Origin of the sequence: Paenibacillus turicensis, from assembly GCF_017873435.1 — a bacterium.
GTDB classification, from domain to species: domain Bacteria; phylum Bacillota; class Bacilli; order Paenibacillales; family Paenibacillaceae; genus Fontibacillus; species Fontibacillus turicensis.
In genome coordinates, this window is the sequence record NZ_JAGGKG010000025.1 from 1 (window position 1) to 57,671 (window position 57,671).

The 57,671-nt window shown below is 40.4% G+C and carries 52 protein-coding genes and 2 riboswitches (1 of these 54 running past the window's edge); of the genes, 50 read left to right on the forward strand and 2 right to left on the reverse strand.

Annotated features, from left to right (window positions below; translation table 11 throughout):
- Positions 1 to 400: 400 nt before the first annotated feature.
- Both J2Z32_RS19690 and J2Z32_RS19695 read left to right on the forward strand, forming a co-directional pair.
- On the forward strand, positions 401 to 1,564 hold the full coding sequence (locus J2Z32_RS19690; RefSeq protein WP_210090911.1) for a PdaC/SigV domain-containing protein: 1,164 nt from the start codon (positions 401 to 403) through the stop codon (positions 1,562 to 1,564).
- A gap of 162 nt (positions 1,565 to 1,726) precedes the next feature.
- A complete protein-coding gene (locus J2Z32_RS19695) occupies positions 1,727 to 2,215 on the forward strand; it encodes a hypothetical protein (protein WP_210090912.1) in 489 nt (162 codons plus the stop codon).
- A gap of 245 nt (positions 2,216 to 2,460) precedes the next feature.
- Here J2Z32_RS19695 and J2Z32_RS19700 read toward each other — a convergent pair whose 3' ends face one another.
- Complete coding sequence (locus J2Z32_RS19700) at positions 2,461 to 2,985, reverse strand: hypothetical protein (RefSeq protein WP_210090976.1); 525 nt, start codon at positions 2,983 to 2,985, stop codon at positions 2,461 to 2,463.
- Positions 2,986 to 3,232: 247 nt separating this feature from the next.
- On the opposite strand from J2Z32_RS19700, the gene J2Z32_RS19705 reads away from it, so the two are divergent.
- From J2Z32_RS19705 to rsmI, 10 genes are all read left to right on the forward strand, one after another.
- Positions 3,233 to 3,418: a sigma factor G inhibitor Gin gene (locus tag J2Z32_RS19705; RefSeq protein ID WP_210090913.1), complete on the forward strand. Its 186-nt coding sequence runs from the start codon at positions 3,233 to 3,235 to the stop codon at positions 3,416 to 3,418.
- A 145-nt stretch (positions 3,419 to 3,563) separates the two neighbouring features.
- Entirely contained in the window at positions 3,564 to 5,165 is a 1,602-nt protein-coding gene (locus J2Z32_RS19710; RefSeq protein ID WP_245251638.1) for an aminotransferase class I/II-fold pyridoxal phosphate-dependent enzyme, read from the forward strand.
- 20 nt (positions 5,166 to 5,185) lie between these two features.
- A complete protein-coding gene (gene tmk, locus J2Z32_RS19715) occupies positions 5,186 to 5,851 on the forward strand; it encodes a dTMP kinase (RefSeq protein WP_210090914.1) in 666 nt (221 codons plus the stop codon).
- A 34-nt stretch (positions 5,852 to 5,885) separates the two neighbouring features.
- A complete protein-coding gene (locus tag J2Z32_RS19720; protein WP_210090915.1) occupies positions 5,886 to 6,215 on the forward strand; it encodes a cyclic-di-AMP receptor in 330 nt (109 codons plus the stop codon).
- A gap of 51 nt (positions 6,216 to 6,266) precedes the next feature.
- Positions 6,267 to 6,710: a YaaR family protein gene (locus J2Z32_RS19725; protein WP_210090916.1), complete on the forward strand. Its 444-nt coding sequence runs from the start codon at positions 6,267 to 6,269 to the stop codon at positions 6,708 to 6,710.
- A 30-nt stretch (positions 6,711 to 6,740) separates the two neighbouring features.
- A complete protein-coding gene (gene holB, locus J2Z32_RS19730) occupies positions 6,741 to 7,751 on the forward strand; it encodes a DNA polymerase III subunit delta' (RefSeq protein WP_210090917.1) in 1,011 nt (336 codons plus the stop codon).
- A gap of 89 nt (positions 7,752 to 7,840) precedes the next feature.
- Positions 7,841 to 8,641, forward strand: a complete 801-nt coding sequence (locus tag J2Z32_RS19735; RefSeq protein ID WP_210090918.1) for a PSP1 domain-containing protein — start codon at positions 7,841 to 7,843, stop codon at positions 8,639 to 8,641.
- A gap of 44 nt (positions 8,642 to 8,685) precedes the next feature.
- Positions 8,686 to 9,066, forward strand: a complete 381-nt coding sequence (locus J2Z32_RS19740; RefSeq protein WP_210090919.1) for an initiation-control protein YabA — start codon at positions 8,686 to 8,688, stop codon at positions 9,064 to 9,066.
- A 110-nt stretch (positions 9,067 to 9,176) separates the two neighbouring features.
- Positions 9,177 to 9,941, forward strand: a complete 765-nt coding sequence (locus J2Z32_RS19745; protein WP_210090920.1) for a tRNA1(Val) (adenine(37)-N6)-methyltransferase — start codon at positions 9,177 to 9,179, stop codon at positions 9,939 to 9,941.
- Positions 9,938 to 10,825, forward strand: a complete 888-nt coding sequence (rsmI, locus tag J2Z32_RS19750; RefSeq protein WP_210090921.1) for a 16S rRNA (cytidine(1402)-2'-O)-methyltransferase — start codon at positions 9,938 to 9,940, stop codon at positions 10,823 to 10,825. Before J2Z32_RS19745 ends, rsmI begins: the two co-directional genes overlap by 4 nt.
- Before the next feature lie 173 nt (positions 10,826 to 10,998).
- Here rsmI and J2Z32_RS19755 read toward each other — a convergent pair whose 3' ends face one another.
- Positions 10,999 to 11,253: an AbrB/MazE/SpoVT family DNA-binding domain-containing protein gene (locus J2Z32_RS19755; RefSeq protein WP_210090922.1), complete on the reverse strand. Its 255-nt coding sequence runs from the start codon at positions 11,251 to 11,253 to the stop codon at positions 10,999 to 11,001.
- Positions 11,254 to 11,572: 319 nt separating this feature from the next.
- Between J2Z32_RS19755 and J2Z32_RS19760 the strand changes: the two genes are divergently transcribed.
- The 38 genes from J2Z32_RS19760 to J2Z32_RS19950 form a co-directional block, all read left to right on the forward strand.
- Entirely contained in the window at positions 11,573 to 12,862 is a 1,290-nt protein-coding gene (locus J2Z32_RS19760; protein ID WP_210090923.1) for an HD domain-containing protein, read from the forward strand.
- A 15-nt stretch (positions 12,863 to 12,877) separates the two neighbouring features.
- Entirely contained in the window at positions 12,878 to 13,642 is a 765-nt protein-coding gene (locus J2Z32_RS19765) for a TatD family hydrolase (RefSeq protein ID WP_210090924.1), read from the forward strand.
- Positions 13,643 to 13,835: 193 nt separating this feature from the next.
- Positions 13,836 to 14,060: riboswitch (cyclic di-AMP (ydaO/yuaA leader) on the forward strand.
- A gap of 263 nt (positions 14,061 to 14,323) precedes the next feature.
- Complete coding sequence (locus tag J2Z32_RS19770; RefSeq protein ID WP_210090925.1) at positions 14,324 to 15,472, forward strand: resuscitation-promoting factor; 1,149 nt, start codon at positions 14,324 to 14,326, stop codon at positions 15,470 to 15,472.
- Positions 15,473 to 15,583: 111 nt separating this feature from the next.
- Positions 15,584 to 16,132: a ribonuclease M5 gene (gene rnmV, locus J2Z32_RS19775; RefSeq protein ID WP_210090926.1), complete on the forward strand. Its 549-nt coding sequence runs from the start codon at positions 15,584 to 15,586 to the stop codon at positions 16,130 to 16,132.
- Positions 16,125 to 17,009 carry a 16S rRNA (adenine(1518)-N(6)/adenine(1519)-N(6))-dimethyltransferase RsmA gene (rsmA, locus tag J2Z32_RS19780; RefSeq protein ID WP_210090927.1) on the forward strand — a complete coding sequence of 295 codons (885 nt, stop codon included), beginning with the start codon at positions 16,125 to 16,127 and terminating at the stop codon, positions 17,007 to 17,009. The genes rnmV and rsmA overlap by 8 nt, the downstream gene beginning before the upstream one ends.
- Before the next feature lie 46 nt (positions 17,010 to 17,055).
- Entirely contained in the window at positions 17,056 to 17,952 is an 897-nt protein-coding gene (yabG, locus tag J2Z32_RS19785; protein WP_210090928.1) for a sporulation peptidase YabG, read from the forward strand.
- 127 nt (positions 17,953 to 18,079) lie between these two features.
- Positions 18,080 to 18,355 carry a biofilm formation stimulator Veg gene (gene veg, locus J2Z32_RS19790; protein WP_210090929.1) on the forward strand — a complete coding sequence of 92 codons (276 nt, stop codon included), beginning with the start codon at positions 18,080 to 18,082 and terminating at the stop codon, positions 18,353 to 18,355.
- Positions 18,356 to 19,138: 783 nt separating this feature from the next.
- Complete coding sequence (locus J2Z32_RS19795) at positions 19,139 to 19,318, forward strand: small, acid-soluble spore protein, alpha/beta type (protein WP_210090930.1); 180 nt, start codon at positions 19,139 to 19,141, stop codon at positions 19,316 to 19,318.
- Positions 19,319 to 19,460: 142 nt separating this feature from the next.
- Positions 19,461 to 20,342, forward strand: coding sequence for a 4-(cytidine 5'-diphospho)-2-C-methyl-D-erythritol kinase (gene ispE / locus J2Z32_RS19800; protein WP_210090931.1), 882 nt, complete (start codon positions 19,461 to 19,463; stop codon positions 20,340 to 20,342).
- 48 nt (positions 20,343 to 20,390) lie between these two features.
- Positions 20,391 to 21,221 (forward strand): pur operon repressor, encoded by an 831-nt coding sequence (gene purR, locus J2Z32_RS19805; RefSeq protein WP_210090932.1) that lies wholly within the window; start codon positions 20,391 to 20,393, stop codon positions 21,219 to 21,221.
- Between the two features lie 181 nt (positions 21,222 to 21,402).
- Positions 21,403 to 21,690 carry a septation regulator SpoVG gene (spoVG, locus tag J2Z32_RS19810; protein WP_210090933.1) on the forward strand — a complete coding sequence of 96 codons (288 nt, stop codon included), beginning with the start codon at positions 21,403 to 21,405 and terminating at the stop codon, positions 21,688 to 21,690.
- A 127-nt stretch (positions 21,691 to 21,817) separates the two neighbouring features.
- Complete coding sequence (glmU, locus tag J2Z32_RS19815; RefSeq protein ID WP_210090934.1) at positions 21,818 to 23,218, forward strand: bifunctional UDP-N-acetylglucosamine diphosphorylase/glucosamine-1-phosphate N-acetyltransferase GlmU; 1,401 nt, start codon at positions 21,818 to 21,820, stop codon at positions 23,216 to 23,218.
- Between the two features lie 65 nt (positions 23,219 to 23,283).
- The gene (locus tag J2Z32_RS19820) at positions 23,284 to 24,237 is read left to right on the forward strand and encodes a ribose-phosphate diphosphokinase (RefSeq protein ID WP_210090935.1); all 954 of its coding nucleotides are present in this window, start codon (positions 23,284 to 23,286) and stop codon (positions 24,235 to 24,237) included.
- A gap of 98 nt (positions 24,238 to 24,335) precedes the next feature.
- Positions 24,336 to 24,896, forward strand: a complete 561-nt coding sequence (pth, locus tag J2Z32_RS19825; RefSeq protein ID WP_210090936.1) for an aminoacyl-tRNA hydrolase — start codon at positions 24,336 to 24,338, stop codon at positions 24,894 to 24,896.
- Between the two features lie 65 nt (positions 24,897 to 24,961).
- A complete protein-coding gene (fin, locus tag J2Z32_RS19830; RefSeq protein WP_210090937.1) occupies positions 24,962 to 25,192 on the forward strand; it encodes an anti-sigma-F factor Fin in 231 nt (76 codons plus the stop codon).
- A gap of 158 nt (positions 25,193 to 25,350) precedes the next feature.
- The gene (gene mfd, locus J2Z32_RS19835; protein WP_210090938.1) at positions 25,351 to 28,875 is read left to right on the forward strand and encodes a transcription-repair coupling factor; all 3,525 of its coding nucleotides are present in this window, start codon (positions 25,351 to 25,353) and stop codon (positions 28,873 to 28,875) included.
- On the forward strand, positions 28,862 to 29,965 hold the full coding sequence (locus tag J2Z32_RS19840) for a peptidylprolyl isomerase (protein ID WP_210090939.1): 1,104 nt from the start codon (positions 28,862 to 28,864) through the stop codon (positions 29,963 to 29,965). Before mfd ends, J2Z32_RS19840 begins: the two co-directional genes overlap by 14 nt.
- Before the next feature lie 517 nt (positions 29,966 to 30,482).
- On the forward strand, positions 30,483 to 31,025 hold the full coding sequence (gene spoVT, locus J2Z32_RS19845) for a stage V sporulation protein T (RefSeq protein ID WP_210090940.1): 543 nt from the start codon (positions 30,483 to 30,485) through the stop codon (positions 31,023 to 31,025).
- 134 nt (positions 31,026 to 31,159) lie between these two features.
- Positions 31,160 to 32,800 carry a putative polysaccharide biosynthesis protein gene (locus tag J2Z32_RS19850; protein WP_245251639.1) on the forward strand — a complete coding sequence of 547 codons (1,641 nt, stop codon included), beginning with the start codon at positions 31,160 to 31,162 and terminating at the stop codon, positions 32,798 to 32,800.
- Between the two features lie 94 nt (positions 32,801 to 32,894).
- Entirely contained in the window at positions 32,895 to 34,388 is a 1,494-nt protein-coding gene (yabN, locus tag J2Z32_RS19855) for a bifunctional methyltransferase/pyrophosphohydrolase YabN (RefSeq protein ID WP_210090941.1), read from the forward strand.
- 213 nt (positions 34,389 to 34,601) lie between these two features.
- Complete coding sequence (locus tag J2Z32_RS19860; protein ID WP_210090942.1) at positions 34,602 to 34,874, forward strand: HU family DNA-binding protein; 273 nt, start codon at positions 34,602 to 34,604, stop codon at positions 34,872 to 34,874.
- Positions 34,874 to 35,152 (forward strand): RNA-binding S4 domain-containing protein, encoded by a 279-nt coding sequence (locus J2Z32_RS19865; RefSeq protein ID WP_210090943.1) that lies wholly within the window; start codon positions 34,874 to 34,876, stop codon positions 35,150 to 35,152. The genes J2Z32_RS19860 and J2Z32_RS19865 overlap by 1 nt, the downstream gene beginning before the upstream one ends.
- Positions 35,153 to 35,324: 172 nt before the next feature.
- Positions 35,325 to 35,606: a sporulation protein YabP gene (yabP, locus tag J2Z32_RS19870; RefSeq protein WP_210090944.1), complete on the forward strand. Its 282-nt coding sequence runs from the start codon at positions 35,325 to 35,327 to the stop codon at positions 35,604 to 35,606.
- 8 nt (positions 35,607 to 35,614) lie between these two features.
- Positions 35,615 to 36,184 carry a spore cortex biosynthesis protein YabQ gene (yabQ, locus tag J2Z32_RS19875; RefSeq protein WP_210090945.1) on the forward strand — a complete coding sequence of 190 codons (570 nt, stop codon included), beginning with the start codon at positions 35,615 to 35,617 and terminating at the stop codon, positions 36,182 to 36,184.
- A gap of 20 nt (positions 36,185 to 36,204) precedes the next feature.
- Positions 36,205 to 36,558 (forward strand): FtsB family cell division protein, encoded by a 354-nt coding sequence (locus tag J2Z32_RS19880; protein ID WP_210090946.1) that lies wholly within the window; start codon positions 36,205 to 36,207, stop codon positions 36,556 to 36,558.
- 119 nt (positions 36,559 to 36,677) lie between these two features.
- Positions 36,678 to 37,172, forward strand: a complete 495-nt coding sequence (locus J2Z32_RS19885; RefSeq protein WP_210090947.1) for a S1 domain-containing RNA-binding protein — start codon at positions 36,678 to 36,680, stop codon at positions 37,170 to 37,172.
- Positions 37,173 to 37,738: 566 nt separating this feature from the next.
- Positions 37,739 to 40,246 (forward strand): stage II sporulation protein E, encoded by a 2,508-nt coding sequence (gene spoIIE, locus J2Z32_RS19890; RefSeq protein WP_210090948.1) that lies wholly within the window; start codon positions 37,739 to 37,741, stop codon positions 40,244 to 40,246.
- A 290-nt stretch (positions 40,247 to 40,536) separates the two neighbouring features.
- On the forward strand, positions 40,537 to 41,928 hold the full coding sequence (locus J2Z32_RS19895; RefSeq protein WP_245251649.1) for an extracellular solute-binding protein: 1,392 nt from the start codon (positions 40,537 to 40,539) through the stop codon (positions 41,926 to 41,928).
- A gap of 93 nt (positions 41,929 to 42,021) precedes the next feature.
- Complete coding sequence (locus J2Z32_RS19900) at positions 42,022 to 44,901, forward strand: extracellular solute-binding protein (RefSeq protein WP_210090979.1); 2,880 nt, start codon at positions 42,022 to 42,024, stop codon at positions 44,899 to 44,901.
- Positions 44,902 to 44,952: 51 nt separating this feature from the next.
- The gene (locus J2Z32_RS19905; RefSeq protein ID WP_210090980.1) at positions 44,953 to 45,888 is read left to right on the forward strand and encodes a carbohydrate ABC transporter permease; all 936 of its coding nucleotides are present in this window, start codon (positions 44,953 to 44,955) and stop codon (positions 45,886 to 45,888) included.
- Positions 45,889 to 45,891: 3 nt separating this feature from the next.
- A complete protein-coding gene (locus J2Z32_RS19910; RefSeq protein ID WP_210090950.1) occupies positions 45,892 to 46,755 on the forward strand; it encodes a carbohydrate ABC transporter permease in 864 nt (287 codons plus the stop codon).
- 18 nt (positions 46,756 to 46,773) lie between these two features.
- Positions 46,774 to 48,213, forward strand: a complete 1,440-nt coding sequence (locus J2Z32_RS19915; protein WP_210090951.1) for a tetratricopeptide repeat protein — start codon at positions 46,774 to 46,776, stop codon at positions 48,211 to 48,213.
- A complete protein-coding gene (locus J2Z32_RS19920; RefSeq protein WP_210090952.1) occupies positions 48,200 to 48,823 on the forward strand; it encodes a Yip1 family protein in 624 nt (207 codons plus the stop codon). Before J2Z32_RS19915 ends, J2Z32_RS19920 begins: the two co-directional genes overlap by 14 nt.
- A gap of 23 nt (positions 48,824 to 48,846) precedes the next feature.
- Positions 48,847 to 51,447 (forward strand): DUF5696 domain-containing protein, encoded by a 2,601-nt coding sequence (locus tag J2Z32_RS19925; protein ID WP_210090953.1) that lies wholly within the window; start codon positions 48,847 to 48,849, stop codon positions 51,445 to 51,447.
- Positions 51,444 to 52,343 carry a carbohydrate ABC transporter permease gene (locus J2Z32_RS19930; protein WP_210090954.1) on the forward strand — a complete coding sequence of 300 codons (900 nt, stop codon included), beginning with the start codon at positions 51,444 to 51,446 and terminating at the stop codon, positions 52,341 to 52,343. The genes J2Z32_RS19925 and J2Z32_RS19930 overlap by 4 nt, the downstream gene beginning before the upstream one ends.
- 20 nt (positions 52,344 to 52,363) lie before the next feature.
- Positions 52,364 to 53,371 carry a carbohydrate ABC transporter permease gene (locus J2Z32_RS19935; protein ID WP_210090955.1) on the forward strand — a complete coding sequence of 336 codons (1,008 nt, stop codon included), beginning with the start codon at positions 52,364 to 52,366 and terminating at the stop codon, positions 53,369 to 53,371.
- A 9-nt stretch (positions 53,372 to 53,380) separates the two neighbouring features.
- Complete coding sequence (locus J2Z32_RS22445) at positions 53,381 to 56,059, forward strand: glycoside hydrolase (RefSeq protein ID WP_245251641.1); 2,679 nt, start codon at positions 53,381 to 53,383, stop codon at positions 56,057 to 56,059.
- Positions 56,060 to 56,163: 104 nt separating this feature from the next.
- Positions 56,164 to 56,254: riboswitch (cyclic di-GMP riboswitch) on the forward strand.
- Positions 56,255 to 56,411: 157 nt separating this feature from the next.
- Positions 56,412 to 57,671, forward strand: partial view of a methyl-accepting chemotaxis protein gene (locus J2Z32_RS19950; protein WP_210090956.1) — the 5' portion only. Its footprint extends 525 nt past the window's final position; the window shows 1,260 of its 1,785 coding nt (coding positions 1-1,260); it begins with the start codon at positions 56,412 to 56,414; its stop codon lies beyond the right edge, outside the window.

Consider the following 57,671-nt stretch of genomic DNA (forward strand, 5'->3'; position numbering starts at 1 on the left):
TCCAGCGCCGATGGTACTTGGACCGAAGGGTCCTGGGAGAGTAGGACGCCGCCAAGCACAAGAACCACTGCCGATCATCCGGTGGTGGTTTTTTTGTGTTTAACATTAATTTAAAGGTGTCTGTAACCACTTATCTTTTGTTATTGATTGTAATGGTTACAAATCTTTATATTTGAATAAAAGTTGAGTTAAAAAAATGATAGATTTTCAATTAAAAGAAGTCTAAATTGTCATGGCGAATGTTAATTCTTTTATAAAATAGTTAGCTATAATATCCAATGTAGGAGAACTTATTATGTTGATCCCTGCAAATTAAAACAAAGTCGGAAGGACAAATACAATCTTAAAAAATCCTTGACGATGAATATTGAGATTTATTTGTTTTGAAAGGAGCTTAACCATGACAAAGAAACAAACTAAACATGAATGGCAAAGGGGTATTATAGCTACTGGTGTATTACTAGGAGGGCTATGGCTACAAAGCGGAGAAGGTTTAGCGGCACCATCCACACCCACACCATCACTTGTAACACAAAGTTATAAAGCGACTGGTATTGTACAACAAAAGGTAGCACCAGCAGTTAATTCTATGGTCACTATTCAATATAATGGCACAAATGAGACAGCATCTAATAGAACAACGATTAAAGCCACTGGAATAATTAGGGATGGAAAGACATGGGTGCCAATTACTTTTTTACGAGATGCACTAAAGATGCCATTAAGCTACGATATCACGAAGAAAATGTATACTATTGGTGAAGATTTTCATCAGTTTACGATAGATGTTCAAGATAACAATAGCCTAACTTTAAATGGATACTATTTAAACGATCTCCAAGCTACTAATATAAATGGACACTTTTATGTGCCAGCTCAGCTATTAAAGCAATATTTAGGTTATGAGGCTAATTTGAATGCAAAGAATAGGATTGTAAGTATTAAGGAAGCTAAACAAAATGATGTTTCATTTACGACTCAAACTAAAACAGAAAGCCTAAATGGGACTGATATAGACCTAGCATGGCCACAGATTAATTATAGTAAAGATAGTGTGGTTGAAGAGCGCATTAATCAGAAAATAACAGATGTGATTGCTGCTTACGAGAAGGAAATAAAGGAGCAGATGGTCCTAAGAGAAAAGGAAAAAATTAATAGTCCATATTTGTTTAGTAGCTCCTATATTGTAACGTATAATCAAAAGGGTATTGTTTCTCTCATTTTAGAGCAATACGATTTTACAGGTGGGGCGCATGGCATGACCTATCGTAAGGCGCTCACCTTCTCTTTGAAGGATGGTAAGCAATTAACGGTTACCGATGTGGTCGGGAATAATAAGAATCTGAAGGACATCAATCAGAGCATTAAACAGAAATTTGAGAAAAGTATAGAATATTTTGGTGGCTTTAAAGGTATTGATAACAAAGCTGACTTTTATATCGAGCCAGGCAATTTAATTGTATATTTCCAATTGTATGATTACACGCCATATGTTGCTGGCTTCCCAGAGTTTTCATTTTCCCTTTCAAAAGTTATCCCTAGTGATAGCAAGCTTTTTGAATAGTTGATTCACAGTCTTTGTGAAAGTGAATGAAAATAGATAGTATCTTTCAAAATGAATGTAACTTTTTTGTCATTACTATTGGGGTGGTTCTCGTTATAATAAGGTGTAGGTTACTTAGGTAGGAAATTTGGCCTATAATTTGTTTAGGGAAGGGGAATCAATGTGAGACAAACGAAGTACATGTCATGTATGGTTTTATGTATGATCATGTCCATGCTTCTTGTCATTACAGGCTGTGGTTCTTCTGAGCCTTCTTGGGATGAGTATGTAGGAGCTGTTGTGGAGAAGACATTTCCTGTCCCTGCAGAGGCAACCCATTCTGAATCTATGCTGACTAATTCTGAGATGCGTTATATTCAATATACTTTTAGTGGTATTCATGAGAAGGGTAAGATTCCAGAACAATACCAAGAGACCATTTTGGACTGGGGTTGGGTAGAGAAGGAAAGTACTGAAGCGGGCAATACCGTTGTATATGAAAAGGGCAATCAAATCGTCCAAGTAACTGTACAAGAGAATGGCTTTACGATTTTAGTTCCAAAACAGGATCGTAACCTAGTCATTCAAGGAATTGAAAGCAGCGAATTTAGTAAGAATCGCAGTGATGATAACGATAATGGGCAGACAGAGAATAATGATAGCAACCCATAATATTAAAAGTTATAGTTTGAAACATTAATTAGTGATTATAGCTCTGAACTAAGATGTCACATGATAACCTTGTTATAGTAGCCTAGTATTAGGCTTTAAAATGATAAACGGTCTTATTCCGCTACAGTAGGGAATAGACCGTTTTATTAATTAATCTAATGGTTATGAAAATGAATGTGAAATTCGATTTTGAATAACCCTGAAATTAATTCTTGTTAAGTTATAGTCAGTAATGTCATTATGTCTCATGGCTTGTAGTAGGACAAGTCTCTTTCATTTAATTTTAGAACACCATCCTTAGGTTGTCTCTTTAACCCTGTAATCGTAAACTGTTTAGGCACCATAAGCCATAAATGCCAGAAGAGCAATGAGAACATAAATTCAAAGGGAGACCATGGAATAATTGCTACGATGATGATACAGCCGATCCACGCGGTATGAAGATGCACTTTACGAAAGCTAGAGTATGGAATATATTGATCTGGCATATAGCCGATCCAAGGTAAGCGATAGGAAAACTTCCAGCGCTTATGATAAGAGTGATTAATAATAATAAGTATAGATCGTGCAATAACATATTGAATCCAAGCTGTAATGATCATAGCAATAATAAAATAGAAGATACTTGTCCAGCTAATTACAATCATTTCGGCAGCAAGCCAAATTATCGGTAGCATAACATAACTTAATAAAAACGATTTAGGAAATATTATTTTTTTAAGTAGTCGATAATGATAAAATGTTGCATTTGAATTGGATTGATCGGTCATCAATCACACAATCCCCCTTAAGCTAACGTTATATTATTGCGTTTAAGTTAAAAAATTGAATGGCTTTTAATGCATGGCTTGTAATTAGTATATCGGAAATAGTGGAGAAATAATTGAGATTTAATGCTGTACAGACACCTATAACATTAGTGCTACATAGTATATAGTAATTCAGTTACTATGAAAGGGTTTAAATTCATAGAAACTGTGTCATACTAATAGTAAAACGAGTAGGGTGGGATCGTGAATGAATGAGCTTGCCAAATGCACATGTATTATATGTGGACAGCAAAAGGAAGATGGCATTCATATCGTTTCTGAGTTTATATGTGATGCTTGCGAGAGTGAGATGGTACGTACTGACGTACAAGAGGAGAAATATCATTTTTTTATACACCGCATGAAGCAGATTTGGATGAAAGAGAATGTATGATGATATTTAGAGGGGCCGATTCTTTTTAGGGGAGAAGAGGTCCTTTTGTTTTGGCTTATTTTTGTTTATATTGGCAGGGGAACTTAACAAAGGTAAACTAGAGGGAGTACTTCCATCATTGATGATATATTGAAAGGATTTACACATGGTAAACAAAAAGTCGATAGATATGTGCAATCAGCACACAAATAGTATACAAGCACCGTTAGTTTCCGCCTTATTACATTATAAAAGTAAAAAAGATATTTCTTTCCATGTACCAGGTCATAAGAATGGAGCTGCCTATTCATGGACTGCGGAGATAAAGGAAATATTTGGTCCAATCCTTGAGATTGATGTTACTGAAATTGAAGGTACAGATAATTTGCATCAACCGGAAGGTGCAATATTAGAGGCGCAGCGATACGCGGCACGTTTTTTTGGTGCAGATCAGACCTTTTTTTTAGTAGGTGGGAGCACAGCAGGGAATCAGGCTTTAATATTAAGTGCTTGTACCAACCCTGGGGATATTATTCTAGTACAAAGAAATGTACATAAGTCAGTGATTCACGGATTAATGCTTGCACAGGCCAAAGCTGTTTTTTTAACGCCTGAAATTGATCAAGAAAGTGGCTTAGCAACGATTCCTTCTATTACTAGCATCCAAAGGGCTCTAGAACGTTATCCAAATTCGAAGGGCTTATTGCTAACACAACCTAACTATTATGGAATGGTATCTTCTACCCTAGCTAATATCGTAGAACTTTGTCATAGTCATCGAATTCCAGTATTTGTAGATGAAGCACATGGTGCACATTTTGGATTACATGGTGATTTTCCGAATAGTGCGTTAAGTGCTGGTGTGGATGGCGTTGTTCAGTCCACGCATAAAATGTTATCCGCCATGACAATGGGCTCAATGCTACATATTCAAGGGGAGTATATAGATCGCATGTTGTTGGCGCAACGTTTAACGATGATTCAAAGCTCAAGCCCTTCCTATCCTATTATGGCTTCATTAGACATTACTAGGTTTATGTTGGAGGCGCATGGGGAATCTATTTTTGCAGAGCCGTTAATAGCTGCTCAGATGCTTCGTGAAGGCATTGGGCAGTTAAAGCGATTTCGTATACTTAGTCCAAACCTAAAGATAACAGAACCCCAGATGGCAGAGGAACGAAAAGTAGATGAACGACAGGAAGTTAAATTAGATGCACAGCAGGCAGGAGCACAGAACGTGTATAGTGCATATGATAAACAAGATCCTTTGAAAATTGTAATTTGTGATGCATTAGGGATATGGAGTGGCTACGAATTACAAAACAGGTTATGTGAGATGGGCTGTATACCTGAGATGTGTGATGAGCGTTATGTCGTGTTTGCTTTAGGGCAAGGAACTACAACAAGGGATGCCGATAGGCTGTTAGCAGCTTTGGAGCAACTTAGTATGGAAGAAACAGAAAACAAAGCAAATGATTTTTTCACGTGGAACAATTGTTTAGTTGAAGAAGAGGGATTTGAGCCTGTACAGTTTAGCTTATCTGTTATGTCAGATGAAAAAACGGAAATGATTCCGCTTGAGCAAGGGGTTGGTCGAAAATCAGCAGAGATGATCATACCTTATCCACCTGGAATACCATTATTATATCCACAAGAATTGATTACAGAACACATACTAAAGCGTATAATGCAATTAAGAGAATTAAATGCAACTAGCTTAGGTGCTTGTGATCCTAGTTTAAAAATGATAAAGGTTTGTAAGCTTTGATGAAGGGGAGCCGTTTATTCATGGCAGGAAAAGGACTATTTATTACGCTTGAAGGTGGAGAAGGCGTCGGCAAAACAACAATGTTAAAAAAGCTCGCCCAAACACTGGAACAAAAAAATATAAGCTATATTATTACTCGTGAGCCTGGCGGCATTATGATTGCAGAAAAAATAAGAGAAGTCATTTTGGATTCCGCTCACACGATGATGGATGCGAGAACAGAAGCTTTATTGTATGCGGCTGCTCGAAGACAACATTTGGTTGAGAAGGTAGCACCAGCTTTACAAGAAGGTAAGGTTGTATTGTGTGACCGTTTCATTGATAGTAGCTTAGCTTACCAGGGGTATGCTCGTGGGTTAGGTATAGATGAGGTATTATCGATAAATGCCTTTGCGATTGACCAATATATGCCTGATTTTACGTTTTATTTAGATATGGACCCCTTGGATGGATTAGCTAGAATTGCAGCGGAGAAGGGAAGAGAAATAAATCGTTTAGATCTTGAAAGTATAGAGTTTCACCAAAAGGTCAGAGCGGGTTATAATAAGGTTATAGGGATGTACCCTAATCGCATTAAAAAGATTGATGCAGCTAGAAATATCGAACAGGTTGCTGCTGACATGAATAGCTTGCTTGTTGCGAAATTAGAGGAATTTTCAGTAGCGATGTCAAATAATAAAAATTAAATTCACGTTTTGAAATTTAAAGGAGGGACTGCATATGAAACTTATTATTGCGATTATTCAAGATAAGGATAGTAACCGCTTGTCCAGCGCACTTGTAAAGGCAAACTATAGAGCTACTAAATTAGCAAGTACTGGGGGTTTCTTGCGAGCAGGAAATACTACCTTTTTAATTGGTGTAGATGATAATCAGGTAGAATCTGTCATGGCAGTCATTCGAAACAGCTGTAAAATTCGTGAGCAATTGGTTACACCAGTTACTCCGATGAGTGGGACAACAGACTCCTATTTACCACTACCAGTAGAAGTGCAGGTTGGTGGGGCGACGGTTTTTGTACTTCCAGTAGATCAATTTGAACATTTCTAGTATGTTAGTATAAATACTACGGATAATATATGTAGATAGGCAGTGATTCATTTGAAAATTAATCCGGGATATAGGCCGCTTAAAAGCGGACTAGGTGTGACGGATAATGCTGCTAGACCCATTCAGTCAAAAAGCTTCTCGGATGCGATGAATTATCATGGTGAGAAGGCAACACAGCAAGAATTGGATCGTAGATTTAAAGAAATACAAACCCAAGGCGATCGCCTAGCTCGATCTATGACGATTAGAGAGTTAAAGGCCTATCGCCTTCTTGTCAAAAAGTTTCTAGAGGATACTGTACGCCCTGGCATTACCATCAAAGAGTCTAGAGGATGGGATCGTCGTGGACGTAGTAAGCGATATAAGCTGCTTGATGAGGTAGATGCGGCCTTGCTTGAAATGGCAGATGAATTGCTAAACAGTGAGCAAGGAAAAATAGACTTATTGCAGAAAATTGGCGAAATTAGAGGATTGCTCATTAATCTAAGCTTCTAATTGTAGCCATGGAAAGGTATTGACTACAATATGTCATTTGACGATATTATTGGACAAGATGTAGCGAAGACGATGTTGAAAAATGGGCTTCGTACTCATCAGGTGTCACATGCATATATATTTAGTGGACCACCAGGCAGTGGCCAAAAAGAGATGGCAATGGCATTTGCGAATGCCTTAGTCTGTGAAAATCGACAAGAGCAGGGTGCATGTGGAGTATGCTTAGCTTGTCGTAAGGTTAAGCATGGGAACCATCCTGATCTTCATCTTGTCGAGCCTGAGGGAACAGCTAGTATTAAAATTGAACAAATTCGTGATTTACAACGATTATTTTCTTATCGAGCAAGTGCTGGTAATTATAAGGTCTACATGATAGATCAGTCCGAAAAAATGACGGTACAAGCTGCTAATAGCCTCCTCAAATTTTTGGAGGAGCCGCCAGCTCCAGCTGTTGCAATTTTGATGACAGATAATGGACGGGCATTATTACCAACGATACAATCTAGAGCACAATGGGTGCCATTTACGCCCCTTGCTCCTGATGAAATGCTGCAAATTTTAGTAGATGAAGGTTATCCTGTTAATTTAGCAAGGTGTGCAGTACATTTAGTGGCGGGAATAAGTGCTTGTCGTGATTTATTAAGTCAGAATTGGTTTGCAGAAATCAGAAACGTAATGTTACAATTAGGGAAGGAGGCCACAGGCCGTAGTGGTTCTCCCTTAGTAACGGCTCAGCAGAGCATTTTTAAAGCAGGTTTGGGCGATCATTTGGATATGTTGTTTAGCCTGTTCCATTTATGGTTTAGGGACATGCTCCAATCGCTCTATCATAGACATGATGGTATTGTTTTTATGGATCAGTTGGATTATATATCCAGCCATTCCTCTTCCCGTAATGCACAGCAGTGGATTGAAGCTATGTCATGGGCAGCACAAAGCAAAAGAAAGCTGCGACAAAATATGAATGGACAACTTTGCCTAGAACAGTTTCTAATTTCTTTAGGTGAGATGAATCATCGTCATTCTTCTATGTCATATTAAGGGAAACAAACTTTCTCCCGCATAAAGGTTTTGCAAATATGCATGAAATTAAATTGATAAGCTTGGGTGCTATACGAGGGGGTTAGTTTTTGTACACTGTAGTAGGTGTCCGGTTTAAAAAAGCGGGCAAAATATATTATTTTGATCCCCTAGAGCTACCCGTCGAAAAGGATCAGTTTGTTATTGTAGAGACGGCGCGTGGGATCGAGCATGGTAAAGTCGTGATTGGTAAAAAGCAAGTAGACGAATCTGACGTGGTGCTTCCGCTTAAGAAGGTGATTCGAATTGCTGACGATTCGGACGCTAGTGTGGTGGAGGAAAATAAGCTAGCAGCTCAGAATGCTTTCTCAACTTGTTTAAATAAAATCAAGGACCATGATTTGAAGATGAAGTTGGTTGATGTGGAGTTCACGTTTGACCGCAATAAAATTATTTTTTATTTTACGGCTGAAGGACGTGTCGACTTCCGTGAGCTAGTGAAGGATTTAGCAAGCATTTTCCGCACTCGCATCGAGTTAAGACAAATTGGTGTGCGTGATGAAGCCAAGATGCTAGGCGGTATTGGACCTTGTGGACGTATATTATGCTGTTCCTCCTGGTTAGGTGATTTCGAGCCAGTATCCATCAAGATGGCAAAGGATCAAAGCCTTTCACTGAATCCAACAAAAATATCTGGACTATGTGGTCGTTTGATGTGTTGCTTGAAATTTGAGCATGATAATTATGAAAGTGTGAAGGAAGAACTTCCTTCCGTAGGTAAGTTAGTGATTACATCTATGGGCGAAGGTAAAGTGGTTGGATTAAACGCCGAATCTCGTTCTGTACATGTACAATTATTCGAAATTGGCAAGGTCAAGGAACTTCTCTTAGATGATGTTGTTGTGAAATAAGGATGTTCAAGATAGACTTTAGAGAATGACTCTGGGGTGGGCACTTGAAGAAAAAAGATATTTTTACACACATGCAAGAATTAGAGGGGCAAATGGAATCAATTCACGGCGAATTGGGTTTGCTTAAGCTAGAGGTAAAGAAGCTCGTTGAAGAAAATCAACAGCTATTGCTCGAAAATGAGCAGCTTCGGAAAATTTTAAAACGGGATCATGGGGATGCTCGTGTAGATTCTCCTTCCGGGGAGAAACACTCAGAACAACTACCATCACCCGAAGGTAAGGAAGAAGCTATAGATATTGTTGGAGAAGGTTATGATAACCTAGCTAGGTTGTATCATGAAGGTTTCCATATCTGTAATGTGTATTACGGGCATTTACGAACAGAAGGCGATTGTCTGTTTTGTCTCTCTTTTCTGAATAAATAACAAGCCGTAGGAATTGTTCCTACGGTTTTTTTAAGATAAAAGACATAATCAATATTGGTCCAAGTACGTAATTTACGAATTATGATTTTATAGAAAGTGACGAGGTTGGCATGATAAAAGTACCGTTGTATGGGCAAGAAAGAATTGATGATTTATTGACAGATGGATTAGGGATTATTCAAAGTCGTGAAGTGTTTAGCTTTTCGATGGATGCGGTATTGTTAGCAAGGTTCGCTTCTGTACCTAACTCAGCTAAAGTATTGGATATGTGTACAGGTAATGGAGTTATTCCTTTATTGTTAACGACAAGCACAAAAGCAAAAATTGAAGGTATTGAGATACAGCCAAGGCTTGCGGATATGGCAAGACGAAGTGTACAAATGAATGAGCTGGAGGAGCAGGTAAGTATTCGCGAAGGGGATTTGAGACAGTTAGTGAATGAGACTGGGCATGGTTATTACGATGTCATTACGGTTAATCCACCTTATATGCCTGTTACAAGTGGCGATGTTAAGCTTAACCGTCATCAGGCTATTGCCAGACATGAGATTGAATGTACGTTGGAGGAGGTTATTTCTACAGCGACACAGCTTTTGCGGGCAGGTGGTAAGCTATTTATGGTGCATCGCCCTCAGAGATTAGCCGAAATTACAACGATATTATGTAAATACCGTCTGGAGCCTAAACGTATTCGTTTTATTCATCCTAGAATTGATGCTGAAGCGAATATGGTATTGATTGAGGCATTAAAGGATGGTAAACCAGAGGTAAGAATTTTGCCTCCTTTAGTGGTATATGATCAGGACGGAAAATATGGTAATGAATTTATGGATATTTATTATTCAGATAAGAAAGGAGGAAAGGACAGAAGATGAGTGTAGGTGTACAAAAAAGTTATCAGGATAATCAAGCGCATGGAATCGGTAAATTATTTTTGGTGGCCACCCCTATTGGTAACCTAGAGGATATGACCTATCGAGCAATCCGAATATTAAAAGAAGCAGATATTATCGCTGCTGAGGATACTAGACAGACGAGAAAGCTGCTTACACATTATGAAATCACTCCTGCTAAATTACTGAGCTATCATGAGCATAATAAAACAGCAAGTGGACCGGAATTAATTCGCTTTATAATAGAAGGAAAAAATTTAGCATTAGTGAGTGATGCAGGCTTACCTGCGATTTCTGACCCTGGCCACGACTTAGTGAAGCTGGCGTTAGGGCAAGGAATATCTGTAATTCCAATCCCTGGTGCAAATGCTGCATTGTCTGCGTTAATCGTATCGGGTCTTGCTACAGATCAATTTCAGTTTATAGGTTTTTTACCTAGAGAGCACAAGGATAGGGAAGCAAAGCTAGTTCAAGCTCAAGACTATGAAGGAACATTAATTATGTATGAGTCTCCTCATCGCTTAATTAAAATGCTACAATCCTTGCTAGAGGTATGGGGGGATCGGCAGGTAGTCCTTGCAAGAGAGCTGACGAAGAGATATGAAGAGATGGCACGAGGTAGTTTAAGTGATGTCTTAACATGGCTTGAAGAATACCCTCCTATTGGGGAATATTGCGTTGTGGTGGAAGGGGCAAACCCAGAGCTTATTAGAGAAAAAAAAGAGGCATGGTGGAAAGAGCTTAGCTTAGAGGCGCACGTGACTCATTACGAGCAGCAGGATCAATGTTCACGTAAAGAAGCAATGAAAAAAGTAGCTAAGGATCGTGAGTTATCTAAACGTGATGTTTATCAGGCATTATTATAATAGTTCTAATATTTGTTATCATATTTAATAAATTGAATCTATTACTTGAATTATAAATGAATTCCAAAAAAAGGAGGTCTTCATATGGTAAAATACTTACCACAGAAGACCCCAAGGAGATATGAAAAGGTTAGAATTAACAGTTTAAGTAAATCTATTATATACTAAAAATCTTAATTTGTCACAGGGGCAGGAATTTCCGTCACGCAGTCATGACAAACAATTTTACCTTTAAAATAAATAACATTTTCGGCATTGCCACAGAAAATACAAGCTGGCTCGTATTTTTTCAGCATGATCCGTTCACCGTCAACGTAGATTTCAAGCGCATCCTTTTCTCCGATGCCTAGAGTACGACGTAATTCAATAGGAATAACTACGCGCCCTAATTCGTCTACTTTTCTTACAATACCGGTTGATTTCATCATAACTGATGATAACCCCTTTCGCTATAAATTAAATACGTCATTATTCGACAAACTTCTTTGTTTTATGATAATTATAATACCAACCATTGCCAGATCAGTCAACCTATTTATGGTAGAGTTCTTTATAATTACTAATTAAAAATTATAAAGGGTGTTACAAAACATTGATATATCAAGGGAAATGCGAATTATTAAAGTTTATTCATAATTCATTCTATTGCGTTTCAATAATCGACATTATTCGACAAAAGAAGACAAACTCTATCAAAAGTAGTCATTAAAATGTATAAAAACACATATATTAAAGGAGTGAGTTGTCATGAATCGTCCACTACTCGAAGAAAAAGTATTTAAAGACCCTGTTCATAATTACATCCATGTGCAAGATGAGATTATATGGGCATTAATTAATACGACCGAGTTTCAACGTTTGCGGAGAATTAGACAGCTGGGTACATCATACCTAACCTTCCACGGCGCTGAGCATAGTAGATTTTCACACTCTTTAGGTGTATATGAAATTACTAGACGTATCATTTCACAATTTGAGAGAGGTAATTATCCAGATTGGCCTAAAGAGGAACGTCTGGTGGCTTTATGTGCAGCCTTACTCCATGATTTAGGACATGGTCCCTTTTCACATTCGATTGAAGATGCATTTGATATGAATCATGAAGAATGGACGATTAAAATTATTAAAGGAGACACAGAGGTTGGATCTGTTTTAAGAACGATGGGTGAGCATTTCCCTGAACAGGTTGCTGCTGTTATTCGTAAAGACTACGAAAAGCCAATCATTGTTAATTTAGTGTCTAGTCCACTGGATGCAGACCGTATGGATTATTTGTTACGCGATGCTTATTTTACGGGTGTAAATTATGGCACGATTGATATGGACCGTATTTTGCGAATGCTTCGACCTTATCAAGGGAGAATCGTTGTAAAACAATCTGGCATGCACGCCGTTGAGGATTATTTAATGTCACGTTACCAAATGTACTGGCAAATTTATTTCCATCCAGTGACACGTAGCTCGGATATCATTTTGAAGCAAATTTTCCGTAGAGCAGGGGAGTTATTTCTGGAAGGGTTTGAATTTAAATTTTTACCACATCCATTACCACATTTATTTGGAAGGAAAATCTCCGTAAAGGATTATCTACTATTAGATGAAGCTTTAATTCAAACTGCGTTTATGCAATGGCGTAATGAAGGCGATGATTTACTGTCTTCGTTATGTGCCAGATTTATAGATCGTAAATTGTATAAATATGTAGAAATAGATGCGTTGGATATGGAGACAATAGATCGGATAAAGGATACTTTTGTAGAAGTTGGATTAAATCCTGAATATGATTTGGAAATTGATTTTCCAACAGATTTACCTTATGATGTGTTTCGTCCAGATAATGATAACCTAAAAAAACAAATTTTGTTGCTGGATCGTCAAGAAAGAATACACGAAATTTCAGAAGTATCTGATATTGTTCGTTCTATAAGTGGTTTACATAAGGGAAAAAACCATTTGTACTTTCCGCATGATAAAGTGTTGGCGTTAAAGTCACATTTCCCTGCTGATATTTTTGCACTATTTGAGCAATGGAGTTAAGGAGGATTTAAAGCTATGTTATTTGATACACATACACATTTAGACGCAATCCAATTTGAAGAGGATCGTGCTGAAACGATTCAACGTGCAGTAGATAATGGCGTAACTCGCATGGTTAACATTGGATTTAATCGTGAAACGATACCTACGACGATGGCGCTTGCAGAGCAATACGATTTTATATATGCTGCTGTTGGTTGGCATCCGCAAGATGCAATTACGATGAAAAAAGAGGATTTAGACTGGATTGCACAATTATGTAGCCATAATAAGGTGGTTGCAATCGGTGAGATTGGTTTGGATTATTATTGGGACACCTCACCCAAGGAGGTTCAGCACGAAGTGTTCCGCAATCAGATTGGACTAGCTCGTAGCTTGAATATGCCCATTTGTATTCATAATCGGGATGCACATGAGGATGTTGTGAAAATTTTGCGTGAGGAAAAGGCAAGTGAGGTTGGCGGCATTCTGCATTCCTTTTCAGGAAGCTGGGAAATTGCTAAAATGTGTCTAAATATGGGATTCCATTTATCCTTTGGTGGACCGATTACGTTTAAAAATGCAAAGCAGCCTAAAGAGGTGCTTATAAACACCCCGTTAGATCGTCTGCTAATTGAGACGGATTCCCCTTATTTAACGCCACATCCATTTCGTGGGAAGAGAAACGAGTCTGCTTATGTCCGTCTAGTTGCAGAGGCAGCAGCGGAATTAAAAGGGATTTCTGTGGAGGAAATTGCCCAAATAACTACGAAAAATGCGCTGGAACTATTTTCCATTTGATGAATTCGGGAGATAAACCGATGAAAAAATGAGTATTTGCGAAATATTAATGCTTTTTAACCAACAAAACGGAGTTTATTACAATATTTTAACCATATTTTTAAAAAAACGTTCTTGATTCGTCCTTTACAACCTGCATCTAAACAGGATAGAATCTTTTCAGTAATCCAAATAACACGGATTAATGTTTCCGTAACCAGTCTCGCTGAATCTCTGTTACAGAGAACGGGGGAACCAATATAGCTGTAAACGTAATTTGCCTAAAAATTTTTACTTTACGAGCTATAATTGATTTCTGTATGTGGGTCATAGGGGTGAAATCGAGGTCATTGCGCCATGAGCGAATGAACTGAGAAAGGGCAGCTCTCTTTTGTCCGAACCCGACAGCTAACCTCGTAGGCGTCTTAAGAGAGGCAACTCGTGCATCCTATTACTTCAGGAATTTTCAGAAGCCACGAAGGAGTTCCTCTAACTCTTTCTTTAGGCTTCTTTTATTTTTGAATAATTGTGATAGTTTCATCATACTTTGGAAAACAAAGGTGGTGATGATGCAACAGATTGGACTGGAGACGGAGCGAGATGCAGGAAATGTGTGCATTTCGTAATTATGAATTGTAGCCCTATTAACATGCTTCATTGATTTTTTTGTTAGTAGTTTGGCTATGAAGGAGGAGAGAAGATATGGGCATTTTCTCTAAGAACAATACCCATGGATCACGCTCATCCAGCATGTCTTACGTAATGCAGTGGAGACCCAAAAATATTCGTCAGGTTATAGTAATTGGGCTAGCTATTATCGCTATAGCTACAATCGTGCTAATCTGGGTGAATGGTCATAGTAAGAAAAGTGTATACTTGGTTGTGGATGGCGCAATACAAAATGTGGAGACATCACAGGATTCAGTGAAGGCCGTTTTGGATGAACAAAAGGTTAGTCTAAGGGCTGAGGATAAGGTATCTATCGCACTCACTGATGAAATTAAGGATGGCGATCGAATTGTAATTGAGCGAGCAATTCCAGTCGTAATGTCTTTCGATGGAACAACCAAAACGCATTATACAACACAAGGAAATGTTGAAGGTGCTATAAAAGAAATCGGTGTTAAAATTAATCCTGATGATAAAATTACACCTGCTTTAACCACTGCTTTGAGTGCTGATATGAATATTCGAGTTGTTCGTGTGGACAAAAGAACTGCACAAACAAAAGAAGAAGTTCCTTTCACAATTGTGAAAACTGCGGATCCTAAATTGACGAAAGGTCAAACGAAGATCCTTGCAGAAGGTGCTAAAGGCGTAGTTACACATAACATCGAAAAAGTATATGAAGACGGGGTATTTGTATCTAAGCGTTGGTTAGGTAAGGAAGTTCACCAGCCTGCACAAACAAAAGTGATCGCAGTTGGTACAAAGCCTGAGCCAAAAACAGCCGTTCTTGCTGCAAGCATTTCTCGTAATAATGACGAGGTGGATATTAGCGATAGCGGATCTGTAAATAAAGGCGGCGTCTCTTTTAAATATAAAAAGCTATTAAAAAATGTTCAGCTTACTGCTTATTCCAGCCAGGAAGACGGGATTGGGACAAAAACAGCCTCAGGAAACCGAGTAAAAGAGGGTAGAACGATTGCTGTAGATAAATCTCTTGTTCCACTTGGATGGTGGGTGTACATTGAAGGTCTTGGCTTCCGTCGTGCAGAAGACACTGGTGGAGCAATTAAAGGGAAAATTATGGACGTCTATTATGACAGCTTAAAAGATGTTAAAAATTTTGGACGTAAAAAAGGACGTACAGTGTATGTCATTGGTCCAAACAAACCAGAGCTGAATTAATGAGTTGATAATATATGTGATATATTAAAGGAGAGGGATATCCTCTTCTTTTTTGTTGTATGGATATTTTAATTTGTAAGTGGATGGTTAGGCGAGGTAGGAGGTAATAGGTTGATTAAAGAAGTGATTGTGGTAGAGGGACGCGATGATACGGTGGCGATACGTCGTGCGGTAGAAGCAGATACGATTGAAACCGGTGGGTCCGCTATTAATGAAACCACGTTAAAAAAGATTGAATTAGCCCACGAGCGTAGGGGAGTTATTATATTTACAGACCCTGATCATGCAGGTGAACGTATACGTAAAATTGTTGCAAATCGAGTACCGGGCTGTAAGCATGCTTTTCTAACAAAAAGTGAAGCAACCTATCGTGGTGATATTGGCGTAGAGAATGCCTCACCAGAGGCGATTAGAGAGGCGCTAAGCCGTGTTCGTAGCGAGATGGGTATGGAGCAAGGGATGATTGAATGGAGCGATCTCATTGATGCTGGACTCATTTGTCATCCAGCTGCCGCAGAGAGAAGAAAAATTATGGGTGAATTATTAGGTATTGGTTATTGTAATGGTAAACAATTTTTTAAACGGCTAACGGTCTTTAAAATAAGCAGAGAAGAGTTTTTAAACGCACTTGAGAGGTTGGAGGATACGGGAAATGAATAAGAGGGAAGATGTTTCTACACCACGTCGCACAAAGGAAATAATTAATCGCCATGGCTTTTCATTTAAAAAAAGTCTTGGGCAAAACTTTTTAATTGATCAAAATATTTTAGGGAAAATCGTAGATGCTGCCAATCTGGATCAGAGTAAGGGCGCACTTGAAATTGGTCCTGGAATTGGTGCATTAACCGAGAAGCTTGCTGAGCGGGCTAAAAAAGTAACGGCGGTAGAAATTGATCAACGCTTATTGCCGATTTTGGACGAGGTGCTTGAACCCTATCCTCATGTAGATGTCGTGCATGGTGATGTGCTGAAGCTTGATCTTGCGTCTTTATTTGCAGCGCAGTTTGGAGAAGTAGACGGTGTGAGTGTTGTTGCCAATTTGCCCTATTACGTGACGACACCGATCCTTATGAAGCTCTTGGAGGAAAAGCTACCGCTTGAGCATATTGTCGTTATGATTCAGAAGGAGGTTGCTGAGCGTATGGCTGCTTCTCCTGGTGGTAAGGATTATGGAAGCCTTAGCATCGCAGTTCAATATTACAGCGAGCCTGAGCTTGTATGTATCGTGCCACCTAGCGTGTTTATCCCTCAGCCCAATGTAGCCTCAGCTGTCATTAAGCTAACCGTTCGTAAAGCACCACCAGTTCAGGTGGATAATGAAGCGTTTATGTTTGAAGTTGTACAAGCCTCATTTGCCCAACGTAGAAAAACAATTGCAAACAATTTAAAAAGTCGCTTTTTCCCAGGAGAAGGCCGTGAGCAATTAGAAGCGATATTGACAGAAGCCAATATTACACCAAGCAGACGAGCGGAGACGCTAAGTATTGAAGAATTTGCCGTACTAAGTAATATTTTATTTCAAGCAGGTTTGAAGTAACGTTTCCCCGCACTAGCCCATAGGATGGGATAGAGGTGGTGGACTGATGAAATTAGGAGATTGGGTTGTTCGTAGATCATATGGTGGGGATATTACATTCCGCGTAGAAGAACTGGATGCTCGTAAAGCAATTATTAAAGGAACAGAATTTCGTCTGATGGCAGATGCACCCATAAATGATTTAATCAAAGTGGAGTTATCTTCTACCAGTGAACGAGGGAAAAGAGCAATTATAAAAGCAACGGAATCCATGGAGCGTCTTCACGAGGAACGTCTGGAGCTTATGCAGCGGAATCAGGAGGTGCTTCAGGCTGAATGGAAGCTTGAGGCGAAGTCAGATTCTTATTTTGAAGTACCAGGCAAGGTTTTGCATTTGGATGGCGATGAGCGTTATTTAAAGAAGAGTCTTAGCTTGTATGAGCAGCTTCATGTGCCTGCGCATGGCTATTATGTGAATGAGACACAGATGGCTTCTGCATTAAGTCAACTTTTGCCCAAAATAAGACCGGATATTGTTGTTATCACTGGACATGATGGTGTACTTAAAAATCGCCCTAATCATGACCTTTACAATCTCAGCAGCTATAAACATTCAATTCATTTTATGAATGCAGTTGAAGAGGCCCGGAAATATGAGCGTAACTTCGATGCTTTAACGGTCATCGCGGGTGCTTGTCAATCCCATTTTGAGGCTTTACTTCAAGCGGGGGCTAATTTTGCTAGCTCTCCTGCTCGGGTATTAATTCATGCGCTTGACCCTGTTTATGTTGCGGCTAGAGCTTCATTTACTTCAATTCGAGATGCGATTCCGATGCGTGAGGTGCTCAATAACACGATTAGCGGCTTGCAGGGAATTGGTGGAATTGAAACAAGGGGAAGCTATCGCATGGGGTTCCCACGGTTTAATGATCTCTCTAAATTAAATGTTGTACCTTCACAATAAACCAAAGCGTTCAAAAAAAATCATTGACAATACTTTTTTACTGCTGATATAATAATATTTTTATTAAAATTTGACAGTTGTCCTCCTTTGTTGTATAATGGGCAAAGAAAGTAGGTGGACACAGTCAATGGCTAAAAATACGCTGAATGATATTAAGCACAGTCTTGATGCTCACGTAGGACAAAAAATCACCCTTCGGGCGAATGGTGGTCGTCGTAAGACTGTTGAACGTACAGGTGTTCTTGAAGAGACGTATCCATCCGTTTTTATCGTGAAATTGGATGAAGAAGATCAGACACTTAAACGTGTTTCTTACAGTTATGCAGATATTTTAACCTCATCGGTGGAAGTTATGATTGGTGAAGCCAATGATGAAGTTAGAATTCCGTATGTTAAACCGTAAACATCATGTTTTTTGCATTTGCGGCTTGCGCTTTGGCGTAAGCCGTTTTTTATATGTATATGAACAAAATTTGTATGCTTCTCTGTAGTTTGGATCTGAACTTTATTCTTTGGTGACTATGTATTATTTGTAGAAGGATTTTTTAGGTTTTTCCTGAAGAGTGAACTTGAATATTGAAATAGTAAGGTTATTAATTAAAGGGAGATTACCGCATTTGGGACGGTAATCCTCTTTTTTTAAAAAAATTGATCTGTAAAACTTTTTAAACGGATACTTGCACAGGAGCACAAGCGGAGGACAGATGGATTGTGGAGCAATGGAATAATTGCATTTAAAAATAAATTTTCTACTTTGATTAAGCTTAACTTTAAAGAATAAGTACTTAACAATAAGCAAACGTAGCGGAGGGGCAGAGAGATGGTGGAGAAGCGTCAGCGGCCGCCTTTAAGGTCTTATTTTCATCCATACAAAGGGCTGTTAAAAAAGAAAATGAGACCTTAACAGCGGTTGAAGCCACTCTCTGCACCGTAGCCTCTTACCTCAACATTGGCATTGTTAAGCACTGATTATCAAGTTGAGCTTACTTCAATCCAAATTTTATTTTTAAAAGCGAGCGAAACAACCTCTGCATATAGCGTTCTCCTCTCTGTGTAGTTAATCGTTAACATAAAGTTTTACAGCCGATTTTGCCACTATTTCCACTGCATGTTACTCAGCCGTAAGCCTCATACTATAACCGAGTTCATTTGAACTTATGAAATAAAGCTGTGAGGAGGGTTTACATTGAGTAGAAATCGTCGCAGAGTGATGTCAGAGCAGTTAAGGGTAGAGGTGGCGAAGGACCTTGGTATTTATGATACTGTCCAAAAGGAAGGCTGGGGCGGTATTAAGGCAAAGGATGCAGGTAACATGGTCAAAAGAGCGATTCAGCTTGCTGAGGAAGCCGCTGCACGCAAGTCATAATTTTACGATGAAGTCCCATTTGGGGCTTCATTTATTTTTTATTTCAAGTGTTGCACGTAGACGTGAGTGGTAGTTTTTTTTATAATATGTTAAGTCTATATTAAGCAGGTTATGATGGAAATGTAAAAGGTAGGTGAATACCTTGAAAATTTATGAGAAGGCTCCAGCAAAAATTAATTTAATGCTAGATGTATTACATAAAAGATCAGATGGTTATCACGAAGTAGAAATGATTATGACAATGGTCGATTTAGCAGATCGACTAGAAATGAGTGAGCTTCCACGAGATACGATTATTATTTCGAGTCAGGTAGGATATATTCCGTTAGATGAGAAAAATTTAGCTTTTAAAGCTGCCAAATTAATTAAAGAACGATATCACGTCACCAAAGGTGTATACATTCACCTTGATAAAAAAATTCCTGTTGCTGCAGGGCTTGCAGGGGGCAGTAGTGATGCCGCAGCTACTCTTCGTGGCTTAAATCGCTTGTGGGGGCTAAACATCCCCTATGAGGAGCTTATGGAGCTCGGAGCGGAGTTAGGCTCAGATGTTCCTTTCTGCATCTCAGGTGGCACCGCGCTTGCGACAGGTCGCGGAGAGATTCTAACGGAGATCGCTAGCCCTCCACAATGCTGGGTCGTGTTAGCGAAGCTACCGATTAATGTATCTACCGCGGATGTGTATGGCAGACTACGAAGCACAGAAATTAAGCAGCATCCTTCAGCTAAGTCAATGATAGAGGCAATTGAATCCAAATCGTTCCATAACGTCTGTGGTGAGCTTGGAAATGTTCTTGAGGAAGTGACGCTTCAAATGTATCCAGAGGTGGCTCATCTCAAGGAAACGATGCAAAAGCTTGGGGCTGATGGCGTATTGATGTCAGGTAGTGGCCCAACAGTATTTGGACTTGTTTCTAAGGAGTCTAAGGTTCCAAGAATTTATAACGGATTACGAGGATTTTGTAAGGAAGTTTATGCAGTGCGCTTATTAAGTTCTTCATTAGACTTGAAAAAACACGTATAAAAGTGGTATATTTTCTATAAAATATTCGGATTTAGCGAGGGATGCTTCGTGACAAAGTTAAAAAGAAGCGCACGCTTAGTAGATATGACTCAGTATTTATTGTCCCGTCCTCATCAATTGATACCGCTAACTAATTTTGCCAAGCGCTATGGATCTGCAAAGTCATCCATTAGTGAAGATCTGGCAATTATCAAGGAAGTGTTTGAACTTGAAGGAATTGGTGAACTGAATACACAAGCAGGAGCTGCGGGTGGCGTAAAATATATTCCAATGGTGGCAAGGGCTGCGGCGTTAGCTTTTATTCAGGATTTGTGTGTTAAGCTAGCTTCCCCAGATCGTATATTACCTGGCGGATACTTATATATGTCAGATTTATTAGGACAACCTTCTTTAATGAACGAAGCAGGTAAGCTGTTTGCGACCGCATTTGCCGGTGTAGGTATTGACTGTATAATGACGGTTGAAACAAAGGGGATTCCACTTGCTTATGCTACGGGTGCAGAATTAAACCTTCCTGTTGTCCTTGTGCGTAGAGACCATCAGGTTACTGAGGGTTCTGCGGTAAGTATTAACTATGTATCCGGCTCGCATAAAAGCCTTCATACGATGACTTTATCTCGTAGAGCATTGAAGGAGCATTCACGAGTACTAATCGTCGATGATTTTATGAAGGCGGGGGGGACGATTCAGGGTATGGTCGATCTACTTGCAGAGTTTAATGCGGAAGTAGCGGGTGTAGGCGTATTGGTTGAGTCGGGTGAAGTGGAATCAGAGCAAAGATTACTCCATGATTATGTGAGCTTAGCAAGCTTACGTGCGGTGGATGCAAAAGGCAAAGAAATTGTGGTTGAACCAGGCAATTATTTTGACCGATGGTAAGTTTTAAAAAATTGTCGATTTTATAGGGATATTTCCGGGATTAAGACGAACGATGTCGAAAAGTCTGTTTAATAAAAAAAATTCCTGATTTTAGGATATTTATTTGATGAAAAAAAAGGATTTCCGTTTGCTATGTGGAATATTACACCAAGTCTCTGATGGAAAAAGGTGGTGAACACATATGCAAATTACGGATGTAAGGCTTCGCCGTGTCAGCTCCGAAGGGAGAATGAAAGCGATCGCATCCATTACCATCGACAATGAATTTGTTGTTCATGACATTCGTGTCATCGATGGAAACAATGGAATGTTCGTGGCAATGCCAAGCAAGCGCACTCCGGACGGGGAATTCCGGGATATCGCGCATCCAATTTCTTCTGGCACTCGCGAGAAGATTCAAGCTGCAGTTTTGGCTGAATACGAACGTGCTGCTGAGCATGAAGAAGTTGTTGTTGAAGCTGGTGCATAAGCATCAGTAAGCGTTTTTTTTATTAATTGGGGTTTGAGAAAAGAGAGCCATCACTTATGGCTCTCTTTTCTTTTTCTCGTAAATGAGATATATTCAGTATTGAGTTTAGTAGAAGGAGGCATGGGCCTTGAAAAGGTTAGCGATTGTTCTGGCTGCAGGTCAGGGGAAGCGAATGAAGTCGAAATTATACAAAGTGCTTCATCCTGTGTGCGGCAAACCGATGGTCAGTCATGTGCTAGACGCGGTGCAGAAAGTCAACTGTGAACGCAGTATTGTGATTACAGGTCATGGTGCTGAAGTAGTGCAGTCTTATCTAGGCACATCTGTAGAATATGTGCTACAAAAAGAGCAATTAGGCACAGGTCATGCAGTGAAGCAGGCCAAGCCACTTCTGGGTTCGGAAGAAGGAATCACACTTGTTTTGTGTGGCGATACACCACTTGTAACACCAGAAAGCCTAGAAGCTCTAATTGACTTGCATACTAAAAATGATGCAGCAGCAACAATACTTACGGCTAAAACCGATCATCCGCAAGGACTGGGACGAATTATCCGCAATGAACATGGTGCTGTTGTTCGCATTGTGGAGCAAAAGGATTGTTCCCCAGAAGAGGATGCTGTCAATGAGATCAATACAGGCACCTATTGTTTTGACAACGCGAAGCTATTTGCTGCCCTAGAGAAGGTCACAAACCAAAATGCACAGCAGGAGTATTATTTAACAGATGTAATTGGTATTCTTGTAAGTGAAGGCGAAATTGTGCAAGGGTATATGACTACAGATTATGCGGAGGCGATTGGTGTTAATGATCGGTTAGCTTTATCTGAGGCAGAACGTTTAATGCGTGAGCGCATTTTACGAAAGCATATGCTGAATGGTGTAAGTATTATAGATCCATCTTCAACGTATATCGGTGCTGATGTATCCATTGGATCAGATACAGTGATCTATCCTGGCACTTCGATTTCTGGTAAGTGTGTAATTGGGGAGGATTGTGTAATTGGTCCCTCTGCAGATATTGAAGATAGCCAGATTGATGATGGTGCGAAGGTGAAACATTCTGTACTAAACCAGGCAATTGTTGGCTCTAGTACAACGGTGGGACCTTTCGCTTATTTGCGTCCTGGGGCGAAACTAGGCAGTCATGTGAAGGTGGGCGATTTTGTAGAAATCAAAAATGCTTCACTGGATGATGGTGCGAAGGTTTCTCATCTCAGCTACGTAGGTGACGCAAAGGTTGGTAAAAATGTAAATATCGGCTGTGGTGCGATTACAGTCAACTATGATGGATATAATAAATCTATGACAGAAATTGGCGACGATGCTTTTGTTGGCAGTAACGTTAATTTGATTGCTCCAGTTAAGGTTGGAGAAGGTGCCTATGTAGTGGCTGGTTCAACCGTGACCCATGATGTCAAAGCTGGCGATCTTGCCATTGCAAGATCACGTCAGGAAAATAAAGCGGGATATGCGGACAAGCTTCGTGCTCGCGCTAAAGCTAAAAAGCAAAGAACACAGGAATCGTAAAAATGATGGTTTTTCATTTGCATAAAAGTTTGATTTCAAAGACTAGCACGGAGGGTTTTTAATTTATGACTTATTGTGATTCTAAACTGAAGATATTCACATGTAACTCTAATCCTAAATTGGCTCATCAAATCGCGGATTATATCGGGATTCCGATGGGCGATTCTGAGACTATGAGCTTTAGCGATGGTGAAATTCAGGTCAAATTATCTGAGAGTGTACGTGGTTGCCATGTATATATTGTGCAATCTACTTGTGCGCCGGTTAACGACAACTTGATGGAACTGCTTGTTATGGTCGATGCGTTAAAACGCGCTTCAGCTAAGAGTATTAATGTTGTTATTCCTTATTATGGTTATGCACGTCAAGACCGTAAGGCTCGTTCTCGTGATCCGATTACAGCGAAGCTGGTTGCGAATTTGATTGAAAAGGCAGGCGCTCATCGCGTGATCACAATGGACCTGCATGCGATGCAGATTCAAGGCTTTTTTGATATTCCAGTTGATCATATGCTTGGGGTTCCTATTCTTGCTCAATATTTCCGTTCCAAGCATATTACCAACCCAGTTGTCGTATCACCTGACCATGGTGGTGTGGTTCGTGCTCGTAAATTGGCGGATTTCCTTAATGCGCCACTCGCGATCATTGACAAACGCCGTCCAGAGCCAAATGTGAGTGAAGTGATGAATATCATTGGTAATATCGAGGGTAAGACAGCGATCCTTATCGACGATATTATCGATACTGCAGGTACGATTGTTCTTGGTGCAAATGCACTCAAGGAAGGTGGAGTTGAGGAAGTTTATGCTTGCTGTACTCACCCGGTCCTATCTGGTCCTGCAATGGAGCGGCTTGAGAATTCTCCGCTTAAAGAGGTTGTTGTAACGGATACGATTCCGATTACTCATCCTAATCCAACAGACAAACTTAAAGTTTTATCTGTTGCTCCGCTACTAGGGGAAGCAATCATTCGTGTGCATGAAGAGCTCTCCATCAGTAAATTATTCGAAATCGAATAAGATTCCTGTTTTGATAAATACAGGGGTTGCAGTTTCCTTCGGGTGACTGGAACCCCTATCGTTATTTTCAAAATTGTAGGTAGGAGGAATGGGTTAAAATGAAGTGGATTGTTGGTCTGGGTAATCCAGGAAGCCAATACGCAAAAACAAGACATAATATTGGATGGATGGCGCTGGATGAGCTTGCCTCCAGACATAACATTGCGATTAAGCAAAGCAAATGTAAAGCGTTGGTTGGTGAAGGGACGATCGATGGGGTAAAGGTAGCCCTAATTAAGCCGATGACTTATATGAACCTATCAGGTGAATCTGTCAGAGCTTTTATGGATTATTATAAGGTGCCCCTTGAAGATATGCTTGTAGTTTACGATGATTTAGATACAGAGGTCGGCAGGATTCGTCTTCGCTATCAAGGAAGTGCAGGTGGACATAATGGAATTAAGTCCATTATCCAGCATACAGGCACTCAAACGTTTAATCGAGTAAGAATGGGCATTTCTAGACCTGAGCCTGGCTATGCCATCGTGGATTATGTACTGAGTAAATTTGCAAAAAAAGAGCTCCCATTACTTCAAGATAGTATTGAGCGGGCAGCAGATGCAGTTACCTTTAGTTTAAACAACTCCTTTGAGCATACAATGGCTAAATTTAATGGCTAGCAAAGGCTAAACCGTAACCATTTAGGGCATACTGAGGGCATAACATTCCTTCAGGAGGCATATATATGGCTATAACTTATCTTTGTAGGCATTGTAATACGATAGTTGGTAGACTTGAAGATTCGCAAGTGACAGAGCAACAGCTAGGCTTCACTTCCTTGACCCCTGATGAGCGGAGAGATATAATAGCCTATGATTCAAATGGTGATATAAACGTCAAGGTTACATGTGAGTATTGCTCAGAAGCATTACGCAATCACCCTGAGCTTGCTTTGATCTCTAATCCACTACAGTGATAAAGAGTTTGAATAGGTAGAAATTGGCTTATATTCACCGCAGGAACGGCAGCTTTAACCGCATGTCGGTTAGCATCGTTTATGCTTGTGATAGAGTCTTGGCAGGTTGCTAAGGCTCCTTTTTGATTCAGGATTTTTTAGTAAGAGAGGTGCCTCATTTGTTAGAATCACTTTTAGAAACATTCTCAAAGGATTCCGATTTTGCAACAACTGTAGCTGGCGTTAATGCTGGTATGAAGGAGCAATTGATTTCGGGATTATCTGGTTCATCGAGACAAGTTATGCTAGCAGCACTTCATAAAGAAGCAAATCGACCGATGCTAGTAGTTACACATAATATGTTTGCTGCACAAAAAATTGCAGATGACTTACAGGAAGCGCTTTCGCATGAACAGGTTTTATTATACCCTGCAAATGAGCTTGTTGCGGCAGAATCGGCTGTATCTAGCCCAGAAATGTTAGCACAACGAATAGAGGTACTATTACAATGCGCTCAAGACTTTAGAGGGATTGTTGTGGTGCCTTATTCTGGTGTGCGCAGATTCATTCCGTCTCCGAAAGTGATGGCAGAAGCTTATATTAAGCTTGAGGTGGGCGGTAATCTGGAGCTAGATTCGTTTTTATCCAACATGATTGAGTTAGGCTACGAGCGTGTAGAGCGTGTTGAGTCTAGAGGCGAGATGAGTGTGCGTGGGGGGATTATAGATTTTTACCCACTTACAGCAAATTCAGCGTATCGAGTAGAATTGTTTGATGATGAAATTGACTCGATTCGTACATTTGATCCAACCGATCAACGTTCTATTGACCAAATCAAGCAAGTTAATATTACACCATGCAAGGAAATTATTGCTTCAGGTCAAGCTTTGGAGTTAGCAGCACAAGGTGTATTTGCAAGATTAGAGATTCAGCTTGAAAAGATGACAGATCGTACAGCAAAGCAAAAGCTCAAGGAAGAAGTCTCTAGAGAGATAGAGATGTTGCGTCAGCATATTTATTTTTCTGAGATATATAAATACATTTCTTTAATTTATCCTGAGCACCATACGTTATATGATTATATGTCACCTGATACGTTGCTTGTTTTAGATGAACCTGCACGTTTATTAGAGACGGCCAAGCAGCTAGAGCGCGATGAAACAGAATGGAATCTAAACCTATTCCAAAATGGTAAAAGCTTGCCTGAGCTTAAGCTTGCACATGAAAGTGATCGTGTGTTGTATCATCGTCCTTTTCAAACTTTATTTTTATCGTTATTTTTACGTCAGGTTCCTCATGTTCAGCCTCAAAATATCGTAAACTTTGTAAGCCGAACGATGCAGGATTTTCATGGGCAAATGAATGTGCTTAAATCTGAAATGGAGCGTTGGAAAAAAAGTGGTGCGCATGTTGTGATGTTAGCAAGCGGGACGGAACGCATGGAAAGAATGCGCCGCGTCTTAGATGACTATGCAATCGAAGCGCCAACAATTATCCAAGGGAATCTACAGTCTGGTTTTGAGTTACCTTCAATCCATCTTGTTGTCATTACCGAAGGTGAGATGTTCTCTCAAAAGCAACGAAAAACTCGTAAAACAACAAAAAGCATGGATAATGCGGAACGGATTAAGAGCTACACTGAATTAAAGATTGGCGATTATGTTGTTCATCAAAATCATGGGATTGGGAAATATATTGGCATCGGTACACTAGAGGTTGCAGGTATTCATAAAGATTACATGCATATTATGTACGCAGGTGGAGACAAACTATCGGTTCCAATTGAACAAATTGATCTCATTCAAAAATATGTTGGGGCAGAGGATAAAGAGCCAAAGGTTTATAAGCTAGGCGGAAACGATTGGACAAAGGTAAAAAATAAAGTTCGCTCCTCGGTGCAAGACATTGCGGATGAACTTATTAAGCTCTATGCGGATCGTCAAGCCTCAGCAGGTTTTGGGTTTGAAAAGGATACACCTGAGCAGCAGGAATTTGAAGCGATATTCCCTTATGACGAGACACATGATCAGCTAAGGGCGATAGAAGAAATTAAACGGGACATGGAACAGAAACGTCCGATGGATCGTTTATTATGTGGAGATGTTGGATACGGAAAAACCGAGGTCGCCATTCGTGCAGCGTTTAAGGCAGCAATCGAGGGTAAGCAGGTCGCGGTGCTTGTGCCAACTACCATTTTAGCACAACAGCATTTTGAAACGTTCCGCGAGCGTTTTTCTGGCTATCCGATTCAAATCCATTCCTTGAGTCGTTTCCGTAGCCGCAAAGAACAAAATGAAACGATCAAAGGGATTAAAAATGGGACAGTGGACATCATTATTGGTACACATCGTTTGTTATCCCAAGACATCGTATTTAAGGATTTGGGCTTACTTATTGTGGATGAGGAGCAGCGCTTTGGGGTTACGCACAAGGAGAAGCTGAAGCGACTTAAAACCAATGTAGACGTGCTTACGTTAACAGCAACACCTATTCCAAGAACTTTACACATGTCAATGTTAGGTGTACGTGATTTGTCTGTCATTGAAACGCCACCTGAAAATAGATTTCCTGTGCAGACTTATGTTGTTGAGCATAGCTTTGCACTTGTTCGTGAGGCCATTGAACGTGAAATGGCGCGTGGAGGTCAAATCTATTATCTCTATAACCGAGTTCAAGGTATTCAGGAGATGGCAGCACATATTTCCGCTTTAGTACCTGATGCTAGAGTTGGGATTGGACATGGGCAAATGTCAGAGCAGGAGCTTGAAAAAACAATTCTTGATTTCCTTGATGGGGAATATGACGTATTGGTAAGTACAAGTATTATTGAAACAGGCGTCGATATTCCTAACGTAAATACACTGATTGTCCATGATGCCGATAAAATGGGACTATCACAGCTTTACCAGCTTAGAGGGCGTGTAGGACGGTCTAATCGAATTGCTTATGCTTATTTCACGTATCAGCGCGATAAGTCCTTAACAGAGGTAGCAGAAAAACGTCTACAATCGATCAAGGAGTTTACAGAGCTTGGATCAGGCTTCAAAATTGCGATGCGGGATCTGTCTATACGGGGTGCAGGAAATTTACTTGGTGCTGAGCAGCACGGCTTTATTGCCTCCGTTGGTTTTGATCTGTATTCACAAATGCTAGCAGAGGAGATCCAAAACCGTAAGGTCACAATGCTAGGTGAAGCAAATCCTACACAGGATGTGGTAAATACAACCATTGATTTAAGTATTGATGCTTATTTACCTTCGGATTACATTTATGACAGCATTCAAAAAATTGAAATTTATAAAAAGACAGCAACGGTGTCTTCCTTTGATGATGCAGCGGAGCTGGAGGACGAAATGCTGGATCGTTTCGGAGAGCTTCCAGAGGCTGTGCTTAATTTATTGTCTGTAAGCCGTGTGAAGCTTTATGGCAAAGAGCTTGGCGTTGATTCCATTCAACGTCGTGGGGATGATGTGATCATTAAATTCCAAGCTGGTCGTGAAAAAGAGCTAATCCCGTCGAGGATTGTCGAAGTTGGCAATATGTATGGAAGACGTGTACAATTTAATCAAGGCGCACAGCTAACTGTCCATTTAAAAATTAAAGGATTGGAAGATAAAGCTTTAATGGAGCTGCTAGAACAGTTTTTAGATGCGATGACTAGCTCGTTAAAATCGAAAGGGGAATTACAAAATGTCTCAAAATAAACGAATGAAATGGAAGATGCTATTAGTTGCCATGACGGCAATTATGGCCTTTTCTGTACTTGCAGCATGTGGTAAAAAAGAAAATGTAGTTGCTACTTATGACGGGGGTGAGGTTACGGCATCTCAGTTTGACCTTGAGGAACGTATTTTGCTTGTACTTCAGCCTGGTTATGAAAGCTACATTAAAACCGATGAATTTCATGACTTTTTGATTAAGCAAATGATTGGCTACACGTATTTAGAGAAAAATGCGGACGATGCAACTAAAAAAGCAGCTAAAGAAAAAGCGGACAAGCAGTTTGAAGCGATGAAGCAATCTGCTGGTGGTGATGAGGCATTTAAAAAAGCGTTAGATACGCAAAAGGTAACTGAGGAAGAATTTAAAACTTACTTCTTACGTGCTTACACTGCATTACAAACACAGCTTAACAAGGTTACAGATGATGAGGTTAAAACTCAATTTGAAGCTGAAAAAGACAAATATACAACCGCAAGTGTTCGTCATATTTTGCTTGGTCTTAAAGACGCTGAAGGCAAAGACCTTCGCACTTCAGAGGAATCCTTGAAGCTAGCTAAGGAGTTGGAGGCAAGATTAGCGAAGGGTGAAGATTTTGCTAAGCTAGCAAATGAATTCAGTTCAGATCCAGGCTCTAACAAAAATGGTGGCTTGTATGAAAATGCAGATGTAAGTGGTTGGGTTCCTGAGTTTAAGGAAGCAGCATTAACTCAACCCATCGGTAAAGTAGGCGAGCCTGTTGAAACTCAATTTGGTTACCACATCATTTTGGTCGAAAATCGTACGGAGAAAAAGCTTGATGATTTAAGCCAAGATGAAAAGGATGTCTTAAAAACAGAAATCGCTTCTAAAAAGCTGGATGAATTTATTTCTGGTGAAGTTACAAACAAAATCATCAAAAAAATTGATCTACCTAAGGTAGATACAAAAAAAGATGAAAAAGAAGGCAATAAAGCAACCAATGATACAAAGGATCAAAACAGCAGTAACAGCAAAGATACAAAAGGCAATACAGATGCAAATAAAACAAATTCAGATAAGACAAATTCTGAAAAAACAAACAGTGGAAAATAATCATTTGTTATAACTGTTTTAAAGTATTCCCAAAATGAAGGGGCTATTTAGAAAATCCCCTAAAAATAAAAAGGCTAGGCAAGACCGTAAGGTTATGCCTAGTCCTTTTTCTGTCTCTTTTCTTTTTTTGGCCTATGTCCTTTACCTATAAATATTTGGTTCATCATTTATTAATTGGTTGATAACCAGCCCAAACTAGCGAAGGAACAGAGGGATTGTGGAGAAGTGGAACGGTCGTATTTAAAACCATATTCCAACAATATATAATGCTGTTAGTCTAAGGAATCTGGTTTTAACAACGATCGCAGGAACCCTCTGTTTCGTAGCTACCATCCCCATTTTATCAACCAAATATTATTAAGAACCAAATATTTATAACTTCTCACCACTGTTTGCATAAATCTTTGGAAACGGATGAATACTATGGTCAGAATCACAGCGAACACAATTTAAGCAGATTTCTTTCATGCTTTTTTAGATGAAGTTTAAACTTTGATGAAAGTGGGGCAACATGTAAATGAAAGCAACAGGTATTGTACGCCGTATTGATGATTTGGGTCGCGTTGTTATTCCTAAGGAAATTCGTAGAACCTTACGTATTCGTGAAGGGGATCCGTTAGAAATTTTTGTGGATCGCGATGGTGAGGTAATTTTGAAAAAGTATTCTCCAATTGGAGAGCTTGGTGACTTTGCTAAGGAATATGCGGAGTCTTTGTATGAAAGCACTGGTCATATTACTTTAATTTCAGATCGTGATACGATTATTGCTGTGGCAGGGACCTCCAAGAAGGAATATTTGGACAAGTCGATCAGCGCAATGTTAGAGAGCAGTATGGAAGGTCGCAAAATTATAGTACAAAGTAATGCAGGCACTTATGAAATGTACAAGGATCATCCTGAAAGCATCTCTGCTTTTGTTATCGCCCCAATCATTTCTGGCGGTGACCCAATTGGTACTGTGATTCTGCTTAACAGAGAAGAAAACGTTAAAATGTCTGAGCTTGAGTCTAAAATGGCTGAAACTGCAGCCGGATTTTTGGCTAAGCAAATGGAACAATGATGAAATAACGCTCCTACACCAATTCATATTGAATCTATGGTGTGGGAGTGTTATTTTTTTATGTCCTTTGTGTGTTGCTTCAATTTCGTCATATAATGATGAAGGATGACAAGTGCATGGAGGATATGTACATAATGCATAAAAATAATCATGTTAGTAAAAAACGCTCTAGCGGCTTGCTTAAAGGTGCAGTAGTACTAACAGCGGCGGCTATTATTACGAAGTTATTAGGGACACTGCAAAAAATCCCTTTGCAAAATATTGGTGGCGATAGTGTTTTTGGTATTTATAACACCGTGTACCCTTTTTATAATGTGGCAATTATTATCGCAACAGCAGGTTTTCCAACCGCAATTGCCAAATTTGTTGCAGAGCGAGAGCTTGCTCAAAATGGGCAAGGACAATGTCAAGTATTATCATTAGCGACATGGGTGCTAGTTATTTTGGGTAGCTTAAGTGCCATTACGTTATATTTAGGCGCGCCGCTAATTTCTGTCCTCATTGGCACGAAATCGATCATTCCAGCATTACAAGCCTGTGCCCCTGCCTTATTATTTGTACCTCTAAGTGCAGGCTTGCGTGGTTATTTTCAGGGATTACAGGATATGGTACCCACTGCGATCTCGCAGGTGATCGAGCAGTTTGTGCGTGTAGGTGTGATGATTGTGCTGCTCTTATATTTTCATCGTCTACAGGCTAGTGATGATGTAATTGCTGGTGGGGCGTTAGCGGGCTCAGCGGTGGGTGGCTTTGCAGGGCTGCTTGTCATGCTGCTCTATTGGATTCAATATAAACGAGGGATAAATAAAATTCCAACTCCAGCTCAATTCCATTTTGAGGTAGAGCATCCATCCAAGCCAAATCATTATTCATTACTAAAAGAAATGCTGCGTTATGCGTGGCCGATTTGTTTGGCAGCCTTAGCTGTTCCTTTGATTAGCCTAGTGGATACATTTACCTTGCCTAGATTATTAGGGGATATCCATGGTGAGGCCTATGCAATGTATGAAATTGGAGTATATAACCGTGGTATCCCTTTGGTGCAGTTAGTGACAATGATTGCCTCCTCATTATCTGTATTATTTATTCCTAGATTGGCGCAGCTCAAGCTTGTAGATAATCAAGAGGGGATACGGCAACAAAGCATTTTAGCATTACGTTGGTGCTGGTTAATTGGGTTAGCCTCCTCTATGGGCTTAGCATTGCTAGCAGAGCCGATTAACGTCATGTTATACAAGGATGATGTTGGAACAGGGACTTTGGCTTGGATTGCCTGGACAGCGGCCCCAGGGGCGCTAGCATACGTGTCGGCGGCTCTTTTACAAGGAATAGGACGCGTGCATGCTCCTGCTGTCCATTTATTAATTGCAGCTAGTATGAAGTTAGGCTTGAATCTTATCCTTGTCCCTTTACTTGGGAGGGATGGAGCGGCAATTTCAGGGATCGGAGCTTATATGTTAGCAGCAGGGCTTAATATTTATTTACTCTGGCGTTTAAAAGTAATTAAGCTCAATTTACGACAAATTTTAATGAAGCCGATGCTTGCTTGCTTAGTGATGTCCATAGGTTTACTTATTTTGCATATGTTCATTTATTTTATATTGCCTGAAAAACGTATTATCGCTTTAGTCCATAGCCTAGTGGGGGTCTGTTTAGGTGTCATATTATTTGGTTTAACCTTGCTAAAAAGTAACTTTATTAGTCAGCAGGAGCTGTTAACTCTGCCTAAAATTGGTCCAAAGCTTGTAAAGCTGATTGGGAAGCTCAAGCGATAAATTTGTAAATGGCATATACTTTTATGTATAATCTCACAGGAAGCATGTATAATTCTGTTGCTTTGGATGAGTGGAACGGGAGTGTGGAAAAGGTATGGGAGCAATGATTAGTGTGGTGGGCTTAGGTTCTGGTGATTCTGATCGACTCACACTTGGTATTTTAAAGCAGCTACAAGGCGCACAGCATAGATATGCACGCAGTAAGGATCATCCAGTCATTAGTTGGCTAGAGAACGATGGGATCGACTTTACTTCCTTTGACCATGTGTATGAGAAGCATGAGGATTTTCCTTCGGTGTATCAAGAAATTGCTGATTTATTGGTCAGTTATGCAAAGGACTTACCAGCGGGAGATCAGGTACTGTATGCTGTTCCAGGGCATCCTATGGTGGCGGAGTCAACCGTACAGCTATTAATGGAGCGTTGTCCACTAGAAGGCATCACCCTGCACATAACAGGCGGAGAAAGCTTTTTGGATGAGGCATTTTTACGTCTTGGCTTTGATCCAATTGATGGTTTTCAGCTACTTGATGCTTCTACAGTCATCACAGGTCAGGTTAATCCGAAGCTTCATACGTTGATTGGACAAGTGTATGATACTTTTACGGCATCTGATGTGAAGCTTAGTCTAATGGAGGTATTCCCTGATGACTATGAGGTCGTGGTTGCCCATGCATTAGGGGTAGAGGGACAGGAACAGGTAGTTCGTATTCCATTATATGAGCTTGATCGAAATACGGGGTATGGCAATTTGTCGTTAATTTATGTCCCAAGAAGCTTGGATGAGGCGTTGCAGGTGCGTAGCTTTGAAAGGCTGCATGAAATTGTTCAAATATTGCGTAGTCCAGGTGGTTGTCCATGGGATATCGCTCAAACGCACACTTCCATTCGTAAAAACCTAATCGAAGAAACGTATGAGGTGCTTGAAACGATCGATGAGGATGATCCAGATCATATGCAGGAGGAGCTTGGAGATCTATTGCTTCAAGTTATGCTTCACGCACAGATGGAAGAAGAGACAGGCACTTTTAGTGTTTATGATGTCATTCAAAGTCTAAATGAAAAGCTGCTTTATCGACACCCGCATGTGTTTGGTGACCTTAGTGCGGAGGATGCCGAGGCTGCACTAAAAAATTGGGATGCGATGAAAGCGGAAGAGAAGCGTGCCAAGGGAATTGAACCTGAGAAGCTATCTGCGTTAGATGGGATTCCGCGTGATTTGCCTGCCTTAATGAAGGCCTATAAATTACAGAAAAAAGCTGCTAAGGTTGGTTTTGATTGGGATCATTTGGATGGTGCATGGGCTAAGGTAGAGGAAGAGCTTGGCGAATTAAAGCAAGCCATTTCTGAAGGGTATAGTGCAACTGAGAAAACTTTGGAGCTTGGTGATTTGTTATTTGCGATTGTGAATGTTTCTAGGTTCATCGATGTTGATCCAGAAGAGGCTTTATCCAAAACGATTGGTAAGTTCAAAGCTAGGTTTCACTATATTGAGGATAAGTTAGCAGCAGAGGGACAGTCCTTGAAGGCAACTAGTCTGGCTAGAATGGACGAGCTATGGAATGAAGCCAAAGCAACTACAAAATAATTATGACCCACCAAGCAGGAATTTTGAGTTGTAGAAAGAATATTCATACACAGTGAATCAATTTCATTTTTTTGCAGTATATAAAACTATATATTGTATGTCCAGCTTGAAAACCTTATGATAAAATTGGTTCAACCAACGTTAAAAATGAGTAGGATCCCATTCCTGCTTATAGCATTACTATTATTTTTAATTATTTAGGAGGCATTAATTATGAACAAGACAGATCTAATTAACAACATTTCCAGCAAAAGTGGATTGACAAAAAAAGACGTTGAGTCTGTATTAAATGGTTTTTTGGGTGAAATTACTGAAGCATTAGCAGGTGGAGATAAAGTACAATTGATTGGCTTTGGTACATTTGAAACTCGCAAACGTGCTGGTCGTACAGGCCGTAACCCACAAACAGGTAAAACAATTGAAATTCCTGCATCTAACGTTCCCGCATTTAAAGCAGGCAACAAGCTAAAAGAAGCGGTAAAATAATGAGATTAGACAAGTTCCTCAAAGTCTCAAGACTAATTAAGCGGCGTACTGTGGCTAAGGATATCTCACAACAAGGGAGAGTCCTTATCAATGGACGCGAATCCAAGCCAAGTACGGTGGTTAAGGTTGGGGACGAGCTAACTGTACAGTTTGGACAAAAGCTGGTTACAGTCCGCGTGGAACGTTTAGCGGATAATGTCCGCAAAGAAGAGGCCGCTACGATGTATACTTTAGTGAAGGAAGAACCTATAGCTAAAGATAACGTCCTCGATTTTTAATGATTGCAGGTTGATGCTACGCACTCCATTATTGGAGTGCGTTTTTTTGTATTCAGAAGTTTTTTTGGTATTCGTTTTTTTATATCAGTAGGATAGAAGTTTTTCTTCCGTATTCATGTTCTAAATGGACAAAGTACCCCATAAGCTATCTGTAAGAAGGGGGGTACATGCTATGGTTGAACAAAATAAAGGAAAACGTCAGGAATTACATTTATTACATCGCAAGCTACTTGAGCTTAGTGGCGTAATAAATGTCGAAAGTTTTGATAATGAAGAATTTTTGCTGCAGACGGAGTTGGGACATTTAACGATTAAAGGACAAAATTTGCATATTAAAAACTTAGACCTGGAGCAGGGCTTAGTAAGTATTGAGGGTTTAGTCCACTCGCTCTCATATATAGATCCTGGTTCAAAGTCATCTAGTAAAGGGTGGCTTGGCAAGTTACTCCGATGAATTTACATATGCAGTGGATAACTTTATTGTGGATGATGTTTTCCGGTGCATTAATGGGGGTAATTTATGATAGCTATCGAATTGTGTCAGGCAGGCTACAGGTAGCCAATATCATTAATCATATGCTTGATGTCGTTTATTGGATTGCTGCAGCATTATTTGTCTTTCATAATTTATATCACAGCAACTTTGGCGAGCTTCGCTTCTACGTATTTTTGGGGCTTTTTATAGGTGTATGGATCTATTTTTTATTTCTTAGTTTTATCACAGAAAAAATTGTGGTAACCTTAATAAAGGTGACTTCATATATTTATAACTTAATTCTAAAAATATTTAGCATTGTGATCATAACACCATTAGTTGGTTTATTTAAAGTTTTAAGGGTGCTGTTATTATGGCTGTGGACTGTAGTTGTAAACATTGCAAAAATAATAAGTAAAATAACAGTGATTCCACTTTGGAAGCTTTTTGCGTGGGCAACAAAGCCATTATGGAGACATTTCTTTGTTCCTAAATGGGTAAACAGCATATGGAATAAAATTGTAACAATATGGACTAAACTTTTTCCTAATAATTGATGATGTATGGAGGTGTCTTGATGGGCTCGGTCAGATCAATTAAAAAAAATCAAAAAAACCAGCCTAACACTCCAGCCAATGCTGCTGGCGCACGTAGACGGCTTAAAATTTGGGTGACATGTATAGTTTTATTTCTAGCTTGGGCAGGTTATACTTATTATGTACAAGCAGAGGAGATTTCTGGAAAATCTCAACAGCTTAGTGAAACAAAGGCTTCTTTAGACGAAACTCAGCAGAAGCTGGAGCAATTGAAATATGAGATTAGTCGCTTACAGGATCCAGAGTATATTGGGCAAATTGCGATGAAAAAATACGGTTTATATAAGCCTGGTGAACTTCCTGTGCGTATACCTAGTAACGAATCACAAAAATGATTAACCTTAGGGGATATACGTCTGTTGACCTTATTTCATTCATTGAGTTATAATCAAATCACCGCAGTCAAGACTTTAAGGCCTGGCTGTATATTTTCAAGGGAGGATCATTTTATTTTATGGCAATAGAAGTGGGCACCAAGTTAGAAGGAAAAGTGACAGGCATCACGCATTTCGGAGCATTTGTGGATCTGTCAGGAGGTGTCACGGGTCTTGTTCATATCTCGGAGATCGCCGATAACTATGTGAAAGACGTCAATGATCATCTGAAGATAGGCGATGCAGTTACCGTGAAGGTAATTAATGTCGATAAGGACGGCAAGATCGGACTTTCCATTAAACAGGCCGTAGACAAACCGGTAGAAGCTGTTAGACCACCTCGTGCACCAAGACCAGACCGTCCATTTAACGGAGGCGGTCGTGAAGGAGAGCGTTCTGGTGGGGGCGGCGGATTTAATCGTGACCGTGGTGGACGTTCATTTAAACCACCCGCAACAAAGGCAACCTTTGAAGATAAGGTTTCTCGTTTCCTTAAGGATAGCGAAGAGCGTATATCTTCTTTGAAGAAAAATACGGAAGGCAAACGTGGAGGACGCGGAGCTAAACGTATGTAATCTAACTTTATAAATCAGACGTACCGTAGGTAGTGTTATTGCCTACGGTTTTTTGTGTTTTAAATATAATTGTGGTTGACAAGGCTAGAGATGGAAGCTACAAAACAGAGGGTTCTTCCGATCATTGTTAAAACCAGATTTCTTTTATTGATAACTTTATTGTTGAAGTCTGGATTTTAAAGATGAACGTTCCACTTCTCCAGAATCCCTCTGTTCCTCCGCTAGAGTTAGTGGCTTGTCTACCACAATTTAAATATAAACCCCAAAAGAAATTAAATATTTTTTTGTCGTCTTCCTGCTTTTGACGACAGGTTATTACGCGTTTTTAGCTATTTGAGCTTGTAATGAAGCGGTATAGAGCTAAAATTATTTTTTTAGTAAGCGAACGTATGCACGTAGTAGCCCGTTTGAGCATAGAGTAGGCTTACATTCGTGTTTTCTTTTAGGTTAGGCTCAATTTGTCGTAAATTTCTTTAATGTTACCTCCTGCATTTGACAAACTTTCTGAAGTCATCCACCTATAATGGGACATACCTTACTAAAAACCAAAAGAGGTGGAGCTAAAAATGATGGAAAAGTGGAATGCCATTACATTTCCAAGCTTTAAACGGAATAAAGCAAAACGCTCAGACGTACAAAAAAGGCAAAACAATAGTTTGCCCGCGTTCGATAAATTCAAAAAAATCGTCTCAATCAACAAGTGGAACGCGATTTTAATGTTTATGGGTTTTCTGTTAGGTAAAGCAACCATCTTAGGCGAGTTATCACCATTTGCGGCCGCTTTTTTTGCAGTTATCGTATTTATGAGGAGGGATATGACATTCCTAACCGGCGTGTCCATTATAGCTGGTGCATTAATGATACCCGGTTCTACGATACATGCGTTGTCGATTACAGCGGAGCTGCTCATTTTTTATTTTATTCTTAAAGGCGTAGAGTCCTTTGACCGATCGGATATTTCATATGCACCGCTGATGGTGTTTACGTCTACCTTTTTTGTAGGGCTATTTGAAGGGGTTATTGGTTCATCAATGACATGGTATAGCTTAACGATGATGACGATGGATGCCATTTTAAGCTTTGTACTTACATTAGTTTTCATGCAGGCGATCCCCGTATTATCCAACCATAAGAAGCATTACCAGTTAAAGCATGAAGAAATATTATGTCTCGTCATTTTACTTGCTTCTGTGATGACTGGTTCTGTGGGATGGGAAATTTCAGGCTTGTCTGTAGAACATATATTATCTCGTTATTTGATTTTAGTATTTGCGTTAGTGGGAGGAGCGCCCTTAGGTGCCTCAGTTGGCGTCATTACTGGCTTAATCTTGAGCCTAGCAGATACCTCTGCATTATATCAAATGAGCTTGCTAGCCTTTGCAGGCATGTTAGCAGGGATGGTTCGTGAAGGGAAGAAATGGGCGGTTGGCTTTGGCATGTTATTAGGCTCATCGATCTTATCGGTATATTTACCTGGACAAGCTGACATTATGTTGTCGACATGGGAAAGCTGTATCGCCGTTGCCGTCTTCCTGCTGACACCCGCAAGTATGATTAGTATGATTTCTAAATATGTACCTGGAACAAAGGATTATACGGAGTCTCAATATGAATATGCGAGAAGGGTACGTGATATTACTGCGGAGCGAGTGAATCAATTTTCAGAGGTGTTTAAGCAGCTATCTAAAAGCTTTGGGGTCATGTCCACATCTGGCGAAATGGCGAAGCGGGATCAGGATATGGATCATTTTATGAATGCAGTGACTGAAGGGGCTTGCGCGGCCTGCCACAAACGTCACAATTGCTGGGATCAAAAATTTTATCAAACCTATAAGTACATGACAGATATGATGACGGCGGTAGAGGAAGATCCTCAAATGTCAGAGAAGGAAATCCCTATTGGGTGGCGCCGTATATGTGCGAAAAGTGATCAGGTGCTTGGTCTTATGAAATCACAATATGATATGTTCCAGCATGACATGCATTGGAAGCGGCAAATTTATGATAGTAGGCAGCTAGTAGCGGAGCAATTGTCTGGTGTTTCACAGGTAATGGAGGATTTAGCCAAGGAAATTAAACGTGAAGGACAAGCTTTATTTAAGCAGGAGGAGCAAATTAGAGAGGCGTTAGAGAAAATGGGCTTATCCATCCATAACATAGACATTATTAATCTTGACCATGGTAGCGTAGAAATTGAGATGATTCATGCGTACACTCGTGGTTATGACGAATGCCGCAAAATTATAGCACCTTTACTATCAGACATTTTAGGCGAGCATATTGCAGTCGTGCAGGAGACGCCATTAGGGGGGAAGGAAGGGTTAGCGATTGTTACTTTGAAATCAGCCAAGCTATTTGAGGTCCATACCGGAATGGCAGGTACAGCTAAAGGGGGCGACTTATTATCTGGGGATAGCTATAGCGCGATGGAAATTGGCAACGGCACGTATGCTGTAGCAATTAGTGATGGGATGGGCAATGGGGAACGAGCTCGAATTGAGAGCAGTACAGCCCTTACGATTCTAGAGCAGCTCCTTCAGTCTGGTATGGATGAGACACTTGCGATTAAATCTGTGAACTCTATTTTAATGCTACGCTCTCCCGATGAAGTATATGCTACGGTGGATATGGCATTAATTGATCAATACTCAGCTCGGACTACATTTATGAAAATTGGTTCTTCACCAAGCTTTATTAAGAGAGGGAATGAAGTTATTCCGATCTCGGCAAGTAATTTACCGATTGGTATTATTCAAGATATAGAAATTGATCTTGTTACTGTTCAGCTTCTTCCAGGGGATACGCTCATTATGATGACAGATGGCATTTATGATGCACCAGGTCACGCCGTAAATAAAGAGATGTGGATCAAACGCTTAATTCAGCAAGTACAGGATGATGACCCACAGGTGATGGCAGATTGCCTCTTAGAGTCCGTTATTCGCTATCAGAGTAATGTGATCCATGATGATATGACGGTGGTGATTGCAAGGGTAGATCATACAAGACCACAGTGGTCTACGGTTCATATTCACGGTGTATCCTCTGTAGAACGTCCAAGATCAGTAAGTTAACTTGATGTATTTTCTGATTGCTTTTATGAACATAAGGCCTCCAACCGTTTGGGCGGGATTGGCGGCTTTTTTTATTGACCAAAAAGGGAAATTAAGGATATAATGAAATGGGTTTCATGAAAACCCTTGCATTAAAATATACTAGTTATACCAATGCTTTTTTTGAAGACAATTTTATGACAATCTAAGTTAGGGGGAGGGCCATCTAGGGCATATTAGCGTATTCCGTTAAAAAGCTTGAGTCGGATTTCTAACTAAACTTTAGGGGAGCGTGCTTAACAGTGAAAGAGATGAAAAAAAGGAAATCGAATTTACTTGTTATGTTTTTGGCTTTAATCACTATCCTATCTGCTTGTAGTGGTGGAAATGGTACACAAGAAGGGACACCAAAACCAGCAAATAAGAGTGAAAACAAAGAAGTATCCGCACCTGTAGAGACTGAAAAGGAAGAAAAATATGATTTGGGTGGACGTGAAATTTTAATTTCTCACTGGTGGGATGCAACGCCAAAGGGTGACTCTGAAGCCGATGAGTTAGCACGTGAGCGTATTAAAAAAGTTGAAGAAAAATACAAGGTAAAAATTAAATATATTGAAACTGAATATTGGTCCACTTCTGAGAAGTTGTCCTCCTCTGTGTTAGCAAACGAGCCTTTTGCAGATATTGTTCGTCTGCCCGATGGCTTTATTTGGGGACTTATGCAAGGCGGCTTCCTGACGCCACTCGATGATTATCTTAAAGATACACGTATTGCATCCGATGTTTTGAAAGCGCTATCTTTTGGTGGAGATAAAATTTATGGTCTGGAAGGTTGGTATAACGCTAACGATTCAGGCATGTTTTTTAACAAACGTATTTTTAAAGAAGCAGGTCTGAAGGATCCACAGCAATTAATGGATGAAGATAACTGGAATTGGAATAGCATGCTAGATGCGGCTAAGAAGCTAACAAAAGGCACAAAAAGTGATGGCAAATCAGGCCAATACGGTCTGGCGGGAGCTCATTATGTATGGTCAGACATGTTGATTGCTAGCAATGGTGGCCAAATCTATGATGAGGCAAACAAAAAGGTGATGTTTGATTCACCTAAATCGATGGAAGCGCTTAACTTCCTATACAGTCTTTATAACGAACATAAGGTCATTAAGCCAAATGAAGGGAACGATTGGGAGGACCCTGCCAAATATTTTGCAGAAGGTAAAATTGCGATGTATCCAGGAGGGCTATGGGAAATCGAAGGACGTATTCTTGATAAGATGAAGGATGAGTGGGGTTACGTATATATGCCAAAAGGTCCTGCGGCGACAAGCTATTACGATCAGGTGAGTCAAACGGCAGTTTATGTGATTCCTAAAGGGGTAAAGGATGCAGATGTAATTGTGAAAATGTGGGAGGATTTGCAAGACTTCGACCGTTGGTCAGAAAACCGCAGGCTTTGGTTGGAAAATGTCCTTCCTGATGAAGCCTCCATTGCAAATGCGATGAACGATAATGGGAAGGTTCAACGTGTGTTTGGTGGACGTTTTGGTGGACTTGGCGTAAAGGAAAAGCTGGATACGATCACTGAAAAGTTCGTGAAAGGTGCAGTAACGCCTTCTACTGGTGTTGCCCAAATTGTTGGACCTGCACAAGCAGCAGCTGAAAAAGTATTACGTGGGGAAGTAGAGCAGGAAAAAAAATAACGAAATAATACTACGTCCATTATCATCACTAGCTAGTCAGTTAAAGGGGGAAAATGGGTGAAACTTACATTATCAAAAGTGACGGTCACCTGTATGCTTCTTATCACTGCAATCTTAATAATCATGCTTTTCCCTATTTCTCGTTCAGGAGCAAAATATACTCACGCCAACGTAAGCTTAACCTCTGATGCGGTAAATTCAGAGCAGACTTTAGCTTCCGCTGATGAAAACAGCTATGACCATTATTTGAGGAAGCATAAAAATGAGCCACACCCAACTGATGAAATCGTCATACAGGGAGCTAACTACATTGTCACCAAGGACATGAATCCTCAATTGATTACTGAGCTTGGAGGGGAAGCTGGTAAGTTCCTTCGTACGGAGGAGCATGGTTCTGTAACGTGGGAGCTCAATGTTCCGCAATCAGGGCTGTATCATATGACACTCCGATACTTTCCGATTGAGGGGAAAAGCTCTGCAATCGAGCGAGAATTGCTTATTGATGGTCAAACTCCATTTAGCAGTGCACGTAATCTAAGCTTTCATCGCGTCTGGGCTAACGAAAAAGACGAGATCGAGCAAGATAGTCGCGGTAATGATTTACGCCCACGTCAAGTGGAGTCACCGAGGTGGCAGGAGGCGGTATTTAGAGATACAGAGGGATATTATGAGGAGCCGTATCAGTTTTATTTTTCAGCAGGACAGCATACGGTGACCCTTTTATCAACGAGGGAACCGATGGTGATTGATTCAATAAAACTACATCACTATAAATCGCCTCCTGCCTACGTGGAGGTAGCTAAGGAATATGAGATTAAGGGATACAAGGAGACAACAGGTCATTTTATTAAAGTTCAAGGTGAAGATGCTGTGTATAAATCATCTCCAACGTTGTATCCCATAACAGATCGGTCCAGTCCCTCCACAGAGCCTTATGATGTTTCTAAAATTGTCATGAATACGATTGGAGGCAACAATTGGCGAGTACCTGGTCAGTGGATCGCATGGGAGATGGAAGTTCCCGAGGATGGTTTATACAAAATTGCAATTAAGAGCAGACAGGAATTGCTGCGAGGTATTTATTCCACGCGATCCCTACAAATTGATGGAGAGGCCCCATTTAAGGAAATGCTGCAAATTCCATTTTTTTATAACTCCGATTGGCAGATGAATGTGCTAGGTACGAATGAGGAGCCATACCTTTTTTATTTGACTAAGGGGAAGCATGAATTAAAGCTTGAGGTGAGTCTGGGCGCAATCGCTCCGCTGATCCGTCAGGTGGAAAATAGCGTGCTAGAGATCAATGCAATGTATCGGAAAATATTGATGATTACAGGAAATGTACCTGATCCTTATCGTGATTATCAATTAGATAAACAAATTCCTGACATGACGAAGGTATTTAAGGAGCAAAGTGATGTTTTATATGCAGTATCTGAAGCACTGATTACATTGACGGGAGAAAAAAGTGATAAGACAGCTATTTTAAATAAAACCGCCTATCAATTAGCGGATCTAGCAGAGAAACCAGATACGGTGCAAAAACGACTTTCTCAATTCAAAATTAACGTCGGTAGTGTGGGCTCATGGATTCTAGAGGTGCGCGAGCAACCTCTTGAAATTGATTATTTAGCGCTAGCATCACCAGATATCGATTTACCTGCTGCCAATGCTTCTGGACTTAAAAAGGCTGGACATGAAATTTCCTCCTTTCTTCATTCTTTTTTTGAAGACTACAACACCATTGGCACTACGACAGCCGCAGATCAAACGATAGATGTGTGGATTGGAACCGGTCGAGATCAGGCACAGGTGCTGAAAGCAATGATTGACGATACGTTTACACCGCTAACTGGCATTAGCGTTAATTTAAAGCTGGTGAACGCCGATGTTTTGCTACGTGCCTCATTAGCTGGAGAAGGACCTGATGTAGCAATGCAAGTGGGCAATGATGTTCCCGTTAACTTTGGGATGCGGAACGCGGCTGAGGATTTGTCGAAGTACCCTGGTTATGAGGAAGTCATTAAACAATTTAGGGACAGTGCATTAGTGCCTTATCGTTATAGTAATCAAGTTTTTGCACTACCAGAGCAGCAAATTTTTAATATGCTTTTTTACCGCAAGGATATTTTGGAGCAGCTTAATGTAAAGCCGCCACAGACATGGGAAGATGTGTATGCGCTAATTCCAGTGCTACAGAAGCATAATATGGATTTTGCATTCCCACTGGCTCAGACTACAGGGGTTCCTGTGCTTGAGGTCAATCGCGCCTATGCCATGCTGTTATATCAAATGGATGGCTCATTTTATTTAAATGAGGGCGCAAAAAGTGGGCTAGACACAGAAACGGGGTTAGCGGCATTTAAGTCTTGGACCAACTTTTATACGAGCTACAAGTTGCCCCTTATTTTTGACTTTCCAATGCGCTTTAGAACAGGTGAAATGCCAGTAGGCATTCAAGATTACACGTTTTATAACTACTTATCCGTATCTGCCCCAGAGATCAAAGGATTATGGGAATTCGTACCTGTACCTGGCTTCAAGCAAGCAGATGGCACCATACGTAGAGACGTAGCGAGTGGTGGAACGGCAACGGTGATGCTAAAGCAGGCGAAAAATAAGGATGCGGCTTGGAAGTTTATGAAATGGTGGGTCAGCAAGGATGCACAGGTTCGTTTTGGACGTGAGATGGAGGGCTTGATGGGAGCGGCATCACGTTATCCAACGGCAAATTTGAAAGCGCTTCAAGAATTGCCTTGGCCAACACGTGACTACCGCAGACTCGAAGAACAATGGGAATGGGTAAAGGGAATCCCAGAGGTGCCAGGTGGGTACTTTACAGGACGACATTTAGATAATGCGTTACGTGAAGTAGTGAATAACGGGACCAACTCGACGGATGCTCTATACGATTATGTGCAAGAAATTGATTATGAAATCGAGCAGAAACGAAAAGAGTTTAATTTGGACTGAAGGCACTAGGGAGGGACTCCTTTGCAAAAAGTTAAAATTGTAGCTGAACCGATGAGCCGGCCCCAGAAATCGCCCGCAGGCTTGCCTAAAAAGTGGAACCTATTTGTTAAAGACGTAAAGCGGGATAAGCATCTGTATGTGCTGCTAACTCCTTATATGTTGTTGTTTGGCGTATTCACTGTTTTACCTATCTTGGTCTCGATTTTTTTCAGCTTTACGAGTTTTAATATGCTGGAGTTTCCACGTTGGGTCGGTTGGGAAAATTATTCTAAACTGCTTTGGAATGATGATGTTTTTCTAATCGGGGTCAAAAATACGATCATTTTTTCCGTCATTACTGGCCCTGTCAGTTATATCTCCTGTTTTGTGTTTGCTTGGCTCATTAATGAGCTGAATCCAAAGGTCAGAGCGTTTATGACGCTAGTATTTTTTGCCCCGTCTATTTCGGGAAACGTATTTTTTATTTGGCAAATTATTTTTTCTGGTGATTCCTACGGAATTATGAATGGCTTTTTAATGAAAATAGGACTGATTTATGAGCCGATTTTATGGCTGCAAGACCCTAAATATATGCTTGGCATCATTATGCTCGTTCAGTTATGGCTTAGCTTAGGCACTAGCTTTCTTGCCTTTATCGCAGGCTTGCAGACGGTGGATCGTACCTTGTATGAAGCAGGCGCGATGGATGGGGTGAAAAACCGCTGGCAGGAGCTATGGTATATTACATTACCGTCTATGAAACCCCAATTAATGTTTGGTGCGGTTATTCAGATTACATCCTCACTAGCTGTAGCAGATGTAGCGACGGCATTAGCTGGTTTCCCAAGCGTTCAGTATGGTGCACACACGATCGTAACTCACTTAATGGATTACGGAACGATTCGCTTTGAAATGGGCTACGCTTCAGCGATTGCGACTGTGTTATTCATCCTCATGTTAGGCTCCAACTTGATTGTACAAAAGCTGTTGAAGAGAGTGGGGGAATAGCAGATGAAGCTGAACGTACATCTCAAGCGGAAAATTAACCGTTCGTGGCAGGTTGACCTTTTGCTGTTCCTGTTACTTGGCGCCTTTGGTGCTTTTATGGCGATTCCACTCATTTATGTTGTAAATAACGCATTTAAGCCTTTGGATGAGTTGTTTGTGTTTCCACCAACGTTATTTGTTCGCAACCCGACGTTTAAAAATTTTGGCGACCTGTTTCAGGTGATGAAAAATTCATGGGTTCCTTTTTCCAGATATATTTTTAACACGGTATTTATTACGGCGATTGGAACCTTTGGACATATTTTATTTGCTTCCGCAGCCGCTTATCCACTAGCAAAGCATAAGTTCCGCGGACATAAGGTGTTGTTTTCGATTATTGTGTTGGCGTTAATGTTTTCGCCACATGTTACAGCAATTCCTAACTATATGATTGTATCTGCATTAGGCTGGATGGATTCTTATAAGGCAGTGATTATTCCAGTCTTTGCTTATCCACTTGGACTGTACCTGATGAAGCAGTTTATGGAGCAAATCCCAGATGCCTTGCTTGAGGCGGCAAAAATCGATGGGGCAAGTGAATATCGCATTTTTTTCAAAGTGGTGATGCCACTTGTGAAACCCGCATGGCTCACCCTACTCATTTTAATGATGCAAATGTTATGGGGGACAGATGGTGGTAGCTTTATTTACAGTGAGCAGCTCAAGACGATGCATTATGCGATGAGCCAGATTGTAGCGGGCGGGATTGCTCGGGCAGGTGTAGGTTCCGCCGTTGCGGTCATTATGATGACGGTGCCAATTGTCACCTTCCTGTTATCGCAGAGTAACGTGATTCAAACGATGGCAACGTCTGGCATGAAGGATTAAAGCGAGGAGGCGTTAGGTTTGAAAGCAAAAGTATTACTACTGATCCTGTCCGCTTTCTTGCTGCTTGCTGGATTAAGCACACAATTGGCTCAGGCGGCGCCATACGAGGGATATACCTACAACTATTGGGGCGAGTCAGTGAAATCGCCAGTTGCTTATCTTCCTTCTAGAGCGATTACAGGTGACGATGCAGGGACGGGCGCATGGCAATCCCCAACAGACCTATTTGTATCAGCCGATGGCTTAATTTATGTTCTGGATTCTGGCAATGGCCGTATTGTCATTTTAAATAAGCAGTGGGAAACGGTTCGTGAGATTAAGAGCTTTATAAATGAAGGTAAAGACGATGGGTTTAACAAACCTGAAGGGTTATTTGTCACAACAGCAGGGCAGATTTATGTGGCGGATACCGAAAATAGGCGGGTTATTGAATTAAATCAGGATGGTAGCTTTGTTCGGGAAATTGGTGCGCCTAAGGCGGATGTTATTAGCACTACCTTTGAATATTTTCCGAGAAAGGTGATTGTGGATAAGGCAGGTCGCATTTATGTCGTGGGAAGAGGTGTCTATGAGGGCTTAATCGAGTTTGACAGTGACGGAAATTTTACAGGTTTTATGGGGACTAACCGCGTACAATTTGATCCTGTTGAGTTGTTTTGGAAATCGATAGCTACAAAGGCGCAACGAGAAAAGATGGCTCGTTTCATCCCACTAGAATTTAACAATGCAGATGTAGATGAGGATGGCTTTATTTATACAACGACCGCAGACAAAAAATCGCTGTCATTAGTGAAAAAGCTTAATCCATCTGGTGTGGATGTGTTGCGAGTGAATGGTGAGTTTGCCCCAATTGGAGATTTAACGAAAAATCGTTCCTCCTTTATTGACATTGATATTGCTGGCAACGGGGTATATCGAGCATTAGACTCTGTACGTGGACGTGTATTCACCTATAACGAAGATGGAAATTTGCTGTATGTCATAGGTCAGCTAGGAGATCAATTAGGTACGTTTCGTAATCCTGTAGCGATCGAAAGTCATGACGATGCCATTTATGTGCTGGATCGCGACCTAGGCTGGATTACAGAATTCAAAGCGACTCGATTTGGGCGTCTAGTGGGCGATGCGAACCGACTATACAGCTCAGGCAAGCATGATGAGGCGGCAAAACTGTGGAAGCAGGTGCTACAGCTTGATGCCAACTATGAAATGGCGTACGTGGGAATCGGCAAATCGATGCTTAGACAAGGGGAATACAAGGAAGCGATGACCTACTTAAAGCTAGGTAATGACCGGGAGTATTATTCCAAGGCATTAACGAAATATCGCCGAGAGTATATGCGTGAATATTTTGGTGTTTATATATCAGGAGCGATCGTATTACTAGTCTTACTCGTTGGAGGAAGACGGGTTGCTAGGTCAAGAAAAAAAGGGGGAGTTCAGGATGTCGTTTCTTAAAGATATCAAGTACTTGCTGCATGTCGCCAATCACCCCTTTGATGGATTTTGGGATTTAAAATACGAAAATAAAGGGAAGCTTCGCATCGCGATTTTCATGGTGTTCATTGTCACTGTAACGATGATTTTGAAGCGGCAATATGTAGGTTATGTTGTGAACTATAATTACCCGCTGTCTTTAAATAGCATTAATGAGCTAAAGTATATCGTTCTTCCTTTTTTGCTATGGTGTATTGCTAATTGGTCACTGACCACGCTGATGGATGGTGAAGGTAAATTCATCGAGATTGTCATTGCTACTGGATATGCGATGTTACCGCTTGTGCTGGTTAATATTCCAAACATTTTACTCAGCAATGTCATTACGCTACGTGAAGCTTCCTTCTATTATTTGCTGGATTCCTTTGCTTTAATATGGTTCCTCTGGCTCCTATTTATCGGGACAATGACCGTGCATCAATATACAGTAACTAAAACACTATCTACGATGTTGCTGACCTTGGTTGTAATGGGCATCATTATTTTTTTAAGCTTACTGTTCTTCAACCTGATTCAGCAGGTCATTAGCTTTATTTACACCATCTATGAGGAGCTATCGTTACGTGGATAGTCTAAGAAGGGAGGGACTACACCTTGAAGAAAAGGCTAATCATCTTTATAACTACAGTGATCATAAGTAGCTTACTTATTACCCAAAGTGTTAATTACGCCATGTCTAACTCAGAACTGACGGCATCTGAGCAGAAGTCTGAGATTGAACAGACATTATCACCATCAACAGAAGTAACACTGGCAGAAAAGACTGCTGAAAATGCTACAGCAACCGCGAACGTTATGCCTAAAAAGGCAGTATACATTAAAGGGATGGAGATTGTGGCTGAAAATGAAGCTTTAGTGCTATATCTTAATTCCACATCTACTGAAATTGCAGTTTTTGATAAAAATAGTGGTGTCATCTGGTATTCAAATCCGCAAGACCGCGCTCAGGATAATATCGCGACAGGCTACAATAAAGATAAGCTAAATGTGCAATTTGAGCTCACGTATTATGATCCTGCTGGCAATACACTGAAATATGATAACTACACCCATAGCGTCCAAAACCAACAGTTTGAAGTCAAGAAGGTAGACGGTGGTATGGACATTGTTTATACATTAGGCGAAGTCAAAAGTGATATTGATGCGATCCCCAAGTGGATTAGTGCCGAACGCTTCCAAAGTCTAATTCTCGATAAGCTTGACGATAAAGGCAAAAAGGAAATTTTGAAGCGATTTCGATTAGATGAGGACAGCCAACGTTATGAGCGAAGAGACTCATCCCTTAAAGGGGTTGGTTTGAGTAAGGTTACAGGTCTTTTTAAGGAAGTTGGGTATGATGAGGCGCAGATCGCAATCGATAAGGCGGCTTATGGAGAAAATCAGGGTGAGCTGTCAGACATTATAGTTCCCTTGCAATACCGCCTTGTAGGTAAGCAATTGAGGGTTACCGTTCCTGAAAAAGGGATTCAGTATTCTCAGGCGATGAAAATTCAAACCTTATCGTTATTGCCGTTTTTTGGGGCAAGTGGGGTTTCTGATCAAGGATATAGCCTTGTGCCAGACGGATCAGGTTCTCTCATTTATTTTAACAATGGTAAATCGAATGTGGCCCCTTATAATGCTACTTTGTATGGGATGGACAAAACCTTTTATAAGCCTATGAAAAATCAAAAGGATGAGGTAGCAAGACTCCCCGTCTTTGGTATGAAATATGAAAACCATGCTTTTTTAGGAATCATTGACAAGGGGGATGCAGTGGCTTCTGTTGAAGCGGATGTTAGTGGTAGGTTGAATCAATATAATACGGTATATCCAAGCTTTACTTTAAACAGTATAGAAGAGGTTACGCTCACCAATGGTTGGCGTTCTAGTACCGTCAAAAAGTTTCAGTCCCAGCCTTTCCATAGTGAAATTGCAGTGGCTTATCAATTTTTGGGAGCAGATCAAGCTAGCTACTCTGGAATGGCGGAAAGCTACCGCAACTATTTAGAAGAACAGCAGAAGCTCACAAGACTAGAGGCGAATAGCAAGCTCCCCTTTTATGTGGAGTTTATCGGTGGCATTCCTAAGAAAAAATTTTTTCTAGGTATCCCTTATCATGCTTATGAGTCGTTAACCACCTTTGAACAGGCACAAAAGATTCTGACAGAGATGCAGGGGCTTGGCATTGACGGCATTCAGCTTCGTTATACAGGGTGGTTTAATGGTGGCATTCACCATAACCTGCCCAACAGTGTTTCCGTTGATTCCAAGCTAGGAGGGAGAAAAGGCTTAAGTAAGCTAGAAACGTATGCAAAGGCAAATCACATTGGACTTTATCCTGACGTGTCCTTCTTGGAATCGTTCCCTGACGCAGAGGGCTTCAAGAAAGCTTACGCCTCACGTCTGATCACCAACAAGTTAGCCGCGGTGTATCCTTTTAGAATATCGACATTGTGGGAAAATGATGAGGTCAATCCCGGTTATGTGCTTAGTCCAAAGGTTATCCCGCAAATTATAAGTGGATTCCTTGAGGATTATCGAAGTTTAAATCTACCTAGCTTATCGCTGCGGGATTTAGGCAATGAGCTTAACTCTGATTTTAACCGAGAAGACGTCATTAATCGTGAAGAAGCCAAAGGCGTTGCTATAGATCAGCTTAAGCAAATGACTACAACAGCACCTAACCTTCTTATTGAAGGTGGAAATGCTTATGCTACCCCTTTTGCAAAACATATTGTAAATGCACCTATCAGTAATAGTCGCTTCAACATTACAGATGAAGCTATTCCTTTTTTTCAAATGGTGTATCACGGCTCAATTCAATACACCGGCGAAGCATGGAATTTAGGAGATGATCAAGATTCCTCAGTTACCTTTCTCAAGGCATTAGAAACGGGATCATCCTTGCACTACACTTGGTTTTACGCTGATCCTTCCGCAATTAAAATGACGGATTTTGACCATTTTTACTCCGCAGATTACCGGCGTTGGATTAATGAGGCCGCAGAGCTGTATCAGAAGCTCAATGATGTTGTTCAAGATGTGCAAGGTCAAGTCATTCAAAAGCATGAAAAATTGGCTGAGGGTGTATACCAAACTACCTTTGAACAGGGGAAAAGGATCATTGTAAATTATAACGATGCCGTAGTGAAGATGAATGGTGTGACCGTTGAGCCCAAGGGCTACTGGGTTGGAGGTGACATCAGACAATGAAAATCAAAAAGCTATCTCTTGAGCAAAAAAACAGATATTATGGTTTGTATTTCATTTTACCTTGGTTTATCGGCTTCTTATTTCTATTTCTAGCACCGCTAGTATCTTCCTTCCGCTATGGACTGAGCAAATTAAAGGTGACTGACGAAGGCTTTACGTTAAACTTTGTTGGCCTTGAAAACTATAAGGAAGCTTTATTTTCGCATGAATCGTATGTCAGAACCTTAACAGAATCCTTTGTAAATATAGTTGTAAACACACCGTTAATTATTATTTTTAGTCTGTTTTTCGCCGTCATTTTAAATCAAAAATTTCGAGGTCGGGTGTTAGCGAGAGCGATATTCTTCTTACCAGTAATTTTAGCCTCAGGCATTATTGCCAGCATTGAAAGTGGCGATCTAATGCAATCCGTCGTACGCAGCGCTAATGATTCAACAGGTGGCGGCTTGTCGCTTATGAAAAATTTACAATTAACCGCCTTATTGCTTGATTCGGGTATGAGCCCAGTGCTGGTACAGTATTTTACTAGTGCGGTGAGTCGAATTTATGAAATTGTTAGTCAGTCAGGTGTGCAAATATTGATCTTTTTAGCGGGATTACAATCTATTTCCCCTTCCTTGTATGAGGCAGCAAAAATTGAAGGCTCTACAGGTTACGAGGCGTTCTGGAAAATTACTTTTCCAATGATTAGTCCATTGATATTGACCAATTTAGTCTACACCATCATTGACAGCTTTATTAGTGATAAAACAAGTCGACTGGTTGTTGAAACCGCATTCAAAAGCTATAACTTTGGACTTAGTGCAGCTATGGCTTGGATTTATTTTGCTGTTATTGCCTTTGTATTATGGATAACCACCCTAATGGTGTCCCGAAAAGTATTTTATCAAGATTAGCGCTTTGGAGGAGGAACCCTATGAAAACGGAAACCGTTGTAAAGTCCTCTACAAAGGGACACCTGCAGCGTTTTGCCTCATCTGCCTATTGGTTTGAGTTTCTAAAAAAATGGCTCTGGATTATTGTGCGATTTGTTTTGTTATTTGGGATTTCGTTCGTTATTTTATATCCTATTTTGCTTAAAATTTCGATTGCGTTTAAGAACATGCCTGATCTATACGATCCAACCGTGATATGGATTCCAAAAACATGGACGCTCGATAATTTTAAGCTGGTCTACACAGCCATGAATTACCCAAGTGTGCTAACAAATACCTTTTTGTTATCAGGTGCGGTCATGCTTCTTCAGACGATGACGTGTGTGCTGGCAGGGTATGGGTTTGCGCGAATTAAGTTTAAGGGAAGTGGACTACTGTTTGGAGCCGTTATATTTACGATTCTAGTCCCAAGTCAAACGATCATGGTTCCGCTGTATTTGAACTTCAAAAATTTTAATTTGTTTGGAATGATTGATTTGTTTGGAGCTAAGCCGATCAACATGATTAATACGTATTGGCCATTTCTTATTTCTTCCTTGTTAGGGATGGGTGTTAAGACAGGGCTCTACGTGTATATTTTCCGTCAATTTTTCCGAGGTATACCGCGTGAAATTGAAGAGGCGGCGTATGTGGATGGAGCAGGCTATTTTAAGACGTTTCGACGTGTCATTTTACCTAATGCAATCCCTTCTATGGTCACAGTGATGCTCTTTTCTTTTGTATGGCAATGGAATGATTCGTTTTTCACCAACATGTATTTGAATGCACCAAAGGTGATGTCTTCGATGATGTCATCCTCAGGTTATGCGATTGCTACCTTCCTGACAGGGGGCGGGCAGGCGGCAGCTTCCTATACTCAAGATCCATTTTTCATGTCGATGATGATGAACACAAGTGTATTAATGGCGATTTTGCCCCTTATCATTATGTACCTGTTCGTTCAACGTTATTTTGTTGAGAGTGTTGAGCGTTCGGGCCTAGTCGGTTAGGAGGAAAAAATGAGGAAAAATAAAATGTTTGTTATTGTTGTTGCCCTTGTCATGTGTTTAGGACTGTTAGTAGCACAGCTATCCCAAGGCTCTGAAATCAAAAATAGCTCCAGTGGCAAAAAAGAGGAGGGGACGCCTGTGGAGCAGCATACGCCACCAGATGCTGTAGTAACCATCAATGGGAACATTAAGCATCAAAGTATTGATAATTTTGGTGCATCCGATGCCTGGTCGATGGACCCCATAGGGAAGGAATGGACAGAGGAAAATAAAAATAAAGTTGCAGATTTGCTGTTTTCTAAAGAGAAAGGAATTGGTTTATCAGCGTGGAGGTTTAACATTGGGGCGGGCTCCTCGGAAACTGACAAAGATAGAATTCCCGATCCTTGGCGACGAGCAGAAGCCTTTAAAATGTCGGAGAATGGAAGCTATGATTGGAGTAAGCAAGCGGGGCAGCAATGGTTCCTTCAAGCAGCGGCGGATCGTGGTGTAGATACCTTGATCGCGTTTGTGAACAGTCCACCCGTTTGGATGACCAAAAATGGTCATGCCCAGCCTGAACCTCAATCCGGCTCTACTAACCTGAAGCAAAATTATGAGAAGCCATTTGCGGGATTTTTGATCGATGTGCTTACTCACTTTAAAAAACAAGGACTAGAGTTCGATTATATTAGCCCGATTAATGAACCAACTTGGGATTGGAATAACGCTTGGCAGGAGGCCAATCGCTATAATAATGACGATCTTAAGCGAGTAATTTTGGAGCTTTACCGCCAACTAGGTCACAGTGAGCTTAAAGCAAAAATTAGCGCGCCTGATGGCGTAGAAATCACGTCATTGCTAGATGACAAGTATTACAAGCAGTTTGCAGGCAGTGGTACGTATTCAAGTGGTGCTAATAAACTAGGAACGGGCAAATACCGTGAATATATTAAGGATTTACTTGGTGATCCAGAGCTAAAACAGGCAGTGGGCAACAAAATTGCCTCTCATTCCTACTGGTCTGATTATAGCAAGCCTGGTGATGATCGACTGGTGAAGCTAAGACAAATTTTGCATGACAATCTTGTTCATTATGATCCAGACGCTAAGTATTGGGTGACCGAATATTGCATTTTAGGTGATTATGGCCCTGGTCGCGATCTTGGCATCGAACCTGCGCTGCAAGTGGCAAAAACGATTCATTTTGATTTAGTAGAGGCAAATGCGTCCGCATGGCAGTGGTGGACAGCTGTGTCCAAGGTAGATTACAAGGACGGCTTAATTTATACCGATTACAATGAGGTAGGCGATGAGCAAAATATTTTGACATCCAAAATATTGTGGGCGTTAGGAAACTATAGTAAATTTGTTCGTCCAGGCGCTGAGCGTATCGAATTAACAGGCTTAAGTAGGGATTCTAACAGTACGCTACTGGGTTCTGCTTATATTCACGATGCTGATCAGACCGTAACTGGTGTGTTCGTTAATAATAGCTATCGCGATAAAAGGGTGAACGTAAGTTTTAAGAACCTTGGCTTAAAAGGCAAGGTGGCTGTACTACAATCTTATATCACAAATGATAAATTCGACTTGGCACGTGGCGACGATACTATGCTAGGTGAAGGAGACATGTTTGAGGTCGTCATCCCTGCGCAGTCAGTCGTTACTTTAACAGGAACAGCAGCGGCTAAGGGAGGGATCGTTTTGAATAATGATGAGAACGCAAAAAAGACTATGAATAAGGAGCAGAGCGCTAAAGAGGCTTATGCTGGCTATATTTTTACCTATTTTACCGGAGAAAGTAGTCCAAATGGTGAACAGGTATATTTTGCCCTAAGTGAAGGCAATAACCCGTTAAGATGGCGAGAGCTAAATGGTGGAAGACCTGTTTTGACCTCTACGTTAGGGGAGAAGGGCATTCGAGATCCATTTCTAATTCGTTCGCCTGAAGGTGATCGGTTTTATTTGATTGCGACGGATCTGAAAATTTATGGCAATTGGGATTGGGGTAGGGCTCAATCTAACGGGAGCCGCTCTATTATTGTATGGGAATCGAATGATCTGCTAACGTGGTCACAGCCAAGGAAGGTTGAAGTCGCACCGCCAGAAGCAGGCAATACTTGGGCACCTGAGGCTTTTTATGATAAGGAAAGTGGCGAATATGTTGTATTTTGGGCATCACGTTTGTTTGAGAAGGGCACACGTAGCGGTGGGGATGGGTACCAGAAAATGATGTATAGCAAAACGCAAGACTTTAATACTTTTTCAGAGCCACAGGTGTATATGGACTATGGATATTCCACCATTGATACTACGATGATTGCTCATAACGGTAAAATTCACCGTTTTACGAAGGATGAACGCGAGCATGGAGACACCTCTCCTTACGGCAAAATGGTATTCCATGAGGTGCTGGACTCTATCTTTGACACCAATCAAACATTGATTAAGGAGGGTACGGGTGAGATTAAAGGTGTCGAAGGGCCTACTGTATTTAAATCAAATACAGAAGATAAGTGGTATCTATTTGTGGATGAATTTAGAGGTAGAGGGTACATTCCGCTTGAAACTCACGACCTTAATTCAGGGGAATGGACGGTATCAGCAAACTATGCGTTACCTAAAAGTCCACGTCATGGCACGGTGATTCCCATTACTAAAAGTGAATATGAGGCGATTGCAGCTAAGTTTGGTGTGAGTAAATAATGCTTGAAAATAGTCAATTTGTAACGGATTAGCTACAACTTCATAGTAAAGTTTGAATAAATGTAGTAAAATGGCCCTAGATTTATTTAACAATTCAATTTAAATAGGGCAAAAGGCAAAACTATTGAAAAATAGTGACGCAAAGCTAGAGGGACTCCATTCCTTTTTACAAGGGACTGTCAGCCAGTTGTATGATATGATTTCGTATCCTTAATATGACTTGTAGCGTCTTTTTAGCTATAGGTCATTTTTTTATATTGAAAAGTTGGAAGGGGGATCCATGCTAAGAGGTAGCTTACAGGACGGATGTATCTATAAGTTTAAAAACAAAAGATATTAAGGGAGAATCTCAATGAAGGCATTTCAATTTAAATTTCCAAAGCTTAATTTTTCAAAACGACTAAGGTCTAGAAGTATTGTATCTAAAAACATGCTGTTATCCAGTGTTACGATCATTTTAACTGGAGTTATTCTTATAATGGCTAGCTTTTACATCCAAGGAAATTTACTGACGGAGCAGCTTGAATCTGAATCAAGTCTAGTTATTGCTGCGCTTGAAAAAAGAATTAGCCTGGAAACAGTAGAAGGAGCAATCGAAAGTAACTATCCTACAACAGCAGCGCAAAAAAGAATGACAAATATATTAGATGAGTTGATAGAAAGTCATCCTAACCTGTCTCAAGCTTATCTATATGGCTCAGAGATTGTAGATCACAATAAAACAAAAGTAATTTCTGTCCCTACAAAAACACAAGAGAACATGAAAGAAAATAAATTAGAGCTTGGCGGGTTACTTGAGCATTCCCAAGTGCATATAAATGCGGTCAACAACATGTTAAATAGTAAAGAGATTACATATTCCCGTATTTTTAATGATGCAAAGGGAACATGGTTAACGGTGCTTACCCCAATTGAGGATAAAAGCGGGACCATCATTGCCTATGTTGGGATTGATGTTGATGCAAGTTTAATTAAAGAAGGGCAAGCTTCACTGATTCTATATTCTTCTATTTGTTTGTTATGTACCGTTCTATTAGCCTTGGTAGTCCAATACTTCATGACAAAGCGTACATTTGCTCCAATTAAAGATATGATGATTGCAATGGATCAACTGAGCCAAGGCGATTTTAGTGTACGTCTTAAAACGAGCAATGATGAATTAGGTCAGGTGAGTACAAAATTTAATGAAACCATTCATGATGTAAATAACTTAGTTGTGATGATCAAGGATGTGTCCAAGCAGTTAGCGGCTCAGTCTAAACATTTATCTACAAATACTGAAGCCAGTCATGATAGCTCGTTAGCCATTACGAACAATATTGAGGAAATTTCTCAAAAAATTAACATTCAGAGCATTGCAATTGGAGAAGGGGTTACATCCCTAGAGGAAATATCATCAGGTGTTAATACGATTGCTAGCAGTACGTCAGAGGTTACCGAGTCTGCTTTACGGATGAAGTCGCAGTCGGAGCAAGGGGGTAAAAATGTAGCTGCTGTCATTATGCAAATGGATGAAATCCACAAATCTGTCTCACAATCCGTGGACTCTATAGAGCAGTTAAGACTTCGCTCACGACAAATTGAGGAAATTGTTACAGTCATTACGGAAATT

What these genes read in the sequence shown, in the direction of transcription:
- J2Z32_RS19690 (WP_210090911.1), top strand. Translation starts at nt 401, where the DNA reads ATGACAAAGAAACAAACTAAACATGAATGGCAAAGGGGTATTATAGCT.
- J2Z32_RS19700 (WP_210090976.1), bottom strand. Translation starts at nt 2,985, where the DNA reads ATGACCGATCAATCCAATTCAAATGCAACATTTTATCATTATCGACTA.
- J2Z32_RS19705 (WP_210090913.1), top strand. Translation starts at nt 3,233, where the DNA reads ATGAATGAGCTTGCCAAATGCACATGTATTATATGTGGACAGCAAAAG.
- J2Z32_RS19710 (WP_245251638.1), top strand. Translation starts at nt 3,564, where the DNA reads ATGGTAAACAAAAAGTCGATAGATATGTGCAATCAGCACACAAATAGT.
- tmk (WP_210090914.1), top strand. Translation starts at nt 5,186, where the DNA reads ATGGCAGGAAAAGGACTATTTATTACGCTTGAAGGTGGAGAAGGCGTC.
- J2Z32_RS19720 (WP_210090915.1), top strand. Translation starts at nt 5,886, where the DNA reads ATGAAACTTATTATTGCGATTATTCAAGATAAGGATAGTAACCGCTTG.
- holB (WP_210090917.1), top strand. Translation starts at nt 6,741, where the DNA reads ATGTCATTTGACGATATTATTGGACAAGATGTAGCGAAGACGATGTTG.
- J2Z32_RS19745 (WP_210090920.1), top strand. Translation starts at nt 9,177, where the DNA reads ATGATAAAAGTACCGTTGTATGGGCAAGAAAGAATTGATGATTTATTG.
- rsmI (WP_210090921.1), top strand. Translation starts at nt 9,938, where the DNA reads ATGAGTGTAGGTGTACAAAAAAGTTATCAGGATAATCAAGCGCATGGA.
- J2Z32_RS19755 (WP_210090922.1), bottom strand. Translation starts at nt 11,253, where the DNA reads ATGATGAAATCAACCGGTATTGTAAGAAAAGTAGACGAATTAGGGCGC.
- J2Z32_RS19760 (WP_210090923.1), top strand. Translation starts at nt 11,573, where the DNA reads ATGAATCGTCCACTACTCGAAGAAAAAGTATTTAAAGACCCTGTTCAT.
- J2Z32_RS19765 (WP_210090924.1), top strand. Translation starts at nt 12,878, where the DNA reads ATGTTATTTGATACACATACACATTTAGACGCAATCCAATTTGAAGAG.
- J2Z32_RS19770 (WP_210090925.1), top strand. Translation starts at nt 14,324, where the DNA reads ATGGGCATTTTCTCTAAGAACAATACCCATGGATCACGCTCATCCAGC.
- rsmA (WP_210090927.1), top strand. Translation starts at nt 16,125, where the DNA reads ATGAATAAGAGGGAAGATGTTTCTACACCACGTCGCACAAAGGAAATA.
- yabG (WP_210090928.1), top strand. Translation starts at nt 17,056, where the DNA reads ATGAAATTAGGAGATTGGGTTGTTCGTAGATCATATGGTGGGGATATT.
- veg (WP_210090929.1), top strand. Translation starts at nt 18,080, where the DNA reads ATGGCTAAAAATACGCTGAATGATATTAAGCACAGTCTTGATGCTCAC.
- spoVG (WP_210090933.1), top strand. Translation starts at nt 21,403, where the DNA reads ATGCAAATTACGGATGTAAGGCTTCGCCGTGTCAGCTCCGAAGGGAGA.
- J2Z32_RS19820 (WP_210090935.1), top strand. Translation starts at nt 23,284, where the DNA reads ATGACTTATTGTGATTCTAAACTGAAGATATTCACATGTAACTCTAAT.
- pth (WP_210090936.1), top strand. Translation starts at nt 24,336, where the DNA reads ATGAAGTGGATTGTTGGTCTGGGTAATCCAGGAAGCCAATACGCAAAA.
- fin (WP_210090937.1), top strand. Translation starts at nt 24,962, where the DNA reads ATGGCTATAACTTATCTTTGTAGGCATTGTAATACGATAGTTGGTAGA.
- J2Z32_RS19840 (WP_210090939.1), top strand. Translation starts at nt 28,862, where the DNA reads ATGTCTCAAAATAAACGAATGAAATGGAAGATGCTATTAGTTGCCATG.
- spoVT (WP_210090940.1), top strand. Translation starts at nt 30,483, where the DNA reads ATGAAAGCAACAGGTATTGTACGCCGTATTGATGATTTGGGTCGCGTT.
- J2Z32_RS19850 (WP_245251639.1), top strand. Translation starts at nt 31,160, where the DNA reads ATGCATAAAAATAATCATGTTAGTAAAAAACGCTCTAGCGGCTTGCTT.
- yabN (WP_210090941.1), top strand. Translation starts at nt 32,895, where the DNA reads ATGGGAGCAATGATTAGTGTGGTGGGCTTAGGTTCTGGTGATTCTGAT.
- J2Z32_RS19860 (WP_210090942.1), top strand. Translation starts at nt 34,602, where the DNA reads ATGAACAAGACAGATCTAATTAACAACATTTCCAGCAAAAGTGGATTG.
- J2Z32_RS19865 (WP_210090943.1), top strand. Translation starts at nt 34,874, where the DNA reads ATGAGATTAGACAAGTTCCTCAAAGTCTCAAGACTAATTAAGCGGCGT.
- yabP (WP_210090944.1), top strand. Translation starts at nt 35,325, where the DNA reads ATGGTTGAACAAAATAAAGGAAAACGTCAGGAATTACATTTATTACAT.
- yabQ (WP_210090945.1), top strand. Translation starts at nt 35,615, where the DNA reads ATGCAGTGGATAACTTTATTGTGGATGATGTTTTCCGGTGCATTAATG.
- J2Z32_RS19880 (WP_210090946.1), top strand. Translation starts at nt 36,205, where the DNA reads ATGGGCTCGGTCAGATCAATTAAAAAAAATCAAAAAAACCAGCCTAAC.
- J2Z32_RS19885 (WP_210090947.1), top strand. Translation starts at nt 36,678, where the DNA reads ATGGCAATAGAAGTGGGCACCAAGTTAGAAGGAAAAGTGACAGGCATC.
- spoIIE (WP_210090948.1), top strand. Translation starts at nt 37,739, where the DNA reads ATGATGGAAAAGTGGAATGCCATTACATTTCCAAGCTTTAAACGGAAT.
- J2Z32_RS19895 (WP_245251649.1), top strand. Translation starts at nt 40,537, where the DNA reads ATGAAAAAAAGGAAATCGAATTTACTTGTTATGTTTTTGGCTTTAATC.
- J2Z32_RS19900 (WP_210090979.1), top strand. Translation starts at nt 42,022, where the DNA reads ATGCTTCTTATCACTGCAATCTTAATAATCATGCTTTTCCCTATTTCT.
- J2Z32_RS19905 (WP_210090980.1), top strand. Translation starts at nt 44,953, where the DNA reads ATGAGCCGGCCCCAGAAATCGCCCGCAGGCTTGCCTAAAAAGTGGAAC.
- J2Z32_RS19910 (WP_210090950.1), top strand. Translation starts at nt 45,892, where the DNA reads ATGAAGCTGAACGTACATCTCAAGCGGAAAATTAACCGTTCGTGGCAG.
- J2Z32_RS19920 (WP_210090952.1), top strand. Translation starts at nt 48,200, where the DNA reads ATGTCGTTTCTTAAAGATATCAAGTACTTGCTGCATGTCGCCAATCAC.
- J2Z32_RS19930 (WP_210090954.1), top strand. Translation starts at nt 51,444, where the DNA reads ATGAAAATCAAAAAGCTATCTCTTGAGCAAAAAAACAGATATTATGGT.
- J2Z32_RS19935 (WP_210090955.1), top strand. Translation starts at nt 52,364, where the DNA reads ATGAAAACGGAAACCGTTGTAAAGTCCTCTACAAAGGGACACCTGCAG.
- J2Z32_RS22445 (WP_245251641.1), top strand. Translation starts at nt 53,381, where the DNA reads ATGAGGAAAAATAAAATGTTTGTTATTGTTGTTGCCCTTGTCATGTGT.